50 protein-coding genes are annotated in these 47,078 nt (G+C 27.5%); 33 read left to right on the top strand and 17 right to left on the bottom strand.

What is annotated here, in order from left to right; all coding sequences use genetic code 11:
- The first annotated feature begins 352 nt into the window (after positions 1-352).
- The 8 genes from C7U54_RS11495 to C7U54_RS11520 all read left to right on the top strand — a co-directional run bounded on the left by C7U54_RS11495 (position 353) and on the right by C7U54_RS11520 (position 6,585).
- Positions 353-727, top strand: coding sequence for a hypothetical protein (locus tag C7U54_RS11495; protein WP_118748909.1), 375 nt, complete (start codon positions 353-355; stop codon positions 725-727).
- 26 nt (positions 728-753) lie between these two features.
- Positions 754-1,317 carry a hypothetical protein gene (locus C7U54_RS15290; RefSeq protein WP_241522612.1) on the top strand — a complete coding sequence of 188 codons (564 nt, stop codon included), beginning with the start codon at positions 754-756 and terminating at the stop codon, positions 1,315-1,317.
- Between the two features lie 22 nt (positions 1,318-1,339).
- Positions 1,340-1,657, top strand: a complete 318-nt coding sequence (locus tag C7U54_RS15295) for a hypothetical protein (protein WP_241522613.1) — start codon at positions 1,340-1,342, stop codon at positions 1,655-1,657.
- Positions 1,639-2,316: a DNA-processing protein DprA gene (locus C7U54_RS11505; protein ID WP_241522616.1), complete on the top strand. Its 678-nt coding sequence runs from the start codon at positions 1,639-1,641 to the stop codon at positions 2,314-2,316. The genes C7U54_RS15295 and C7U54_RS11505 overlap by 19 nt, the downstream gene beginning before the upstream one ends.
- Positions 2,317-2,582: 266 nt before the next feature.
- The gene (locus tag C7U54_RS11510; protein ID WP_162297518.1) at positions 2,583-3,329 is read left to right on the top strand and encodes a CHAP domain-containing protein; all 747 of its coding nucleotides are present in this window, start codon (positions 2,583-2,585) and stop codon (positions 3,327-3,329) included.
- A 67-nt stretch (positions 3,330-3,396) separates the two neighbouring features.
- On the top strand, positions 3,397-3,534 hold the full coding sequence (locus tag C7U54_RS14635) for a hypothetical protein (protein ID WP_155522459.1): 138 nt from the start codon (positions 3,397-3,399) through the stop codon (positions 3,532-3,534).
- A gap of 314 nt (positions 3,535-3,848) precedes the next feature.
- Entirely contained in the window at positions 3,849-4,274 is a 426-nt protein-coding gene (locus C7U54_RS11515) for an adenylyltransferase/cytidyltransferase family protein (RefSeq protein ID WP_230308204.1), read from the top strand.
- A 133-nt stretch (positions 4,275-4,407) separates the two neighbouring features.
- Positions 4,408-6,585, top strand: coding sequence for a hypothetical protein (locus C7U54_RS11520; RefSeq protein WP_147358333.1), 2,178 nt, complete (start codon positions 4,408-4,410; stop codon positions 6,583-6,585).
- A gap of 327 nt (positions 6,586-6,912) precedes the next feature.
- Here C7U54_RS11520 and C7U54_RS11525 read toward each other — a convergent pair whose 3' ends face one another.
- Both C7U54_RS11525 and C7U54_RS11530 read right to left on the bottom strand, forming a co-directional pair.
- Positions 6,913-8,199, bottom strand: a complete 1,287-nt coding sequence (locus tag C7U54_RS11525) for a PLP-dependent aminotransferase family protein (protein ID WP_107030391.1) — start codon at positions 8,197-8,199, stop codon at positions 6,913-6,915.
- 2 nt (positions 8,200-8,201) lie between these two features.
- Positions 8,202-8,963, bottom strand: a complete 762-nt coding sequence (locus C7U54_RS11530) for a class I SAM-dependent methyltransferase (protein ID WP_158569893.1) — start codon at positions 8,961-8,963, stop codon at positions 8,202-8,204.
- Between the two features lie 109 nt (positions 8,964-9,072).
- On the opposite strand from C7U54_RS11530, the gene C7U54_RS11535 reads away from it, so the two are divergent.
- From C7U54_RS11535 to C7U54_RS11585, 14 genes are all read left to right on the top strand, one after another.
- The gene (locus C7U54_RS11535; protein ID WP_107030393.1) at positions 9,073-9,996 is read left to right on the top strand and encodes a tyrosine-type recombinase/integrase; all 924 of its coding nucleotides are present in this window, start codon (positions 9,073-9,075) and stop codon (positions 9,994-9,996) included.
- Between the two features lie 1,232 nt (positions 9,997-11,228).
- Positions 11,229-12,455: a lanthionine synthetase LanC family protein gene (locus C7U54_RS11540; RefSeq protein WP_107030394.1), complete on the top strand. Its 1,227-nt coding sequence runs from the start codon at positions 11,229-11,231 to the stop codon at positions 12,453-12,455.
- Positions 12,456-12,472: 17 nt separating this feature from the next.
- A complete protein-coding gene (locus C7U54_RS11545) occupies positions 12,473-15,448 on the top strand; it encodes a lantibiotic dehydratase (protein WP_107030395.1) in 2,976 nt (991 codons plus the stop codon).
- Positions 15,435-17,225, top strand: a complete 1,791-nt coding sequence (locus C7U54_RS11550) for an ABC transporter ATP-binding protein (RefSeq protein WP_107030396.1) — start codon at positions 15,435-15,437, stop codon at positions 17,223-17,225. The genes C7U54_RS11545 and C7U54_RS11550 overlap by 14 nt, the downstream gene beginning before the upstream one ends.
- 2 nt (positions 17,226-17,227) lie before the next feature.
- Positions 17,228-18,520: a glycosyltransferase gene (locus C7U54_RS11555; RefSeq protein WP_107030397.1), complete on the top strand. Its 1,293-nt coding sequence runs from the start codon at positions 17,228-17,230 to the stop codon at positions 18,518-18,520.
- Positions 18,510-19,190, top strand: coding sequence for a flavodoxin family protein (locus tag C7U54_RS11560; RefSeq protein WP_107030398.1), 681 nt, complete (start codon positions 18,510-18,512; stop codon positions 19,188-19,190). The genes C7U54_RS11555 and C7U54_RS11560 overlap by 11 nt, the downstream gene beginning before the upstream one ends.
- 28 nt (positions 19,191-19,218) lie before the next feature.
- The gene (locus tag C7U54_RS14640; RefSeq protein ID WP_155522460.1) at positions 19,219-19,386 is read left to right on the top strand and encodes a hypothetical protein; all 168 of its coding nucleotides are present in this window, start codon (positions 19,219-19,221) and stop codon (positions 19,384-19,386) included.
- A gap of 24 nt (positions 19,387-19,410) precedes the next feature.
- On the top strand, positions 19,411-19,578 hold the full coding sequence (locus C7U54_RS14645) for a hypothetical protein (RefSeq protein WP_155522460.1): 168 nt from the start codon (positions 19,411-19,413) through the stop codon (positions 19,576-19,578).
- Between the two features lie 12 nt (positions 19,579-19,590).
- On the top strand, positions 19,591-20,124 hold the full coding sequence (locus tag C7U54_RS11565) for a hypothetical protein (protein ID WP_107030399.1): 534 nt from the start codon (positions 19,591-19,593) through the stop codon (positions 20,122-20,124).
- 166 nt (positions 20,125-20,290) lie between these two features.
- Complete coding sequence (locus C7U54_RS11570; RefSeq protein ID WP_107030400.1) at positions 20,291-20,518, top strand: hypothetical protein; 228 nt, start codon at positions 20,291-20,293, stop codon at positions 20,516-20,518.
- A gap of 264 nt (positions 20,519-20,782) precedes the next feature.
- The gene (locus C7U54_RS14650; RefSeq protein WP_155522461.1) at positions 20,783-20,950 is read left to right on the top strand and encodes a hypothetical protein; all 168 of its coding nucleotides are present in this window, start codon (positions 20,783-20,785) and stop codon (positions 20,948-20,950) included.
- A 1,524-nt stretch (positions 20,951-22,474) separates the two neighbouring features.
- Positions 22,475-22,612, top strand: coding sequence for an AgrD family cyclic lactone autoinducer peptide (locus tag C7U54_RS11575; RefSeq protein ID WP_107030401.1), 138 nt, complete (start codon positions 22,475-22,477; stop codon positions 22,610-22,612).
- Positions 22,613-22,744: 132 nt separating this feature from the next.
- Positions 22,745-23,440 (top strand): LytR/AlgR family response regulator transcription factor, encoded by a 696-nt coding sequence (locus tag C7U54_RS11580; RefSeq protein WP_107030402.1) that lies wholly within the window; start codon positions 22,745-22,747, stop codon positions 23,438-23,440.
- A gap of 86 nt (positions 23,441-23,526) precedes the next feature.
- On the top strand, positions 23,527-24,651 hold the full coding sequence (locus C7U54_RS11585) for a hypothetical protein (protein WP_107030403.1): 1,125 nt from the start codon (positions 23,527-23,529) through the stop codon (positions 24,649-24,651).
- Positions 24,652-25,230: 579 nt separating this feature from the next.
- Here the strand turns inward: C7U54_RS11585 and C7U54_RS15625 are convergent.
- The 4 genes from C7U54_RS15625 to C7U54_RS11610 all read right to left on the bottom strand — a co-directional run bounded on the left by C7U54_RS15625 (position 25,231) and on the right by C7U54_RS11610 (position 28,320).
- On the bottom strand, positions 25,231-25,422 hold the full coding sequence (locus C7U54_RS15625; RefSeq protein WP_107030404.1) for an ATP-binding protein: 192 nt from the start codon (positions 25,420-25,422) through the stop codon (positions 25,231-25,233).
- A 47-nt stretch (positions 25,423-25,469) separates the two neighbouring features.
- Positions 25,470-25,760: an ATP-binding protein gene (locus C7U54_RS15425; protein ID WP_107030405.1), complete on the bottom strand. Its 291-nt coding sequence runs from the start codon at positions 25,758-25,760 to the stop codon at positions 25,470-25,472.
- Between the two features lie 898 nt (positions 25,761-26,658).
- Positions 26,659-27,258: a pentapeptide repeat-containing protein gene (locus tag C7U54_RS11605; protein WP_107030407.1), complete on the bottom strand. Its 600-nt coding sequence runs from the start codon at positions 27,256-27,258 to the stop codon at positions 26,659-26,661.
- Positions 27,259-27,357: 99 nt separating this feature from the next.
- Positions 27,358-28,320, bottom strand: coding sequence for a bacteriophage abortive infection AbiH family protein (locus C7U54_RS11610; protein ID WP_107030408.1), 963 nt, complete (start codon positions 28,318-28,320; stop codon positions 27,358-27,360).
- A 1,076-nt stretch (positions 28,321-29,396) separates the two neighbouring features.
- Here C7U54_RS11610 and C7U54_RS11615 point away from each other — a divergent pair.
- From C7U54_RS11615 to C7U54_RS11650, 8 genes are all read left to right on the top strand, one after another.
- Complete coding sequence (locus C7U54_RS11615) at positions 29,397-29,951, top strand: accessory gene regulator B family protein (protein WP_107030409.1); 555 nt, start codon at positions 29,397-29,399, stop codon at positions 29,949-29,951.
- On the top strand, positions 29,948-30,463 hold the full coding sequence (locus tag C7U54_RS11620; protein ID WP_107030410.1) for a hypothetical protein: 516 nt from the start codon (positions 29,948-29,950) through the stop codon (positions 30,461-30,463). The genes C7U54_RS11615 and C7U54_RS11620 overlap by 4 nt, the downstream gene beginning before the upstream one ends.
- Positions 30,464-30,481: 18 nt before the next feature.
- The gene (locus tag C7U54_RS11625; RefSeq protein WP_107030411.1) at positions 30,482-31,099 is read left to right on the top strand and encodes a hypothetical protein; all 618 of its coding nucleotides are present in this window, start codon (positions 30,482-30,484) and stop codon (positions 31,097-31,099) included.
- 15 nt (positions 31,100-31,114) lie between these two features.
- Positions 31,115-32,365 carry an FtsX-like permease family protein gene (locus tag C7U54_RS11630; protein ID WP_107030412.1) on the top strand — a complete coding sequence of 417 codons (1,251 nt, stop codon included), beginning with the start codon at positions 31,115-31,117 and terminating at the stop codon, positions 32,363-32,365.
- Between the two features lie 2 nt (positions 32,366-32,367).
- Positions 32,368-33,141 (top strand): ABC transporter ATP-binding protein, encoded by a 774-nt coding sequence (locus tag C7U54_RS11635; protein WP_107030413.1) that lies wholly within the window; start codon positions 32,368-32,370, stop codon positions 33,139-33,141.
- A 539-nt stretch (positions 33,142-33,680) separates the two neighbouring features.
- Complete coding sequence (locus tag C7U54_RS11640; protein WP_107030414.1) at positions 33,681-34,298, top strand: PIG-L deacetylase family protein; 618 nt, start codon at positions 33,681-33,683, stop codon at positions 34,296-34,298.
- A 557-nt stretch (positions 34,299-34,855) separates the two neighbouring features.
- Complete coding sequence (locus tag C7U54_RS11645; protein ID WP_107030415.1) at positions 34,856-35,047, top strand: hypothetical protein; 192 nt, start codon at positions 34,856-34,858, stop codon at positions 35,045-35,047.
- Between the two features lie 81 nt (positions 35,048-35,128).
- Positions 35,129-35,527 carry a sigma-70 RNA polymerase sigma factor region 4 domain-containing protein gene (locus C7U54_RS11650; RefSeq protein ID WP_107030416.1) on the top strand — a complete coding sequence of 133 codons (399 nt, stop codon included), beginning with the start codon at positions 35,129-35,131 and terminating at the stop codon, positions 35,525-35,527.
- Positions 35,528-35,670: 143 nt separating this feature from the next.
- On the opposite strand, the gene C7U54_RS15305 is transcribed toward C7U54_RS11650, so the two are convergent.
- The 11 genes from C7U54_RS15305 to C7U54_RS11710 all read right to left on the bottom strand — a co-directional run bounded on the left by C7U54_RS15305 (position 35,671) and on the right by C7U54_RS11710 (position 44,998).
- On the bottom strand, positions 35,671-36,135 hold the full coding sequence (locus tag C7U54_RS15305) for a transposon-encoded TnpW family protein (protein WP_241522614.1): 465 nt from the start codon (positions 36,133-36,135) through the stop codon (positions 35,671-35,673).
- Positions 36,117-37,493, bottom strand: coding sequence for a virulence-associated E family protein (locus C7U54_RS11665; RefSeq protein WP_107030417.1), 1,377 nt, complete (start codon positions 37,491-37,493; stop codon positions 36,117-36,119). The genes C7U54_RS15305 and C7U54_RS11665 overlap by 19 nt, the downstream gene beginning before the upstream one ends.
- Positions 37,405-38,043: a CHC2 zinc finger domain-containing protein gene (locus C7U54_RS11670; RefSeq protein ID WP_107030418.1), complete on the bottom strand. Its 639-nt coding sequence runs from the start codon at positions 38,041-38,043 to the stop codon at positions 37,405-37,407. The genes C7U54_RS11665 and C7U54_RS11670 overlap by 89 nt, the downstream gene beginning before the upstream one ends.
- A 197-nt stretch (positions 38,044-38,240) precedes the next feature.
- On the bottom strand, positions 38,241-38,711 hold the full coding sequence (locus tag C7U54_RS11675) for a hypothetical protein (protein ID WP_022616344.1): 471 nt from the start codon (positions 38,709-38,711) through the stop codon (positions 38,241-38,243).
- Positions 38,712-39,049: 338 nt separating this feature from the next.
- Positions 39,050-39,559, bottom strand: coding sequence for a DUF5104 domain-containing protein (locus C7U54_RS11680; protein ID WP_024720781.1), 510 nt, complete (start codon positions 39,557-39,559; stop codon positions 39,050-39,052).
- Positions 39,560-39,726: 167 nt separating this feature from the next.
- Positions 39,727-40,959 carry a plasmid recombination protein gene (locus C7U54_RS11685; protein WP_241522615.1) on the bottom strand — a complete coding sequence of 411 codons (1,233 nt, stop codon included), beginning with the start codon at positions 40,957-40,959 and terminating at the stop codon, positions 39,727-39,729.
- A 356-nt stretch (positions 40,960-41,315) separates the two neighbouring features.
- Entirely contained in the window at positions 41,316-41,804 is a 489-nt protein-coding gene (locus C7U54_RS11690) for a hypothetical protein (RefSeq protein ID WP_107030419.1), read from the bottom strand.
- A gap of 265 nt (positions 41,805-42,069) precedes the next feature.
- The gene (locus tag C7U54_RS11695; RefSeq protein ID WP_005930793.1) at positions 42,070-42,360 is read right to left on the bottom strand and encodes a hypothetical protein; all 291 of its coding nucleotides are present in this window, start codon (positions 42,358-42,360) and stop codon (positions 42,070-42,072) included.
- The gene (locus C7U54_RS11700) at positions 42,338-42,586 is read right to left on the bottom strand and encodes a hypothetical protein (RefSeq protein WP_005930789.1); all 249 of its coding nucleotides are present in this window, start codon (positions 42,584-42,586) and stop codon (positions 42,338-42,340) included. The genes C7U54_RS11695 and C7U54_RS11700 overlap by 23 nt, the downstream gene beginning before the upstream one ends.
- 109 nt (positions 42,587-42,695) lie before the next feature.
- Entirely contained in the window at positions 42,696-43,079 is a 384-nt protein-coding gene (locus tag C7U54_RS11705) for a TnpV protein (protein ID WP_005335855.1), read from the bottom strand.
- Positions 43,076-44,998: a recombinase family protein gene (locus C7U54_RS11710; protein WP_107030420.1), complete on the bottom strand. Its 1,923-nt coding sequence runs from the start codon at positions 44,996-44,998 to the stop codon at positions 43,076-43,078. The genes C7U54_RS11705 and C7U54_RS11710 overlap by 4 nt, the downstream gene beginning before the upstream one ends.
- 417 nt (positions 44,999-45,415) lie before the next feature.
- Between C7U54_RS11710 and C7U54_RS11715 the strand changes: the two genes are divergently transcribed.
- From C7U54_RS11715 to C7U54_RS11725, 3 genes are all read left to right on the top strand, one after another.
- Positions 45,416-45,730, top strand: coding sequence for a type II toxin-antitoxin system PemK/MazF family toxin (locus tag C7U54_RS11715; protein WP_118516409.1), 315 nt, complete (start codon positions 45,416-45,418; stop codon positions 45,728-45,730).
- Positions 45,731-45,800: 70 nt separating this feature from the next.
- Positions 45,801-46,169, top strand: a complete 369-nt coding sequence (locus C7U54_RS11720) for a helix-turn-helix domain-containing protein (protein ID WP_107030421.1) — start codon at positions 45,801-45,803, stop codon at positions 46,167-46,169.
- A 16-nt stretch (positions 46,170-46,185) separates the two neighbouring features.
- Positions 46,186-47,078, top strand: an 893-nt coding sequence (locus tag C7U54_RS11725; RefSeq protein WP_146137636.1) for a hypothetical protein, incomplete at its 3' end; no start/stop codon positions are given.

Here is a 47,078-nt window from a genome sequence, read left to right on the forward strand (position 1 = left end):
GCTGGTATGATATTAACAACTATTCCAACAGTAAATGCGGAAGATGAAATTACATTAGATGAAGTGACTGATCAAATAATTGATATTTCAGATAAATATAATTAAGCTGGTGTTACATCAGGACAATTATTCAATTTAATTACGCTAACTCAAACGGATGATGAATTATTAGACGCTTTATCTTTAGATAAAAATGATTTATTTGATACATCTATACCAAAAAAAGTTAATATACAATCATCACGAAGTGGAGATCCATATGATGGAAATCCACTTGCGTCTAAAGAGGAACAAAAAGAAAGAATGAAGTATATTCGATCAGTCTATAATAAAGAATATAATGATGGAAACCATGATGAATCTATATACGATATATTTATATACTTCACATTATATTGAAAATATAAACTATGATAAGAGTTTTTCAGATGAAAAAAATTTTGGACATCCTGTATATGCAAATATTATTTCACAAAATGATATAGATGCTTATGAACAATTTTATAAATCTCAAACAGGTGTCGCTATTTATAAAGCATTTAGGACTTGTACAAATGGAATAAAAAATTATAAAGAAAAAGGTGGAAAATATGCGTTTGCTTATGAATTCTTTGGATCAATGTCAAATATTTTAGATTCAAAATATTCGGATTATTTAACAGCATTAGATACCGTTGGAATAACAAATACTACTGATATTTTAGCAACAGGTGTCAAAATAGTATAATGACTTTAATAAAAGGAGGAGAGAATATGCCAAATATAAAACCTATCTCTGATTTAAGAAATTACAGCGCAGTACTTGAAGATGTTACCGTTGGTTTTCCTGTTTATTTAACAAAAAATGGACATGGTTGTTATACTATTATGGATATAAATGAACAAGAAGAAATGTCAAGAAAGGCGAGAAAGTATGACAAGATGGTAGCAGAACTAGAAGTAATGAAAATGTTAAATGAAGGCTTAGCTTCAGCAAATGAAGAAGGCTGGATTGATGAAGATTCAATGATAATACATTTCAATGATAAATTCAAGGTGAACAAGAGAGAGTGTTCATCGAAATTGCAAAAAGAACTTGGAGAAATTATAAAATTTTGTAAAGAAAACAATGAACCTGTTTATCTTGAATTTAATGATAAAGAGAATTTAATTATTATGAGTAGTGAGACATATGATCGCAGAGAAAAAATGTTAGAGTTATATGAACAACTTGTTTATATTGAATCAGAGAGAATTATAAATAATAAACAATATACAATTGATGAGTTAAGTAAATATCTTGATAATGTTATAAAAGATATGACTGTTAAAAAATAAGAAAAAGGAATAGTAGGTTAAAGTGAAAAATACAACAAAAGCAGGAATGTTTAATATTAACAAGGCTTATGTTCGAGATGCTATTTTATATTATACGATTCAACAATACTTTAATAATAATGATAAAAAGACATGTGAATATATAAATCAATTAGAAAAAATAGATCATTTTAATTTTAGAAGTGGATTAAAAAATATTATTCCCTATTTGTCATCAAAATTAAGTATTTCAGAAAAAGAGTTTTATAACTGTTATTTGAGAGTAAAAGATAGCTTTGCAAAATTAACAGATGATGTCATTTTAGTAAAAAAGGTGATGGAATATATTCAAAGCTATTAGCTGATACACAAGGAACACCTCCATTTCTATTTCTAAAAGGAAATGTTCATCTATTAAATGAAAAGTCTGTATGTGTTGTTGGAAGCAGAAATGCTACAATAGATTCAATGAAGAAGACAGAAAAAATTGTAAAGTCACTTATCAAAAGAAATCTTGTTGTTAATGCAGTACTGGCTAAAGGAATCGATACAGTTACTCATAAATCAGCTTTACAAAATGGTGGAAGAACAATTGCAGTTATAGGAACTCCAATTAATCAATACTATCCAAAAGAAAATAAAGAATTGCAATTAGCTATTGAAGAAAAAGGATTAGTGGTTTCACAATTTCCGCCATGTAATCCAGTTTATAGATGGAATTTTCCAATAAGAAATGGGACAATGAGTGGAATCTCATTAGCAACGATTATCATGGAAGCAGGGGAAACAAGCGGTGCTTTAAAACAAGCAGATTATGCTCTAAAACAAGGAAGAGATGTTTTAATACCGCAATCAGCTCTCAATAATTCTTCTCTATCATGGCCAAAGAAATACATTAAAAAAGGTGCATATTCTTTTAAAAATTTAAAAGAGGTTTTAGAAATATTAAATAAAGCGAAAGTGTTCTATAAATTATTGAATAACGATGATATAAATGCAATAAGAAGCATAGAAATATAAAATATTGAAATTATTAGTGTATATTGCAATGAAAAAATAAAATTATATACTAAAACAGCCAATCAAAAATGTTGAACAAATATAGAAAATCATTAAATAAGTTCAACAAACAACCACGATGAAATATTCAGGTAATAAAATTATAAATTTTATAAAAAAGCCAATAGCAATCATGAATCATTTGATTTCTTACGGAACAGGAATGATTGTTCTAATAGTGCTTGTTTTATTTATTGGAGTATTTTCTGCGTTGTCAGATGATTCCAGTGCAGTCATCAGAATGTGGATTTAATGAAAAATATCCAAGAGTGCATAATGGAATAACAGATGATGATTATTCCATTAAGGTAGGAATACAACATTTAGCTAGTTGCTTAAATGATGCAAAGGTTGCTTCAAGTGGAGATACCGAGCATATATCATTAACCCTTCAAGGGTATAATTATGGAAACGAATATATAAGTTGGGCAAATGAACATTTTGGAGGATATACTAGAGCAAATGCAAAGGTGTTTTCTGATGAAATGAAGGCAAAATTAAAAACAAATGTTTATGGTGATCCTGATTACGTTGTACATGTTTTAAGGTATTATCATATTGGAAATAACAATATAGTAGAAGTTGCAAAGTCACAAGTCGGAACAACAAGTGGAAGTAAATATTGGACATGGTATGGATTCAATAAAAAAGTAAATTGGTGTGCCATTTTTGTATCATGGTGTGCAAATGAAAGTGGAATGTTAGATGATAACTCAGTACCAAAGTTTTCTCTATGCACAAATGGAGAAAATTGGTATAAGAAAAATAACAGATGGAAAGATAAATCTTATGTACCGATGACAGGAAATATCATATTTTTTGATTGGCAACAGGATGGGCATACAGATCATGTAGGTATTGTTGAAAAAGTTGAAAATGGAAAAGTATTCACTGTAGAAGGTAATAGCAAAGATGAGGTTAGAGAAAAAAGTTATAATTTAAGTAGCAAATCTATTTATGGTTATGGGATTTGAAAAATGAAAATATTTTTAAATGACAAAGAAATTCTTTATTTATATTTTTATAATGGAGTGTAATGATATGAAAGAATTAGAAAATCTAATTAATGATACGGAAACAATAGCAAAAAAGGTTAAAAATCAATTAGATTCTGCATCTAGTACTTTACAAATAATTCAACAACGTGAAGAATATCTTGATGAAATAGCAAAAATCTAATTTAAACATTTTGAAATGGATGTTAGTTAAATAATCAATATATAAATTGATAATAATAAAATAAAAATTAAGATAAAAAATGAAATGAATCCTGTAAAATATGAATAAATAACAAAGTATTTTTTTGTATTCATTTTACAGGAATTATTTTAATTTTCTTAATATTTTATACCAAAAATTTGGAATAAAGGTTTATTAAAATTTGTACCTATATAAGTAAATTTGTTATTAATGCATAAAAATGCTAATATTAAGTATGGATAATTAGAAGTTATCGATATAATGATACTGAAAGGGTGATTAAATTGAAAAAAATGATTGGATATACAAATGGAGTTTTTGATTTATTTCATTATGGTCATTTAGAATTTTTAAATTGTGCAAAAAGTAAGTGCGATTTTCTTATTGTTGCATTATGCCCGGATGATATGGTTGAAAAATATAAGAATAAAAAACCAATTATACCATTTGAACAGCGAAAGAAAATTCTAGAGCATCTTGATTGTGTAGATAAAGTTGTAACACAAATATCAACAAATAGAATGGTTGAATTTGACAAATATAAATTTGATATATATTTTCATGGTGAGGATGGCTTTGAATTTGATAAAAATACAGGAAATTATGATAACTTACTTAAACAAAATATAATTGTTGATTATATTCCTAGAAAACTAGATATATCAACTACTAACATAATTAATAAAATTATTTTAAATTATTCAAATGAAAAAAAGTAATTTTATAAAAAAAGTTATCATTTGTATATATATATTTTTTTTGTTAATTCTTTTAACTATTCTTTATTATAACCCACATAAATGGTTTGATATTTTAACCATTTTTCTTACATCTATTCTATTTCCTTTTCTTATGTCTATAATTAAAAAATTAAATAAAAAACGTAATTTATTGAATAGTTTGTATGCTGAAAATATTCCAAGTCACTTTATTGATAGAACAAAAGCATTAGAAGAAATTATAAAGAAAATAAATAATAATAATAAAATAATTTTTATTTCTGGAGGAAATGGAATAGGTAAAACATTTTTCTTATTGAAAGTTTATCAAGAAATTACAGAAAATAAATATAAATTTTATTCTAATAAATTATTTCCAATATATCTTGAGTTAAATGATGATATATCTATAGAACAAGCAATAATGAATAAAATAAAATTGGAAGAAAATAATTATAGTTGCAAAGAAATTATCCAAAGACTTAGAAAGATAACAAAAAATGATATAGTGATTCTAGTTGACAACAATTCAACAAATAATTATCAAAATATGATGTCATTTGTTGAATCATTACAAGAGCTAGATAATGGCTTAATATTTATAATAAGTACATACACTTCCTCACCAAATTTATATGAAAATAATATCGAATTAGAAAAATTTTCAATTAAAGAAGTAAATGAGATGGCTAGTGAGTATAATTTAAATATACCTCATGAAATTTCAGAAACTATTTTCAATTATTCAAATGGAATTCCTATTTTAATAAAAATATTATTATTCAACCAAAAAGTTGTTAACAATTCTCATAACAGCATTCCTGCTCAAAATTATATTCATGAAATTTGTCAAAGACTTGATAAAAATTCTTTAGAAATGTTAAAAACTGTTTCATTTTTTAATATTTTAGAAGAACCCATGAATTATTCATTATTTAGAGGCATAAATATTAATTTTTCAAAAAATAATTTACGCATTTTAAAAGAGCGAGGATTAATAAATAGTACGAATGACAAAATTATAATTAACAACTACATAGCTTTTTTAATAAGACAATGTTATGATGATGAAAGATTTGATTATTATAATAGTTTTATAGAAAAAAGAATAAAAATTGGTTACTCAGATGAAAAGTATATTTTTCTTGTATTAAATAGTCAAAATAATGATCTATCTAAATTAGAAATAAAAAATTATTTATTAAGTTTTTTTAAAAAAAGAAAATATACTTATTTTATTAATTTATATGAAAAAACTTTTATAGAAGATTTTAATTTAAACAATAATTATGATGATGAAGAAATAAGAAATTATTTAATGTATATGTATTTTCATTCTTTATTAGAATTAGGTGAGTATCCAAAAGCAATTGATTTTTTTAATAATGAAGATCTATGGGTATCTAACATAACTTTGCTAGATCATAAAACATTTTCTTTTGATTTTAATTTTGATTCTGCTGATTTATATCATTTTCAAGCTGAATACGAAAATGCAATAGAACAATATCAAATATTAAAACGTGATGAAAAAAATTCGTTAAAAAACAACTTAAAATGTCAATGGGCTATAGCACACTGTTACCGACATATGGGCTCAGAAAAGGATTTAATTTATTCTTTAAGTATATCGGATTCTATTTGTGAAAAAACAAGTTCAAAAAAAGAACTTTTCAATTTATATCTTCGAAATAAGATGTCCATTATTATGATTAATTTATATTTAAAGAATACAAATTATGACTATGAAAAACAATTTAATAGATTAATACAAAAATGCAATCAATATTTTCTTGACAATAAGAAAAATGAAATTTTAAATAGTAGACAAAGAGCAATTTTCTACAAAATAATAAAAAAAGATTATGATACTGCATGTAAAATGTTGTATTCTTCTATACAAGAACTTGAAAATAAGAACTTAAGAATAAAGTATGATTATTATTTTGAAATTGCTGAAGTATATCGCAAAAAAGCACTTATCAATATTTCAAATGAATATTTAACTATCTCAAAAAAATATTATGAAAAATCGCTTCGCTTTGCTAAAAGAGTAAATGATGTAAATTTAGAAATGATTAATCAACTAGGTATTATCATTTCAAATATACAAAATGAGATTCTTGAAGAGAAGCAATTAAATATTATTTTAAAAATAGAACAATTTGCCAAAGAGAAAAAAATATTTTATATATTAAATTGGTGTGCAAGTATTAGAGAGTATTTAACAATTGCATTACATGATAAATCAAATTCAAGGGTAAATTATTTATATGAAAAAGTAGTAAATATTGATCTCTTTGTAATGTAAATTATTGGATATCATGTAAGCAAGATTAAATCAATATATTTGATTGATAAAATGACATTCTAAATTTTTATGGTTTTAAGAAGTCGCTAACTTTATACCAAATTTAGATTTAAAGATAAAAGACATTAGATTTATTACGTTTTGAAGGTAACAATTAATGTCTTTTTTTATGGATATAATATCTTACTTTATTATGATATTTATTTTTTGGCTACTTAACAATGAAAAAAGTTTTACTATTACGTTCTTGCTAAGTTTCTATAACGGTAAATTGACTCTTTAATACTTTAGATATTCAACAGAATGATACCTTTAACTTTTTATTAATTATAATTTAAATAATTTATTTGTTAAATCTATTATGTTTTCTTCAAATGTATATTTTATCATTTTTCTTTTTGATAAATTTTTAACTTCTGAAATTATATAATTTGAATAATTTGTATTTTCATCAATACATTCCAAATATACTTTGTATAGTACTTCTGATATTATTTTCAGTTCATCGTAATTCCAACCGTACCTGGCTATTAATTGTGTACCTATCCTAATTCCAGAACCATTATATATTTGTTTCTTTCTTGCATTTAAAGTTATTTTATAAACTTGGCATCGCATTATAAATTTATCAACTATTTTTGAATCCATCAAAATAAAAATTTGATGAGTTTCTGTATAAATTTTATCCTTTTTTACAATATTAAACCCTTTTTCTTCTAATAATTTTCCTAACATGTTTGCAACTTTCACCATATGCTCACAGTATTCTTTACCAAAAATTGAAAATTCTTCTAACGTAAATATCAAACTCATTATTTGATGGAGTTGTACATTTCTTAGATAATCTGGATTTATTTTTAAATCAATCTTATTTATAATATCAGAAGAATTTGTTAATATTAATCCATTTGTAGGTCCTGGCAATGTTTTATGTGTTGATCCTGCCATAATAAACTGATAGGAACTATCAAAAAATTCTAGATAGTTTCTTATTTTTTTTGATGCGATTAATCCTAAAACCTGTGTAGCATCATAAATAAGAATTTTATTTTTATCCATTTTTATTTTTTCTAATTTAGGTTGAAATATCATATCAGATTGACATATCAAAATACCTTTTATACTGTCATCTAATAAGAGTGTGTTTAACTTTTCATAATCAAAATCATAGTTATTATAATCATATGGCATAGAACATGTTTTAATACCTAGTCTTTTACATAATTTTGGCATAGAACTATGACCTCCACATTCTTCATCGCTGATTAATATTTTATCATTATTTTTAAAAAGGGACATAAGTAATAGACTAATTGTATTTACTCCAGTTAGAGTTCTTCCATCAGCGTACATACTTTTAAATAATTCAGAACTCAATCGATTTAATAAATTGTATAATTCAAAAAGATTATTACTTCCAATAAAGTTATTATGTTCTTGATATTCTTCAATACCACCCATTATGTATTTATCTTGAATAAAAGATTTTAAAGGTATTTTTGTAAATTCAGATTGTTCATTCTCAGCAGCACATAATGGTAAACAAGATTTTTCAAAATTTGTTATTGGTTCGTATACTTTCTCACATAATTTGTAGAATTCATCGTATTTCATATCTATATTTCTCCAATATAAACAATTGTACTCAATGGAAAATAAACTAAATTACCTTGAGCGTATTTATGAAATACTTTTCTTAAATCACTAATATATAAGTTGTATTTACTATCTTTATTGGTCAAAGAGTATGAAGCCGATAATGCTCTTCCTATATATTCCTCTTCTGTTAAATAATTTAAACCATCATCAATGAATTTATAAAAACGTGGTTGTTCTTTAAAAAAATTATTGAATGAATCTTTTTCAAAAGAAAAACTATGTATATCATCTTTATATACTTTACTATATTTTTTTATAGTCTTTTGTGTTTCAAGACACAATTCATTTTTTGTTTCTTTGCTATTCCATACTAAAATAACTTTCCCTCTTTTTTTTAAAATTCTTTTAAATTCTTTTTTTGTGTCTTTTAAATCCAGCAATTGAAAAGCTTGTGCAACAGTAATTAAATCAACTGAATTATCTAATAAAGTAGTATGTTGCGCCGTAGTATTTATTAAACAAGTATTTTTCTCTAAAATATTTCTTTTTAATTGCTTGTACATATCCTTATTTGGCTCAATTGCAATAACTTGATTTACATATTTTGATAAAATTGTTGTATTAATTCCTGTACCTGCAGCTATATCTACAGCAATTTTTATTTTGTTTTCATAAATCTCTTTACATAATAAATTTATATAATTATTACTGTATCTCGCCCTTGTTTTATCGTATATTACAGCTTTTTCATTAAAAATTTCATAATTAAAATCAACCATCCTATTCATCCTTTCTATCGATAACTTCTAATTATCGCTATAAAAGGGTATATAAAAGAATTAACATTTCTATATAATTACATATTGTAATTTAAAGGAGAAATATGATATGAAAAAAATAGAATTAGAAAAACAATTAGAATCTTATTATGAAGATTGCGAATTTAGAAAAAGATTAAATGAAAAAACAATAAAAGCCTATACAATAGATCTAAATCAATATTTAGAATTTATTACTACTACAGAAATAAATCAAAAAATAATAAATGAATACATACATTACCTAAATAAAAAATATTTAAAATATAAAACTATTAAAAGAAAAATAGCAAGTGTAAAAGCTTTCTATTCTTATTTAGAATATGAAGAAATAATAGACTATTCCCCATTTAATAAAATAAAAACAAAAATAAAAGAACCTAAATTACTACCAAAAACAATTCAAAAAGATTATATCGATAAAATTATTCATCTATTATTAAAAGACTTAAAAAATTCAAAGACAGAATTCCAAAAAAAGATATCCTTAAGAAACATTACACTTATAAGCGTAATGTTTTCAACTGGAATCCGTGTATCTGAATTATGTAATATAAAATTAAAAGATATAGACTTATTAGAAAAGAAATTAAAAATATTTGGTAAAGGATCAAAGGAAAGAATTTTATATTTGGGAAATTCTAATGTAGTTCAATTATGTCAAATGTACCTAACTTATAATAATACATGTAAAAAGAATGAATATTTTTTTCTAAACAAATTCAATAAAAAGCTATCGGAACAAACCGTTCGCATATTGTTGAAAAAAATAGAAAGTGAATTAGAACTTTCGACACATATAACCCCTCATATGTTTAGACATACATTTGCTACAACTTTACTTGAAAAAGGTGTTGACATTAGATACATTCAAAACATATTGGGACATAGTTCAATATCGACAACACAAATATATACATATGTTACATATTCAAAACAAAAAGAAATATTAACTAACAAGAATCCAATAAATGATTATCAATTAAATATTTAAAATAATGAAAGATTTGGAATCTTTCTTACCTTGGGACACTATCTAAATAAAAATTTTGTATAATATAGAAAATTTTTAATTTTTTATTTATCCACTATTGAGTAATAATAAAAATTTGAAATTATATGTCTTTTTTTGATTATTTCTAAAAAAGCGGTATCAACATTAATAATAATAGTTATATTAATGTTGATATTTTTTTATTTTCAAATAATTTTTCTTATCAGTATCAATTTGTGAAATATTATGTAAGCGACGAATAAAATAATGGATGAAAATATAGTAAATCACCAATGATAATTATAGTAGTTTTAGTGCCTAATTTTACTATACATGGAAGATGAGATTATGAATGTTTGCAAAAGTCAATATAAAAATGTAGATTTTGGACTAAATAATTTTGTGGGTTTTCTAACATTTTTATTTTATCCTTTACAAATGTTAAGAGTATTAATAACGACATCAAAACAAAGCAATGGATGAAGATAATAAGAAAGTGGGCTACCAATTAAAATGTGGTGTAAGACCTACTACAAACGGCTTAAGAAAGTAAGAACTATAGCAGTTGAATCGGGAGCTATTTCAATTCCAAACATTGTTTCTATAGATTAGAGTAATCTAAAAAATAAAATATTGATATAACCAAAGTCGACGTACGAATCGAAGTTTCTTGTCATATGGATATAAAAACAATAACAAATATTACCGGAGCTTTATTATGCTAGGTGATATATTCTATGCAGAATATATTTACTGTTGATTGAAATTATGTGTTATAGAACACAATCGAAAGAACTGACTGCTTTCAACTTCTACTAAGGTAGTTGATAGTATTCAGCGTGATCGAAATAGCAAAAGATAACAAACTGGATCTATATGATTATATTGAATTTATCCTGAATTATTTACCTCAATAAGATTTAGTTGAAAATCTAGAAAACTGGATTGTTTTTGCCATGGAGTGAAGAGATAAAAGAAGAATTTGAAAGAAAAGCCGTTTAAATTGATTATCAGATCAAATTGAACGGCTTTTTTTATTTGGCATTTACAGTGTTATTTTCAATAAGACTATCTTTTGAGTGAATAATACTAAAATATTAAGTATGTAAAATTTGTTTTTAATTTTGTTAATAGAGGAGAGTTGTGCCATATATGTGTAACTTATAACAAATTAATACTTTTTATGCTTTATAGGTGTTATTTTTTATATGTCAAAGAGATGAGGCGAAAAAATGAAGAAAGTGAAAAAGAATATTATAGATAACATAAACCTGGAATTAGAAAATTATAAACCAAATAATTTCCCAGAAACATTTGATTTAGTTATATATTATTATTTTTTGGCAATTTATTATAAAAAAACAGATTTAAATAAATATAGACAATATCTTGAATATTCAAAGGATCAACTAAATAAAATACTTAATAACCTAAAAAAGTATGATATTCCATTGGGTAGTTGGTACGGATTTACAGGAATAGCATATATGATAAGAGAATTATATGGTGAATGTCAAATATTGTATTCAATAGAAAATTTTGTTAAAGATCAATCTTTAAAATTAATTGTTAATGGGAAAAATCATGACTTGTTTAATGGAAAATATGATTTATTAAATGGTTTAACAGGGATTTTGTCATATTTTATTACATATCACAATGAACAATTAAATTATATAGAAGAATGTTTGAATTGGATGATTAAATTATTTGAGGAAGATTGTGAAATAATTAAATCAAAAAATATATGGATAAAAAATAAATACATAACAAATCCAATTTTTAAAAAAAAATATTCAGAAGGGTATATTGATTTAGGAGCAGCACACGGAATTATAGATTTCTTGTATATATTTTCTCTTGCGAAAAAAAATAACATAAAATGTAATAAATTAGATGAAACATATAATAAAATTTTAGAATTTTATATAAATATGTTTGTATTTTCAAATGATACATATTGGCCACAGATTATAACCAATAATGAAAATGATAGAAAATATGTATATAAAAAAAGATTTGCATGGTGTTACGGGAAATTGGGAATAATTAGAATACTCTTTTGTGCTGCTAATAATACAGAAAATATAGAATTAAAATCATGGATGATACAAGAAATGAAAAAAATAGATATAAATGATTTAAATTTAGAATGCCCTACATTTTGTCATGGGTATTCTGGATTATATTTAATTATTAATTTATTTTATATAGAAACTAAAGATGATTATTTTAGAATATTAAGTAATGTACTTGAAAGAAAAATATGGCAAATGGGAAATAAAAATAATAAGTATTATTTTTATAAATATGATAAAGACTACATAAATAATAAAGATATTTATGAGTATGAAAAATTAAATTCAATAGATGGTTTATTTTCGATTTTAATACCCTATTTTTTAAAAGAAAGTAATTATTTTTATAATATGTACACAAAATCATTATTTTTAGTATAAAGAGGAGGATATAAAAAATGAAATGCAAAAATGATTTTATGATAAGAATACCTTATAATTCATTTGATTATTATAAGGAATCAATAGAAAACAAAGAGAATTTATCACTAGATAAATTTAAAGAAAATTTATTGATATCTTCATCTGGCTTATATGATATTATTTCAAAAAAAGAAAAAATAAATAATGATGAATTGATTTCGTTAACTAAATATTTAATAAGAAGCTCAACAAGATGTACACCATATGGTTTAAATTCGAGTGTGATGATTGGAAATTTTAAAGAAGACAATATATTAAATATACATAAGAAACATCATAAAAAATCTAGGCCTGATATGTCTTGGTTAATTGAAATTATAAAAAAATTAGAAAAAGATGTAGGTATTAAGCTAAAGGTAATAATAAATGATACCAATAGATTTGTTGGTGAAAAGGTCTTGAAAAAATGGAATAGTTGTTATGTGAAAAATGCACGTGAAAGTGAAAGAAAGATATATATTAATAATACCAAAGCAGTAAAGTATGTATTTGATATGTGTAAACAATATATTTCTATTGAAGATATTATCAAAAATTTAAAATCAAATTCAATTGGTGTTAAAGAAGAATCAATAATTGAATTCATTAGTAGTTTACTAGACAATGAATTCTTAATAAGCGACTTAAGACCAAATACTTTAATTACTGATCCATTAGGATATGTATTAGAAAAACTTGAGGGATACAATGTTAGTACAGAATTATTTTGTAAATTATTAGAACTAAGAAGTATGTTAGATAATTATGAAAAGACTGATATAGGTGAAGGTGAAGAAATTTATAAAAATATAATTAATTTTATGGAAAGTATTAATGTATCCGATAATTATCTTCAAATAGATATGTATAATACGTCAAAAATATCTTTAAATAACAAAGTAAAAAGTGATATTGAAGATTTTGCAAATTTTCTTGCTAAATATAGATATAATGAAACATTTTTTGATTATTCGATGAAATTTAAAGAAAAATATGGAAATCAGGCTGTGAAATATCTTGATTTAATAGATGAAGAAACGGGCTTAGGATTTCCACATTCCGATGATAAAAATTCTTTAAAATATAATGATAATATTATTTGTGAAATTTTATTAGCAATGTCTGAAAATAAAACAAATAATTTAAAGTTAGAAAATTATATGGTAAATAATATAACATACAAAGAAGATGTTTCGCAAACAGGAGGAGAATTAGCTTTATATTTATATAATGAAAAAAATACGTTAAAATATATGATAAGTCCCTTGATGGGATCAAATACGGAATATAAAATTTCAGGAAGATTCGAATATTTATTTTCTAATGAGGAAAAGCATAAAATGGATTCTTTAGTTAAGGAAGTTGAAGTATGTTTTATACCTCAAAATGCAAGATACAATAATGTTATGATGTGTAAATCAAATAAAAGTGCATATGTTGAATATGGGACAAATACAATTATTCAAAATAAAGAAAGAATAGATATCGAAGATATATATGTAATAGTTGATAATCAAAACTATATTAGGTTTGTTCAAAAATCTACAAATGAAATTATAGAGTTTTATGCATCTAATATGTTCAATATAAATGCATATCCACAAGAGTTAAGAACACTTATTGAGGTAACTAATAAACAGAAGTTGTTATTTACAAGTTTTTATACAGCTTTGCAACACTATATTTTACAAGTAAAAGGTTATTTGCCACGAATAAGTTACAAAAATTTTATTTTATTTCCAGCTTCTTATACATTGCCGAAGGATTTTGATTTTAAAAACAAAGATGTAACATTAAAAAATATATATGAATATATAAAAGAAATGAAGAAAAAATACAACTTTTCTAATCTAGTTAGTGTAGGACCATTAGATCAAAGAATGCTTTTAAATGTAGAAAATAGGGTACATTTAAATATTTTATATAATCTACTTAAAGGAGATAGTACATTAAGAATTTATGAAAATATTTTTGAAGAATCAAATCTTCCAATATATGATGAAAATAATGAAAAATATGTTAGTGAGATAATAGTTCATTTATCACCATGTCAAAAAAAATATAAAGATAAGTTAATTTTACCAGATGATATTCAGTATATAGATACAAATAAATATTTAATGTATTCAAAATTTCCTTTAGAAAATTGGCTAAGTATTAAATTGTATTCCAATGACGATGTACATAATCACATTTTAATTAATTCTATTTCAAAATTAAATAATATTTTAAAACAAAAACAGTATAATAGTAGACTATTTTTTATTAGATATAAGGATCCAAAATCACATATAAGACTAAGAATTAAGTATTCCAATGAGAAATTAAAAGATATTGTAGGATTTGTAAGTGATATGATTAAAGATTTAAAGGAAAATAATTTAATAACAGAATGTGTTATGGATACATACTTTCAAGAATTTGAGAGATATGGAGGAGCTAATAACTTTTATTTTGCAGAAGAAACCTTTTTTTCAAATAGTGAATTAGCTATAGGACTTCTAAAATTGTATGAATACAATTTTACAAAATTAAAATTAACTGATTTATTTATTATAAGTTGTTATAAGTTAATAGAAGATTTAGATATTAATTCGGAAGATAAACTATACTATTTAGAAAATTTTAATATTGGAAAAAAATATAATAAAGAATTTGAACAAATAAAAATAAGAACAGGGCATTATTTGAAAAATCATGATAATTGGCAAAATTATAGAACTTCAGAAGAAGGAATAAGATTATTAATTAACCTAGATAACTATGAGAATGATTTTATTAGTTACTGGAATAAAATTAATAGTAGCATCAATTCTAAAGAAAGAAAAAAGGGAATATTATTAAGTATTTTTCATATGCAATTCAATCGAATGATAGGAATAAATAGAAAATTAGAAAATAGAACAATGGGATATTTAAGAAAAATTATTTATAACCAAATTATGAGGGAAAAATATTATGGAAAGAAATAATATACTAAAAAAAACAAAAGTGATTTCAAAAAATATTATAGAAACCATGAAGCTTTTACTAAGGTATGAAAAAAAATATATATTTTTATCATTATTTTTGAATATTTCAGTTAGTACGTTACCTTTTATTTCTATTATTATTTCTCAAAAAATGCTTAATATGCTTCAAATTGGAGGGGAAAAAAGTACTTTAATTAAAGTTTTAATATTATATACAACGATAAAAATGGTTTCCCTTATTTTGAATAATTTTAATTCATATTACTTAACTAAGTACAGTGATTATTTATTTTATCATTTAAATGTTTTATTTTTAGACAAATGTTCAAGGCTTGATTATCAAGATTTCGAAAATCCACAAATATATGATGCTTTACAAAGAGCAGAACAACAAATAGGCATTAGACCATTAAGTCTTTTTAAAAATATATTGTCCTTAATTTCAGGGTTAGTAAGTTTTATAGTTTCGTTAATTATATTATCAAATTGGCATTTATGGTCATTGATAGGGTTTATTATCTTACCATTTGCAGCTTACAAATATTTTATTGAAATTAATAAAAAAGAATACGATATGGTATACAAAAGAGCAGAAAATGAAAGAAAGGGATGGTATTTATCACATTTAATTATTAAAGATTATTTTGTAAAAGAAGTTAAAATGTTAAATTTATCTGAATATTTAATAAGAAAATTTAAGAATATAAAAAAAGAAATATTTAATGAAAATATAATTATTAATAAGAGAAAAAATATTTTTAATTTCTTTTATCAACTTTTAAATACATTATTTTCGCTAATAATTGTGGCATTAGCGATGTTAGAAGCGTTATCTTCAAAATTATTATTAGGGAGTTTAATGACTTATATTAATACGACTACTAAAGTTGAATCTGCAATTAATAATATTGCTAGTTCGTGTTTTACATTATATACGGATAGTGTTTATTGTGAATATATTTTATCTTTTTTTAGATTAGTGGACAATAAAAAGTACCAAAATAATGAAGAAAAAATAAAAATAGATTCTATTAAAAATATAGAATTAAAAAATGTTTCATACAGATATAAAAATAGAAAAAATTATTCGTTAAAGAATATCTCATTAAAATTAAATTCTGGCGAAATAAATGCACTTGTTGGTGAAAATGGTTCAGGTAAAACAACTTTAATTAAAATACTAACAGGATTATATACTGATTATGAAGGAACTGTTTTAGTTAATGATATTGATTTAAGAAAAATTGATATGAAAGACTATCAAAACAAAATTTCTACAGTTTTTCAAGATTATAACAATTATGAATTTGATGCAAAAAATAACATTGGTGTTGGGGATATAACACAAATTAATAACAAAGAAAAAATAATAAAAGCGGCTAAACTGACAGGTGCAGATGATATTATTCAAACATTACCAAATAAGTATGATCAACAATTAGGAAATTGGTTTTCTGGAGGTATACAATTATCTGGTGGCCAATGGCAAAAAATTGCTATTGCTCGCTCTTTGATTAGATGTGCAAGTATGTATATTTTAGATGAGCCTACTGCTGCACTTGATCCATCTGCGGAATATTCATTTTTTAAGAATTTTAGAAATAATATTTTAGATAAAATAGGAATTTTTGTTACACATAGATTTTCTAATGTCAAGATCGCAGATAATATTTTTGTACTTAAAGATGGAAAATTAATTGAACAAGGAACACATAAGTCACTGATGAATAATAAAGGTGATTATGCCAAATTATATAATATACAGATAGGAGAATAAAAATGAATATATTATTGTTAATGTCTTCTCCAAGAAGTCATATTACTCTTGTAGAAGTACTAATAAGAGAATTAATAAATAAACAAAATGTAGTTTATTGTATGAGTACATCCAATAATAAAGATATGCTTGAAAGTTATGGTGCAAAGTTTATTGAATATCCCGATTATATTGTTCCTGCTTCTTGTAATAATATTGATGTTGATTTGGTTATGAAAAAAACAGACGAACTATGGAAAAAAGGTAAAATTAAAGAAGGTTATGATTATATAACTGAAAAAGACATAGAATCTGTTTTTGATATAACATTAAAACAAATAGATTATATTTGTGAAATTGTAGAAAAATTTAACATCAATTTAATGTTTCGAGATGCTGTGGATAAATTAGGAAGATTGGTTGCTGATAAAATGAATATTAAATGCATTGGATATATGACACATAATATTTATTCAAAAAGATACTTTGAGCAGAATCCAAATGATTTATATGCTGTATTTATGAATGCTAAATGGCGTATAAAAAACTTACCAAATGAATATTTTCTTGATTTAAGAGAGAGAGCAGAAAAATTATATAAGAAATATGGGGAAAAAAATTTTCCAATTTATACTCATCATCAGTTAGATCCAATGACTGAATTTACACTAATTTTTTCAAGTGAAAAATTTCAACCGGTATCATCATTTTATGAAAATAGAAAGTATTTAATAATCAAACCAGAAAAATCTGTATTTAAAATAGAAGAAAATATAGATGATAAATTAATAAAATTTATTGAATCATACAAAAAAATCATATATATATCTTCAGGTTCATTTGTAACACAATCATATTATTATTATAAAAATTTTGTAAATGCTCTTTCAAAATTTAATATTGGAGTTGTTATGGCAGTTGGAAAATTTTCAGAGCCCCTAAATAACTATATAAGAGAAAATAAAATAAATAATATTTACATTTCTAGTTTTATACCTCAAAAATTTATTTTATCAAAAACAGATGTCTTTATTACATCAGGAGGTCATAATAGTATATTAGAAGCAATTTATTATAAGGTTCCAATGTTAATTACTCCAATTAGTAGTGAACAAAGAATGAATGGATTATTATTAGAAGAATTAGGAATAGGTGAAACAACCTATTCATTAAATAAAAATGCTTCAATTTCATCACAAATAAATAAATTATTAAGAAAACAGTTGAATGTAAATAAATTAAATGAAATTTCAAATGATTTAAGAAATCAAAATAATAATTTTAAATCTATGTGGGATTATATTTATGATAATTAAAAGTACAAAAAAATTGTTGCATATTAATGGAGATCATTACAATGAGAAGAAAACAACAATGAAAATCTATAAACAATTAAAATTAGAAATAAAAAAAAGATACTATTTAGAAGAAATTTTTATAGATGATAGTTACTTAAATTTTATAAATAATTGTATTGGGTGTAAAACTTGCTTTAAAACTGGAAATTGTATTTATGATAACAAGGATGGAATTATTGAAATAAAAAACAAACTATTAGGCGCAGATATTATTGTTATTTCAACACCAATATTTATTGATAATATATCAGGTAATTTAAAAACACTATTTGACAGATTATCATATTGGTTTCATACGATGCCATTGAAAGGTAAAAAGTGTATTCTAATAATTTCTACATATAGAACAGGTATAAATGAAGTATCTAATTATTTATATAAAATATGTAGTTATTTAGGGTTAGAAGTAGTGGGATTAATAACCAGTGATTATAAAACAACTAAAAATGTCCTATGTAATGAAATAGATATATCTTTAGATTATTTGGAAACAGGATTATTAAAGAAATGTACAAATGTAGCTTATAGTGATTATATATATAATTTATATGATAAATTATATAAAGATATGTTAAAAAATAATCTTATTACTTTTGAATTAGCTTACTGGTGTAAATTACATCAATAAGTGGTTATAGAAGAAAGGAGGGAAAAATATGGATAAAGAATTACAATTAGAAGACTTCAATTTAGATTTGTATGATGAAGGTAATGGAGAAGATGATGGTGTTGGAGTATATTCTTCAGTAGTAGGAACAAATAGCTCTACATCAATTGTCTGTGCAACATTAACAAACTTCACAGAAGGATGCAATTATTGCTAAAAAAAGTAGAAAGGAGAAAAAATTATGGATAAAGAATTACAATTAGAAGACTTCAATTTGGATTTGTATGATGAAGGTAATGGAGAAGATGATGGTGTTGGAGTATATTCTTCAGTAGTAGGAACAAATAGCTCTACATCAATTGTCTGTGCAACATTAACAAATTTCACAGAAGGATGCAATTATTGCTAAGGCAAAAATACAATGAATAAAAGTTATATAACATTATCAAAAACTAATATTTTTAATGCAGTAATTTCAATAAATAGTAAAAATGAACAAAAATATTATCACAAATATAAACCTGAGATTGGTGTTAATATAACAGCTAATAGTATAGAATTACATTCAATTGGTTCATTAACTGGTAAATGGAAACAAGAGCCATTTAAAATAATTAATTATTCAGAAATAGAAAAAATAGAAGTATCAATTTGCAGAAGAAATTATGGTGCTATTTCGGGAATAATTGTAAATGAATACCATATTGATTTAATTTTTGAATTATTAGATGGATATTCTTATCAATTAGAAACGCAATCATGGGATAATTTTATTTACATGATAGAAAAATTAAAGTTAGAAAAAGTGTTAGTGGATGATATATTAAATGTTTATGAAAATTACAAACAGTATAGAAAAAAATATTTTGAAAAGTTAGATAAAACTTTTGATGATATTGCTAATCAATACCATTTAGATTCATATAGATCAAGCAATAAAAGAAAAGGGTGTTAAAAGCCAATGCCATTAAGTTAAGATTTTATGGCTATAGGAGGTTTACATTAAAGTAGACCTCTTTTTTATTTTTAATATTGACATGGCTATAAAGTATGCAGTCTATTATCAATAGATTTTATTGATAATAGGTCAATTTTTTATAGATATTGTCGGAGTTGTTTTTATGGATAACTATAAGTATTTGAAAAATATTTTATATCATATCATTGATGATATGAACAATTCTTGTTCTCTTTTTTGTGAAAATCCGGATACTGATTTTATTCGTTCTTGTAAACTTGATTTTAAAACTACTTCCATCCTTTGTATGGAAACAAGTTCTTTAAAAGATAAATTTTATCAATTATTTGATTATTCTTCGACTACTCCTGCTTCTTCCACTTTTGTATAATCCAAAAGTAAGATTAAAATGGAAGCTTTTTTCATATTCTTAATACTTTCAACAAGAAAATATATGATGAAAAGTTCTTTAAAGAATATCGCTTTTGGCTGTAGATGGATGTGAGCTTCTTATCGACAATGCTTTTTAGGATAATGAAACAACTGTTAGAAACTGTAATAAATAGGACAAAACATACAGTGTATTCTATCTAAATGTTTCTTATGATTTATTGGAATTTACTTTTGATATCTTATCATGCAAAGAAAAGCTATAATGGATGAAAATGATGTTCTCTGTCAAATAGTTGACTGTTACCAAAGTAATAAAGATAACAAAGAATATGAATCTTACAATGGTATTGAAAATGTTTTAAAATTTGACAATAAATATCTGATTAGGGTAAAAAATATTCATTTTAGAACGAGTTGTCCAGATTATTAGGACCATTTCCAGATGATGAATTTGATTTAGATGTAAGTAGAATCCTTGTATTAAAAAATATAAAGATGGTAATGGCATGCTTTCATTACTACAAATGGTATCCTAAAAATATGGGATTTGATTATTATATAAAAGCAATCCATAAAGCATATTTTTCAATATTTCTTTTCATATATCTTTTTATTGTTTCTCTTTGTTATCTTTGATTTTTATAAAAGATGAAATAAGCAATTCAATACCAGTAAGTAATCCTAATAAAATATCTATAAAATCAATACTGCTTTTCAAACTAATCAATTTATAGAATTGAATTAAAATTGAAATGACACTTAATATAGTAGCTAAATATAATCAATTTTTCATCTTCAAGTTCTCCTTAATAAGATTATAAATTATTATATAACACACATTTTTATGGCAAACCATTATTTTAAGCGGCTCACACCTTGGCATATTCACTGATATGCCAAAAGATTGTTCTATTTTGACCTAATTTAAACCTAAAATAACCTAATTTTGAACATAGTCCTACAATGAGAACATGTAAAAATTCCTTATGTAGAAAGGATTTTAAAATAGTTACATATATATGCTCCACTTAGTAATGTAGGGGTCAAAATTATGAAAATGTCTTTTTTTTAGTTACAACAAAGTAAAAATCAGAAGAATATTTTTATTTGATATCTCTTCTGATTATATTTATTTCATCATAATTTAATAACATTGTATTAAAAGCAGCCTTTTTAATTATAAAACCAATATCACATGCTATGCATGTGGTAACAGAATAGCTTTAGCATTGAGAAAAAACTTCAGTGATATACTGAAAATAGCCTGAAAATTAAAAATGAAAAAGTAAAGTGGAGTTGTTTACGAATGAGTTAATGAAAACGTTGTAGACTTTAGATTTCAGTCAGTAGAAACTTTGACGTCAAAATAATGTACTCTTTTTGGATGTGGATATAGTATATTTTTTGATATTGGAATGATTAAATATATTGTAGTAATTCTTTTTTTAATCAAAAATTTTAATTGATTAGATAGTTTATACTATTTTATTTTTAATAGTTTTTTTGCATTTATATTTTTTTATTATGTTTGATCTTTTCTACTATGTTATTATAGAACAAAAAATTTTTTCTAAGTAAATTACTAATAATTTTTTTGAGCTAATGTTTTAATTAGTTAAGTATTTTCATTTATCATAAATTATTTTATGAGTATATAATCTAGAATCATGTGTGTTTTCTAATACAGTTTAGTCTAAATATTTTTTAATACATAACTAGGAGAAAAATTTAAATTATTATATCAATATATTTGTTTCATTTCTAAATATAGGTATTTTTGCAATCATAATTTTAAAAAAATAAATGTGTAATATAACGCAAAATTATTTTCTTTATAAAATAGAATTAATCACGTTATGCTTTTGTTAGTTGTGACATATTTTTGTTAGTTACGTAGATAATAAATACAAATGCTTAAAGATACTATAAAGTTAAATATGGAGGGAAAAGGAATATGAAAAAAATTAAATTGAAAAAGAATATGGTAAATTTTCTATTAACAGTATTGGCTTTTATGGCTACTGCAGGAGTTAATAATTACTCTATTAGTGGATTATATCAACCAAAAAAACCAGATGATTTTTGTTTTTAAAATACATACAATATCAAAAAATAATTAAATCAATGTATCGATGTATCTTTAGAATTGTATATGAAAGTATTTAATTGTGTCAATAATTATGATAAAATTATTTTAATAATGATATAGTGAGAGGTACATATAGTGAATATAGCAATTGTAGATGATGATGTTGATTTTTCTAGTGAACTTCAACAATATGTAATAATGTTTATTGAAAGATTGTACACTAGGTATGAGATTGATATTATAAATAGTGATTTTTTTAATAATTCTTTAGATAAAAACTATGATATTGTTTTTTTGGATATTGATTTAAAAGAGATAAACGGAATAAATATAGGAAAGAAATTATTAGTTTCAGAAGCAAATCCTATAATTATCTTTGTATCATCAAGAGGTGATTTAGTGTTTTCGTCGCTTTCAGTTAGACCATTTTATTTTGTACGAAAGGCATATTTAAGACAAGATTTAGAAGAAATGTTTATTTTGTTAAAGACGTATTTAAAAGAAACAATGCAATTATTTACTTTTGATTTTCATGGAAGAAAAACAAACCTATTTTTAAAAGATATTTATTTTATAGAATCCAGTGGACATGATGTTACTTTATATACTAAAAATGGAGAATATTGCTATAGATCAACTATGAGAAATATCTTGGATACTTTGGGAACAGAAACAATTGTACAATTTCAAAAATCATTTTCAGTAAATTTAGATTATATTAAGGAAATAGAAAAAAATACTATTATTTTAAAAAATAATGAAGAATTTAATATAGGCAGAAAATTTAAAAATAATGTTATACAAAAATACAAGGAGCACTTTTTACGATGACAATATATAATTATTTTATAAATTTTTTAGAGGGTCTATTATTGAGTTCATTCATGGCATATTATTTCAATGTTAAGAGGAAAAAAATGTATATTTTAATAACAACGATAATTTGTTTTTTTGAAATATCTATTTCAAATTACTACAATACATTTGATCAGTTGTTGATATTTATTGTAATTGCAACATTATTTATCTCTTTATTGAAATTAAAAACAGAAAGTTTGTTTGAAAAAATTATTATTTGTTCTATAGCAGGAATATTTTTATACTTGGCAAACTTATTGTCAATGCTTGTTACAACTTTTATATTTAATATTAGCACATTAGAAATTTATACAAAAAATTATTATGTATTCTGTACAATATTATCTAAATTTATTTTGTTATGTTTTATAATATTTGCTTGTATTTTTAAACGGTATTTTTATGATTCTTTAACAATGAAGAATGGATGGGCTATCCTATTATTATGTCTAACGATTGAATATACTATTGCTGTATTATTAGAAACGTTATTAACAGGTGCTTTTTCTACGAAAAAAGGTGTTTCATTAACAATATCCCTTATTGTTATAAGTGGTTTGTTTCTATTTATATTTAGAAAATTACAGATTGATAATGAAAAGAGACTACAATATGAGCTTAAGCTTCAAAAAAATCATTTTAGTGAAGAAAATTATAGTAAAATGAAATATATGTATAATGAAATCATAGAAACAGAACATAGAATGATGTATATATTAATAGGTGTAAAGAAATACTTAGAGTCAAATCAAATAGATAAAGCAAATTTTATGTTAGAACAATATATTTCAAAAGTTAAGAGATTTTCAACTGCAATAAATACTAATAATCCATATTTTGACTTTGTTTTAAGTTCAAAAATACATGAGTTTATGTATGATGATATTTTTTTAAAAAATACGTTATTTATATGTGAAAATCCTATTTACGATACGAATGAATTTTGTGATTTAATTATTTACTTGTTGGATAGTTTTAAAGATAATTTAAATTCTAAAATAGGATTAAGCTTAGGAATTCATCAGGAAAATAATTTTATAATTGTGGAGATGATAGGTGATTTAAAAGAATATAAAGTTACAGATGGTTTATATAAAAAAATTAAATATTTTACAACGGATTACTCTTTAAAAAATGTGGAGAGTATTTATACTTTGAAATTAATTATTGATATTGTTGAGTGATTTTAATCAAATTGAATATTTTAGCCTCCTGCACGCACCATGTTGATCGAGTGACGACAGTGTGTTAATAAAAACGCCGACAATAAAAGGGTAACCAAATAATTTAGGGGGAAAGCCAAATTATTTAGGGGCCAATTTTAGGGGGCTTGAAAAAAGTCTGTTAAAAGTTAGGGGGACACTTTAGGGGCCACCCCAAAATACTATAAGAAAATTTATGAAAAAAGAGAACAAATGCGAAATGCAAATTGTTCTTTTTTTATATAAATAAGAAAACAATAACAACATATTGCTAGAAATAGAAAGTATGCTATTAAAATAAATTGTTAGATCAAAATATACTAAATAAAAGAAAACTGGCTATATTTAAGCATTTTTGGCGATTTAATAATATTTAATAGAATGGAGTATCTTGTGATAATTAACGTATTAATATATTGTTATTAAAATCAAATATAATTTTATTTGATTGAATTTAATAAAGAAATAACAATTAATTGAGATAATTTTTAGTTGTTATTTTTTAATATTGATTTTTAGATTCATCCCCTTAAAGTAGCCCCCCAAAGTTGAGCCCCTAAATTATTTATTTTCTCTAGTTCTCATTGAGTGATTTTCCTTAGTATGAATCAAATATGAGTTAGCTATAATTCTATCTAGAATTGCATCAGCTAATGCACCACCTCCTAAATTTTGATGCCAACCCTCTGGCAAAAATTGAGATGCAAATATTGTTGAATGAGTGTCATATCTTAATTCCAATAATTCTAAAATATCTTTTTGTTGTTGGTGTCAATAAAAATTCATCAACGATCAATAATTCAATACGTGATAGCGCGCTTAATTTCTTTTTTATAATTATCTTTATTTCTTGCTTGATCCAATTCATATAATAAACCAGGAAGTCTTATATATTTAACGTTGATAGCTTTCTTGCATGCTTCGTTTCCTAATGCAGATATATAATACATTTTACCTGATCCTGTTGCACCCACAACAATAACGTTTAAATGATCGTTAACGTAATCACATGCAGATAATTTCATTGTCAATATTTTATTGATTTCTTTGTCTGGATAGAATTTAATATTGCTGACAGATGCATTTGTCATTTTAATGTGTGATCTTTTTTTCTATAAATCAAGTTGTTATATTTTGCATCTGTTTCACCATCAATCAATATAGAAAGCCTTTCATCAAAAGATAATTCCAAAGATGCTTTATTAGCTAATTATTCTTTTTATAACTCAGCCATCTTTGGTAGTTTTAATTTCATTAGTTTTTCATAGTTTTGATTTATCATTTTTTATTTTCCTCTATAATATTTTGCACCTCTTACAAGGGCAAAACAGTTAAACTAGATGAAATATTTCAGTTTAACTGTTACTTTTTCTTGACGTAGTACCAACCTCAGCTAACTTTTTGCGACAAACCTTTTTCGACCAACGGTACCATTACTATTTTTAAAGTTTACTGGAATTCGTTGTCCACAAGACCTCACGGGGTAATTCACTAATCCTCTAACTTTTACAACGCCTTGATTTACTGTCTTGGTTTTACGTTTACCTTTTGGACTTCGACCTGTTATGCAGCCTCATCCACCATTTAGCTTAATATCAAGTTTCTGTTTGTACGCTCAAAAGAATCACTACACCACTTCCTCCATCATTGTCATCACTGACAACGACTTGTAGTTCATTACACTTGGCGGTAAATACCTGTGATTGGTTTATTTCCAATTGAATTATACCATGCTCGGTACACATAAAAAGGGCACAGAAGCCAATCGGTTTCTGTGCCCGCCATTTTTTCCTAATACCCCAAACAATCTAGAGGGGTTATAAAATCTAAAATTTTCACAATTACTAAACTCAAAAATCCAATAACGGTACTCAATTCAGAAATCATAGACACACCTCCTTGAATGTTAGCTATCATATTACAGCCCCCATTCACTTATCACTAAGTTCTATTAGCAACACAACCTCTCGATTGTGTGGGGCGGGGCATTTATATTGTACCGCCTATTTCAAAGCTTTTCAACTGGCGTTCCAATTTTTTATAGGTTGTGATTTTCTTCGTTGAATGATTGACTAACTCCATTAAAAGTAGCGTCAATGCTTTGGCTGTAAAACGTTGTTGGAGCAAGAATAAATTAAGTTCGTTATATTTTTTGTCAGAAATATGTAACAACTTATATGTGCGCAAGTTTTTGTTGGATTTTAAAAATTCAAGGGTAGCCTTTAATTCTTCCGACAAAATACACTTTGGATAATTCTTATATATCGTTGTTCTTTCGGCAAGAGATATATTTTTACATTCCGCTAATGAAGTATTGACTATCGTTGTGTAGTTGATAGTTGTAGCAGTAAAATTGCAATTGCTGAATTTACAAGCCATGAATACACAATCTGAAATTCTTGCTCCACTGAAATCACAATCCTTAAAGGTAGTTCCCCAAAAATCACAACCAGTTATTGTACTATTATTAAACTTTACTTTCGTAAATATAGCTCCGCGAAAATTAGCATAAATAAAACTTTGATTTTGAGCATTGCAATTAATGATATGGCTCTTAGCTAAATAGCGACACCGTACGGACTTTACCATTTTTTTTTTGACATTTATCTGTAATCAGATTTATTCTGTCTATTTTGTAAGCTTGCATAGGTTTTTCTCCCTTTCTTACAAATTATCTTGTTTTGTATCTTAAAACTTAAACAGTTGAAAGTTCTTTATATTCAGCCTGCGAATGAGGTTCTGCGCGTTGACTATATTGTCATGATATGAGATATACCATCGACAAGTTAACGAAACATTCTTTTTGATTTCAGCAAAATAGTCAAAGTCTATTTCCGAAAGAGAATGACCAAATATATACACTTCATTAACTATCGTCAACGAGTTAAAAAAAGATTGATAATTTCTAATAATTGAAGCAGTATCTTTGTAAGTTTTTCTAAAATAGTCTTTTATAATTTCCTTTGCTTCTTGCAATCTAAAATCTTCTTCTATATCTTCCATATAGATATCATGTTCTTCTGGCGCATTAAAAGCGGTAATTGTTTTTCCTTGAAAAAGTGTAGCGTCATGGTGCCCTAATATGAGATTGTCTCCTCGCAAGGCATTACCATGAATATATAAAATATTAGAAGCAGGAATACCATACACTTTTTCTAACGTATCCGTATAGTTGAAGTTCAGAAACAAGCAGTTTCTATTGAGTATATTTGATGATACAATGGGCGATACATCAGTATTAATGTGTAAAATCCACTCTGAAAAGTAACGTGAAATATCTTTTGCAAAAGCCAAATCTTCCTTAATCATATATTGAAAATCGTGATTTGCACTATCACGCCAATTATCATCTCCATAACCAAGAAGATAGCAAGAATTATCTTCTTGTATCTGTTCATAATCCAAAAAACTTAATGCTTCTTCAAATGAACTCCATAAATCCTGTTCGGGTATGTATTTGCTTATTGCTTCATAAAAATGATGTTTTTCTTGGTCTCGTGGCGAAATACTATCAAGACGAACAAATCTATCACATATAATTTCCGGCTCTTTTTCATAAGAACATAGATATTCCATAAAATCAGAATACTTTGTATGCAAGCCATGAGCTAAATCAAATCCATTACCTATGATTATTAACCTCGACAACACATATTCCCCCTTTCTTTCGAAGTATTATAACAAAAAAATAAGAACTTTTCCACCATTAGACCGCTATCCACGCTCTGTTTCCTTTTCCCGTTCCGGATCTTTATCTTACCGCAAAACACTGTCAATGTTGCGCATGATAACGTTATATTCCTTGACTTGTTTTTTCAGCTTCCCATAGTCTGCATACAGTACTTTAGATTCATCTTGACATAGTACCAAGTCCTTGATGATTTAAACGAACAATTTTTCTCTTTAGACATAATAAAAAATCCTCATTTCGTTAAATTATAGGCTTATAACCTACATAATTATTTTAATGTAAGAAGGATTTAAATATTATGATTAAATTGTTCAAATATATGTTGTCATTTTCATTAATACACTGTCGTCGCTTAATTAACATAATGTAATCATTGGAATAAAATATCCACAAATTAAGAAAATTCCAAAATGTTATTCATAGTATATTAATACATTGAGTAAATATATAATTTAAAATAAAGAGGGATTTATCATATTTTGGTTATCAAATATTGTGAGGATTAGTTCAGGCTCTGTGTCAATAATGAAGGGTGCCTGAGAGATAGCGAAAGCTATCTCTTTTTCTTTATTCAAATTCATATGAGAACCTAAGATGAAGAAGAATCATCTTTCTTAAATTATAAAAATATTTGTATCCATAGGCATTTCGTTTTACAAGCTTGATCTTGTTGTTCTTGTTCATGGTTTTATATAATGTACTTTTTATGTTTTATGTTTCTTATTAAGAAAGAGTAGCTTTGAAAATTGATATTAATTAATTTTTTTGAATAATATAAGTTATATTAAAGATGATTATTAGATCTAGTTAAGTTTAATAAAAAAAGAGGAGTATATAAAAATGCCAATGATTTAAAAATATTTAATATGTTAAAGAAATGTTATTATTTATGCTTTACTATAATCTTTTTAAATTTTTGAATGATATTATTTAATATTAATAAAGTAAGTTATGCCATATTTAGGTTAGATATGCCTAAATAAATATATAAAATTTTTCTTAATGTATAATTAATTTGAAGAAGGAAGATGGTATAATGAATGGCTATATTATAAATAGATTAGTAAGAAATGGCTATATAAAAGAAAAAGAACGAGCGAGTTATCAATATGGAATGGATGTTTTAATTTTAAATTTGATACCAATTTTTATAATTCTAGTTATTTCAGTTGTAACAAGAAATATTAAATTTGGTGTAATATTCCTATTATTTTTTATTCCTGTAAGAATAAATATTGGTGGATATCATTGTAAGAAAATTTCTAATTGTACATTATTGTTTGTTTTATTATATATTTTTGTTTTAAAACTAAGCACATTATCAATACAATTGATATTAAAATATTTTGGAATCCTTTGTATACTTTTTATTATGCTTTTAGATCCTATATCGTACGATATTATAGAAAATAAAGTTGAAAATTATAAAAGATCAAAAAAAATCATTAAAGCAGTCAGTATTTTAATGATAGTAATATTATTTTTATTAAATGATAATTGTTTGTTAAGTGCAACAAGCATGGCGGGAATTTTAAATTTTTGTCTTTATTGTATGGGACGAGTTGATTTAAGAAGAGGAAAATTATTATGAAAAATACACCAGAAATATATTTAATAGGTCAAAGAATTAAGAGAAAAATATTAATGATAATGATTTTAATAAGTGTCTTATTAGGTGTCATTGTAGGTAATGAATGTAAATCATTAATATTTGGCTTATTTTTAAGTGTAGTATTAGCATTTTTTCAAATTGTAATGACAAGAAAATATTATTGGATAATAAGTAATCAAGGTATATATACTCCATTAAATTTTGGAATAAAAAATTATTTAATTATAATGCTTAAATATTTATTATGTGGAGATGATACAGGAAATATAGTTTTTGTTAACTATAGAACTATTGCATATTTAAATTTGTTTGAAAGAAAAAACAAGTTATGGGTACAAATTATTCGAAAAAATGGAGATTTTATTTCTATAACTATTGAGTCGAAATTTTTTAATCAAGATTTGGTAAATGCAGTAATTTATATAAAAAGAAAAGGAATAGTTATAAATGGTTTAGAAGTATTAACAATAATTAAAAATAAGATAAATTAATAGTAAGGAGCTAACTATATGAAAAAAATAATTATTTTATTTACAGTTTTATTACTTACAGGTTGTGGAGTAGGGACTACTAGAAACAGTAAGAATAATTCTCAACATCATAATATTTATATGAATACAGATTCAAAATGTGCAGGAATAAAAAGAGTAAGTAAAAAATACAAAGAAACAAATCCAAAGGATATGTTAGAAAAAGTTGATTATTGTTTTATTGGAAAAATAAAAAATTTTAAAGACGTAGAAATATATGAAAATGGGAAGATTAAAACATTAATGTCAATTTCAATTGAATCAACCATTAAAGGTGATGTAACAGGTGATATAGAAATATATAGAGATGGTGGAAGAAGTGGAATTAATGAATATGTTAATTATCCAAAAGATACATGTTTAGATAAAAATAAATTAAAATCTATCCCTGATAAAATGAAAGAAAGTTGTTATATAGAAGTTGTACCAGATGCATATTTCCAAGCAAAAGAAGGGGAAGAATATATGTTTTTTGTGAAGAATAAAAAACAAATGGAAATTTATAATGATGCGTATGGAATGTTGAAGGTTTTAGATGATAAGAATCTAGAAAATGTTTATACAAATAAAAAATATAAAATTTCAGAAATTTCTTAAAAGTAGGTGAATATGATGAAATTTGCATTAAATAATCTTTTTAAACAAAAGAATTTAATGATAATTTACGGATTGACAATTACATTAGTTGCAGCTATATGTTTTGTTTTTCTGGCTATGTTATATGATCCATATTTGCAATTAGACACAACAAGTGTTGATAAAATGTATATGGGATCAGCAACAACATTATTAGTACTAATTTTTAGTGTTTGTCTCATGATTTATACAAATATGTATGTTTTAGAAGCAAAAAATAAAGAAATGTCGTTGTTGGTTTTTCATGGATTGACATTGAAGAAAATGATTTTTTATCAATTTTATCAAAGTATATTTATGTATATATTATTTGGAACGTTGGGAATTGCTTTGGGATATAAATTAACACCAGTAATATTTAAAAACATATATTATAAATTACATTATGTTTATGATATTAAAATTATCAATCAATCATTTTATCAAGCTATTTATATGTTATTGATGATGCTTTTTATTTCTCTTGTTTTAAATATTGGATATGTATATCGTGGTAGGTTGACTAGTATGATGTCAAATACGAGACAAAAGAATTATAGGAAAAAGAATGTTTTTCAAATAACGAGTAAGATATATCCTGTTTTATTTATTTTAGGACTTGTAATGATGTTTACAACAGAGCATATTGCGTCGGGATATATAGTATTTAGTGTTATTGGAGCACTTGGTGGATATGGAACAGTAAGATATTTTTTCCCAGAATATATTGAAAAATTAAAAGCATCCAAATGGTTAAATAATAGTCAAAGACTAGTCGTTTTTGGAGAACTATATCTAAAATTTAAATATATAGGAATATTTTTAGAGTTATTGATACTTATTTCAATAATAATAACAACATTAATTTGTTTCAACTTAAATAATTTAATCGAAATGTACAGAATGATTATTGCCTACATTATTATGATGCCAATGATTGTATTTTGTATCACTTATAAAAATTTAATTATTTCAAAAAAGAATGTAAAGAATCAAAATTGTATTTATAAATTAGGAATTACAAAAAAATATCAAAAAAAATTTATAAAAGAAGAAACACTAATTATGTATGGTATATTATTTATTTTACCAATGACATATATGATATCCACATTGGGAAGATTTTATGTATATGATGGAATTTCAATTTTAATAATTGCCTTTATTATTGGTTATTTTATATTAAATTTACTTATTTCAATGTATATATCTTACAAAGTAACTAATCAATTTTTTAGGGGGGTCTAGCTATGAATGAAATTATAATAGAGGTAAAAAAAATTAGTAAGGTTTATGATGAAATGACAGATAATCCAGTAATTTCACTAAATAATATTTCTATGTCAATAGAAAAAGGAGAATTTATTTGCGTGATGGGGACATCTGGATCAGGAAAAACAACTTTTATCAATTGCATTTCAACAATGGATACTCCTAGTAAGGGACAAGTTATATTATATGGAAAATCAACATTAGAAATGAGTGATGAAGAAATTGGCAATTTTAGGAGTAAAGAAATTGGATTCATTTTTCAAGAATATAATTTATTGGATTATTTAACATTGGAAGAAAATATTGCATTTCCATTATCAATGAACAAAGTAAAAAATAGTGAAATAAAAAAAAGAGTACATGAAATTGCTAAAAATCTTGGCATCGAAGGTCTTTTAAATAAATATCCAGATGAATGCTCTGGAGGACAAAAACAGCGTACTGCAATAGCTAGGGCTCTAGTTAATGAACCAAGTATTATTATTGCTGACGAGCCAACTGGAAATTTGGATAGTAAAAATACAAGTGAATTATTGGCAATTTTGAAAAATTTAAATGAAAAAGAGGGAAAAACAATCATTATGGTTACACATGATGTTATGGTTGGGTCGTTTGCTTCTAGATTGCTCTACATTCAAGATGGGACTATTAAAGAACAATTAAGCAGAAAAGAATTTAAGACACAGGAAGATTATTTCTATAATATTTCAAAAATAAATTCTAAAGAGCAACTCATATCATTGAAAAAATAAAATTACAGTAAATATTAAATTTAATAAAAAATCAATATTTAAGACAATATTCGTTCAAATTTAATATGATTATAGGAAGTAAAATAATTGAGGGGGAGCAATTATAGACACTAATTGTTCTCTTTTTTTTTAATAATCCAAAAATGATAAAATATTGTTATTTAAATTAGAAAATATATTCCAAATATTAATTTTTGAATTTACTCTGTAAAATTTTCTTTTGAACAAATCAATAAGAATCTTTGAAATTTCTAAAATACTATAAATTCTTGAGAATATTTTTGTGTTATATGACATATGATTGTTAGATAAGACAAATTTATATATATAATTAAAAAAATATATATACTGAAATTAAGTTAAATGGCTAGGAGGAAATAAATGAAGTAATATAAAAAATATTTAAAACAAATGATTAGATTACTATTTTTAAAATGCATGAATAAAAAAGGAGGTAAAAATAGGAACATATAAATAAAAAATATTAGAGTTTATAAAATAATATTATCAAAAGAAAATAAAGAAAGAAGAAAGTTATTATGGAAAATATATTAATTGTAGGTGCGCATCCTGATGACATAGAATTAGGATGCATAGGAAGTTTAATGAAATTAAAAAAAGAAGGGAAAAAGATTGTTTATTTAGTAATGACAAATGGAGGAAATTGGGAAAAGAAAACTTATAAAGATAGGGTTGATGAAATAAAAAAAGCTTTAATTCATATAGATGTGGATGAAGTCATAGTTGGTGCGATACAAGATGGGTATTTAAAACATGATCCTGATACAATAGATTTTTTAAGTAATATTATAAAAAAATATTCCATTGACACAGTGCTTTGTCAGTATTATAAAGACACGCATCAGGACCATGTTAATTTAGGATTAAATACACTATCGATTGCAACAAGCTGTAAAAACTTGATTTTTTATGAATCATTAACAAGTACAGAATTTGTTCCTAATTATTATATTGATATATCTAAATATGAAATTGATAAAAAAAATGTATTAAAAGAGTATGTTTCACAAATAGAAAAGTATAAAAATAGAAATCAAGATTTATTATCTTATATTGATGCAAAAGATAAAATAAACGGAATAAAGTCTCACGTTGATTATGCTGAAGGGTTTATTATTAATAAGATGGTTCAATAAAAAAGGTGTTATTGATTTGTAGAAAAATATCTAATAAATATCATTTTCTATAAAATAAGAATATGTTTTTCTATTTTTAACAGTTTGTAAAAAATATTTGGTTGTTATTAATATTTAAGAATTTTTGTTCGTATAAATTAAACTACTATTTAAATATATTGATGCATTTGAACAATAATCAATAATAGACAAGATATATGAGAAAGTTATATTTTTATAGATATAATAAACAAAATTGATTTAATAAAAAATATATTTATAAAACTTTTTTGAAAATAAAAAAGTTTATATAAAAATTGAAATATAAATAATATTACAGTAGAAAATGAAATAAGCAATTATTAAGTTTTTTTTAAAAGGAACTCTTTTTATCTCATTTGTATTCAAAAGTCTTTAGCATAATATATGTATGATTTATTTGCTCTTACATGAAAGATTAGTATATGTAAAATTGCATCATATGCTTGTTAATATCTATGTTATGTTTTTCTTGTTTAATTTTTTAAATTTAAACTTTAATGTAAATTAAAAATATCAGGTAAGGAGAATTAATATGTATGGAAGATGATCAATATTTAGATGAAATGTTAAATAAGATAATTATTACTAAAAGCCAATTAGAAGCAAATGAATATATCAGACTTGTTAAAAATTATATATATGTAACAAATAAATATACTAATTTAAAAAAAGTTGATTATTTATTATTGATAGATAAAATAGCACTAAGTAGAGATTTACCGATTTAATACAATATATTATTAATATAAAGTATTTCAATATTAGATCACCTCCGGTTTAAAAAAAGAAAATAAAAATTGGAGGATTTTATGAAATATAATTATAGTAGAGAAAAAATAAAATGGGAAAATGAAAAGATATTAGAAGAAAAACTGTTAAAAGATAATAATATTGATCAAACGATTATAAAAAAATTAAGAGATTACGATTGGATTGATTTTAATAAAGAGAGAAGTTTTAGAACACATCAAAATATTACAAAAGATGTGTTTTTTAATTTAACAGAAACCAATGATAAAAAAGAAATAAACTCTATAAATGATTTGATGGATGAAATAGAAAACGAGAATTTATATAAGATTTTATCTAAAGAAGATGATGTTACTTTAAAAATATTAGTTTATAAAATACAAGGATATTCAACTAAAGAAATTGCAAATATATTGGGTATAACAATAGATAATATTTATTACCGAATAAAAAATTAAGAAAAAAAATAAAATAATTTACAAAATCACTTAATTTCATTGCCTTTATAGTGAAGGGTAAAAAACCTAAGAGTACATTGAAAACAAAATAGTAATATCTGAAAGCTTTTGTCAAGGGGGTGCGTGGATATTTTTTATATTACTTACGCAGATTCTCTCTCTGCTTCTGCCTGAATAATGCGTTTCAATCTGTCCTCAGCAGTCAAACCGCTACTATGGTCAAAAAACACTTTGACTTTATAATTTGTTTTGCCTTGCTTAATCACAAAAACTCCATCTGGTTTGTTTTTCTCCGAATGGTTATTTGGGGTGGGTAGTGTACTGTTCACAATATTTGTCATACGATATTCCTCCTTAAATGAAAAAAGCCCGACAAGGAAAGGTCTGACAACGAAGTTCCGACAACGGACATCAGAAAAACTTTTTTCTTTATCGGGCGATACTATCTTTTTACTATTTCCTTTTTCTTTATAATATTGGTTGTCATGGTTGTCAGAGAGGGAAAAGTGCCGCAATATCAAGGCTTTCGGGATTTTTGCCCGACAACCAGACCGACAACCGGCTCGACAACCGAAGCGACAACGGGCTTTTATTTTTGCTTCAACCATTCTTCCGGAAGTCCTAACTGTTCCATTTCTTCTGTCGGGATTTCTTGAAAACCATCCATGCTGTTGTCAGGCTCGTTGTCGTTCCTGATACGCTCCCAGCCTTTTTGTCTACGGTAAGGCTCTGGAAAATACCTCGGATTGCTGAACGCCCTCCAGCCTGTGACAGCGTTATTCATAATGTCGTTGATCTCTCGCAGTTCCCATTGTTTCGGTTCGTCATAATCATGCCCCAGTGCTTCCTTATAAAGCTGTTTGGAACAGACCATGCTGCCGGAATAGCGTTCCAGATAATCTAAAATCTGTCCTGCCTTTGTGTCCTCCGGCATAAAGTCCTTTTGGTGAGCTTTCAGGTAAGCGTTCATAGCCGGACTGAATCTCAGACGGAAATTGCCGCTTCTGTAAATCTCCATAGCCTCTGCCCACATCTGATTGATATACTCTCTGGAAGCCTGTTCATCTTCCAAAATATGAACCTCAGCCCTTTCAGGATAGACCATAACCGGAACGAAGCGGCGGTTGCCTGTTCGGTCAAGGGGAAGAAAGTCAAGGGTATTGGAAGAACCTCCAAACACACATTGTCGTTTTCTGTCTGCCGGATGTGTTTCATACGGTATCTTATAGGTTTCCTTTTGGCGGCTCAGAAAGGATTTGATTTCTTCAATGCTCTTAGCGTTAGCGGTTGCAATCATTTCCGACATTTCAATAATCCAATGCCCCTGCATTTTGCGATACACATTTTCATCATCCAGCTTTTTCAAGTCATCAGAGAACCAATCATCATTGACCGCAAGCAAACGGAAGAAAGAGGACTTTCCGGCTCCCTGACCGCCTACAAGACAGAGCATTACCTCAAATTTACACCCCGGCTTAAAGGCTCGTGAGATAGCACCCAGCAGAAACAACTTCAATGCTTCACAGGTGTAATCATCTGTATCAGAACCGAGAAAGCGGTGCAGACAGAAGCGTATGCGTTCTGTTCCGTCCCATTGCAGGGCATTGAGAAAATCACAGACAGGGTGGTAACGGTTTTCATTGGCAATAACCGCAACTGCGTCTATAATTTTCTTCTCTACGGTCAATCCATAGTTTTCTTCAAAATATAGGAGCAGATATTTCACATCCACATCCGTCAATGTCGGGCTGTCACGATACCAGCCGAGGGACTTCACAATGTCGATTCTTTCGGTCAGAAGATTTTTTCGGATAGCCCCTTTCAAAAGTGGGTCATATTGCAGAACACGCTTATAATTTGCGGCAGTATTATAAACCTTACCTTTCTCGCTCTGCTCTAAGCTGTTTCGGATTTCTTCTACTGTGCATGGTTCTGTCTGCTGACAGTTCTGCAATTCGCTGTTCAAGTTTCAACACCTCCTTTCTCTGTTCTGCCACAAGTGCTTTTCGTTCCTCCAATGAACCATACAGAAGAATATCAAGCAGATATTCGATATAGTTCTTCTTATACAGTGCTTCTGCAAACAGAGGATTCCATTCCTCATCCGGCTGTTTAGGAGCGTATTTCTTTTCCCATTCTCTAAGAAGATGAAAATAATCCGTCAGCACCTTGTAGCAATGATTTTCTCCTTTTTGATACTTCTGTTCCGGTGTCGGCTCACGAATACGAGGGCGGACACTGGGCTTTTGTCGGCTGTCATAGTTAAGACCAAAATCTTCAGCAAGTTTGACAGCAGCTTCCCTCAGCCCGATACCGAATAGCTTCGCTGTGAGATCAACAGCGTCTCCGGTTGCTCCGCAGCCAAAACAGTAATAGCGTTCATCCAGCTTCATACTGGGGGACATATCCGAGTGAAACGGACAGCACGCCATACCTGTGCGACCCACTTTCAAGCCATAGGCTTCTGCGGCTTGTCGGGCAGTAACATTTTCTTTTACAATTTCAAATACATTCATGTGACTCCTTTCCTGAAACGAAAAAAGCACCTGTCATTTTCAAAACGAAAATAGCAAGTGCCTTAAAGTTCCATATTTAATTTTAGGTGCAAAAAAGCAGGAGACCTTTTCAGATTTCCTGCTTAGCAAAGCTGTGAAGATTTAATTGTGGTTGGGTTGCCAGTTATACAAACTGGGATTTTTCTTTTTAGAATGAATTATTTATTTTCTACAATAGCACCATATTTCGTATGCGGAAGATATTGTACCTTTAAATAAGTATTTTTATCAACATACCTTGAAAATACTGTGATTTCGATTTCATCATCTTTAACTTTATCATATAGAAAAATACTTCTTCTTTCAGAAGATATATCTGCACCACCATGAGATTGTTCAGTTACATATCCTTCTGCATAACTATACTGTTTGTTTATGATGTAAGGCATATCTAAAACAAAATCTTTCAAATATAAGATTAAAAGAATAGCTACTATAACAAGAATGGTATTAGCCAATCGAAGAAATATTATATCATTTTTTCCAGTATATTCTTTTTTTATCGCTTCTTTATCAAAAAATATCGAATAGATAAGTTTTCTTTTTTTAATTAGATAGATAATGCAAGCAATTAAAGCTATAACAAATAATGAAACTCTTATAAACAATCTAAATATAGCAAAATCCATAATATCATTCCCTTAAACTTCAAGTTTGTTGCTTACATTATACTTCATCAACCTAAAGAATGGAAGATATTTTCTTGCTCCCTAAAGCAAAAGCACCTGTCATTTTCAAAACGAAAACAGCAAGTGCCTTAGAGTTCCATATTCAGTTTTTGGGAAAAAAAGCAGGAGACCTTTTCTGATATGCTCCCTTTATGAGAGACAGTGAAAAAACAAACTGTCATCATGAAGGGAGCATATCATTCGGATCTCCTGCTTAGTAAAGCTGTGAAGATTTAATTGTAGTCAGTTTTTCTTATACCATCCGAAATTTATACTTTAATGTTCTCTCATAACAAAAATCAATTTTGTCCTCCAACAAAAATACCGTTTGGGGGATTATCCCATATAAAATTATCCTCAGCCACTTCGCTCTCTAATGCAATTTCAATTTTATATATCCCCACATTTTGGGCATTTTCATCATCCTCACTATACATATAAAAATTCATACAATACCGTTCCTTCTCTGTCAATATGAGATACATACCATCCAATTCCGTTTTCCTTTTACCATAGTTGCTTTCACTTGATGATGCACAATCGCCCTCAAAACTTTGGATACTGCCCTCAATATAATCGAAAAAAGCAGAGATTTCAGTGTCTAAATTCTCAATGTTCTTTTTGCTTTCTTCGGAAAATAGAGATTTGAGTTTCTCTGAATCCTGTTGCTTACATGCCTCGATAATTTGTTGACACATCTTATCCGTTTCATTTTGTTCAGAGCTAAACCAGTCATTGAAATATTTGTTAGAGCAGCCTGTTAAACCGAGTATAATAATCACACTGAAAAGCAACAGTACTTTCTTCATATAATTACATCCTTTACTTGATAATTGCAAAATCACTTATTGGATTAAGGTCATTACAAAAAATTTCTTACTATCATTATACTTCATCAACCTAAAGAATGGAAGATATTTTCTTGCTTCCTAAAGCAAAAGCACCTGTCATTTTCAAAGTGAAAACAGCAAGTGCTTTAGAGTTCCATATCCTGTTTTTTGCTTTTCGCCGGAAGTGTCCGGCTGACTTCACGCTCTGCCATTTCTTTCTTTTTTCGGCTCAACTGCTCTATAATGGAACTTTTGGCTTTCTTCTTGATTTGCTCCGTTCCGGCTTTTTTGACCTCCGGTTTCATCAGCGTGGTTTGAATTTTCTGAATGGTTGATTTCATAGCGTTTGTGATTCTGGCAATCACGCCATCCAATCGTTTCGTTGCATACTCGATTTCTTTCTTTGAAGCCTTACGCTCAGGGGAGAGAACCCATGCCTTAGACTGCTCCACCAGCTTAATATCCTCCTTGTGCGTTTCCAGTTTCACAGTATCAGCAACGACCTCAACCGCCTTGTCATAGGCAATATCGGCAACCTCGTCCACCAGAGCTTCCACATCCTCAATCTTCATCGTGAGTTCTTCCAGCTTTTGCTCCTGTGCTGCCAGTTGCTCCTTTTGCTTGAAAAGAATATAGTCCTGTTTTTCCAGATATGCACGACCACCATATTCCGGTTCTTCTTCCAGTTGTAAGCCATGCTTTTTCGCCACATCAAACAGCAGCACTCGGCAAGCTGAATCGAAAGTCATCTTGCGGTTATTTTTTCTTCCGACAGGCTTCTCCGGTTCCGGCAGTTCAAACCCCAGTGCTTCCAAAGCCTTTTCCTGTTGTGGGGCAATCTCCCCATATTGATTTTCACAGTCGAACACATGACGCTCGTGAATATGAGGGGTACTTTCATCCAAGTGCAGAGCCCAATTCAGGATATGGACATGAGAACCGAAACGCTCATTTACGATTTCCATAAATTCTGTGACGATCTCAATGAGCAATTCCGGTGGAACATGATTATCAAGCGTTCCAATCTGATAGACCGTTTCCTCTGGACAGGTCTTTTTGCTTTTGAGTAAATCTCCGGTTTCCTTATTTCTTTCAGGGTGTCGGTTCTTCACATTTCTTTCGTTCTGTCCGGTCACAAAATCACGATACCGCTGACGATAAAAAAGCTGTTCCACATCTTCAAAAGTGGCAGACAGCTCATTTTCCTTTTCGGGATTTTTGAAATTGCGGAAGCCATTGTAACAGTCCCAATAGAGATTTTGTTTGGCTCGTTCTTCGTCAATGTGTTCGCTGTTGGCAATGTCAAAACTGCGGTCATTGTGCTTCGGATTATAAACGCCATTCTTTCCGGCTCGTCCATTGTGTCTTGTTAATTTCACATGAGTTCCTCCTTTTCTTTTTGATTTCCCCGACAGGGGAGAAGGGCAGCGAAGCTGATTCCTTGCGGCTTTCTGCGTCAAGTAATACCCAGTACTAAGTGGCGAAACGCCACTTAACTGGGCAAGGCTGCCGCCCTTGACCTGCACAGGGATATTGCATTCCCTGTACCCATGCACAAAGGGTTGCACCCTCTGTACTCCCGCCCGAACAAACTGACTTCGCCCCGTCCCAAGCTCTGTCAGTTCCTTCGGTTTTACAAAACAGTCCACCGGACTATTTTGCAAAAAGAAAAACCGACGCATGATCGCTTTACGCTCAATACATCGGTTTCTTCATCTGACCTTAACGGTCATATTCAGTTGTGGCAGATTGTTATTACAATGCCTGTTTTAGAATGTGGCAAATATTTTACTTTTATAAAATCATCTTTATGAATACCATTTTCCCAATACAAATTTAAGTCATGTAGTTTACCATTATCCTTTTCTTCCACAACAACATTGTAACACTCTAACTTATTTGATGATTCTATATTTGAACCTTTTACTACAATCCCTTCCGTTATTACTGCTCCTTTGCTTACCACAATCGGAATATCCATCAACGCTGATAATCCAAAACTGCAACTCACAAAAATCATATTAGAAATCACTATCAAATTGATAAGAAAGTCAACTATTCTTTTCCGCTTTTTTAGCATATCTCTTAGACGACATTGTATCATCCTGTCTGGATTAAATCTAATCCACCCTTTTCTTATATATCTCACTAATAAATATCCTACAAACGCATAGATGATAAAAACTTTTCCATAAAACATTAACAAAAACAAATTCCAGTTCATATTACTCCCCCCTCTCTACTATGCAGTGAATTTGAATATAATCATTAGCTCTAAAACGAAATTTATTGTGTTATAAAAAATTATACTTCATCAACATAAAGAATGGAAGAAAAAATTTTGTGTACAGAGTTCCTGTTCAAGCCTTGTAACGCACATTTCTGCAAAATCCATAGTCCCCGATATTTTCCTCACAGGCGATAGGCAACGGTCAAAACATCAGGTCTGCACCTGACATTTTAACCGCATATCAGCCCTGATTATCACACTATCCCTGCTGACTGTTCAGCCCATGCTTTTTCGCATATTCACTGGCTTTCTGTCTGCGTTCCTCACTGTAAGGCGGCAGGAAACGGATAGACAGACGGGACTTTGCCAGCTCATAAGAAACACCGCCTTGAACATTGGATTTTTCCAGTCGGCAAAGGTCAGGGTACTTCTTAGCAAAAGCAGCCAACCTCTTTTTCAATCCGGCGTTGTGGGTGTAGATATTTGCCTTGTCCTCGCCCTCATTAAAGAGAACGATTGTTTCTTTCTCAATCTTCGTCAGTCTCGTCATAGCAGCCCTCCCTATGGTTTTTCAACACACGCAGCTTGCAGTAAAAGCAGCGATACCACCTTTCAACACCCTCAGCACTCAGCTTGACGGAAAGCATATAAAACAGCTTTTTCGCCACTGGATCGGGTGCAAGGGCAGCTACCATACGCAAACGCTCGACAGTTGCTTTCAGGTTCGGACAGCCAAAGGCATAAAGGGCTTCCATTTCATTCCGGTTCATCTTCATTGTGTTTTCCTCCTTAAAGTTTGATAAATGAAAAGCGACAGACACTTCATAAGGAAATATCTGTCGCTTCGTTTACGATACAAATTTGTTGGTTTTGGACTTGATAAAATCAGCAGTAAATCATTTCCTGTCTGATGATTTCTTCGGCTCGGTTACGGATAGAGTTCATGGACTGTACCCACAACATCTGATTGTCTGCTTTCATGGTTTCGGTCACGCCCTCGGCTTGTTTCATCTGCTCAATGATAAGGCTGCACCTTTCCGTTGCCTGTTCGTTCAGATCAGCAAGGTAAGTATGCAGTTCGCCGGATAAACAGAGGGCAGAGAACCTTGCAGGGCGGTACTGCTCCAAATATGTCCTGTGCAGTCTGCCCCACATACCGATAGGGCGGTGTTCCTCCGGTAGCTTCAAGTCCGGCACATAGTAATCACCCACAAGAACATAGTCCAGACCGTTGCTTTCGTCATGGATTCGTGATTTCAATTCTGTCATGCTATTTTTTCTCCTTTCACTTTTTGCCGATTTGATTTGCTTGTGGCGTTCTGTTCAACACACACATTGCTATCAGAACTTTTTTCTTCTGCTATACGCTCATGCTCCGCAAATTCTTTTGATTTCTCACGAATCTTTTTCATATACTTACGATTGGATTCTCGTTTTCTGCGAAGTCGTTCCGCCTCTTTTTCAGCAGCAATCCTTTCTTCCTCTGTTGGTTCATGCTGCTCCACAGGTACTTGAAATTGCCCGACATAGTTAAGATATATCTCCACCTCTGTGGTGCGGTCTGCACCTTTTCCCTGTGGCTCGTGAACCAGAATTTTGTCGATAAATTCATTTATCATGGCAGGAGTAAGTTCTGTAATGTTCTCATACTTTTTAACCAGCTTTAGAAAACGCTCCACATTATTTTGACCGCCTATAATCCGTTGCATATCAGCGGTGTCAGTCTCAATAATCTTGTTCAGCTCGTTCCGCTCATTTTCATAATCAGTAAGCATACTCTGAAAAAGCCTGTCCGGCAATCTTCCAATCACATTATCTTCATAGATTTTCCTGATAAGCATATCCAGTTCGTGAACTCGCTTCTGATTTCTTTCAATGCGGTTTTTTACAGTTTCAGAAACAGCAATATCTTTCATCGCCGATTCTTCTTGCAGAGAATAAACAAACTCCCGCTCATTCAAAGAAACATAATGGCAAGTCTCCTGTATGGTTTTCAGAATGATGCTTTTAAGTGCTTTTGTTGAAATATGGTGGCAAGTACAATGTCGGTCATACTTCTGATAAGCAAGATTATATGTGGAACATTCATAACAATCTGCCGGATTTGAATGGCTTATCCGCTTTTCGCCTTTGGTAGTATAGTATATTCTTTCTCGCCCTTTCCGCTGCCTGTGATTATACATCGGCGCACCACAATCAGCACAGTAAATCTTTCCGGTCAGAACATTAGGCTCGCCCATAGGATCTGCTTTTCTTACATTCTGTCTTAACTTTTGAGCAAGCAGCCATGTTTCTTCATCGACAATAGGCTCTTGTGTATCATCAAAAACCACCCAATCTTCCTTGTCTGCCCTTTTCGTCTTTTTGTCCTTATAGGAATTTTTGAATGTCCTGAAGTTGACAGTCTTTCCGATATACTCTGGTCGGGCAATCAGAGTAGTAACCTGATTTCCTCGCCACATATACGGATTTTCTTTGTCATAGTTGCTTGCATGATTTCCAAGTCCCTTTTTGCCAAGATAATAAGATGGTCTTTCAATTTTTTCTTCTGAAAGTTCTCTTGCTATCTGATAAGGTCCTTTTCCCTCAATGGTCATACGATAAATTCTGCGGACTACTTCAGCAGCTTCTTCATCAATAATCCAATGGTCGGGGTTTTCGGGGTCTTTCAAATAGCCGTATGGTGGGATATTACTTGTATGAGCGTTGCCGGAAGAACCTCTGGATTTCAGTACAGCTTTAATTTTCTTACTTGTGTCCCTGACAAACCACTCATTCATAATATTCAGAAAAGGGGCAAACTCACTGGTTTCTTGACGGTCACTGTCAATACCATTATTGATTGCTATAAATCGAACTTCCTTTTCTCTAAACAGAATGTCAGTGAAAAAACCTACTTGCAAATGATCTCTGCCAATTCTGGACATATCCTTGCAGATACAGGCAGTGATTTCTCCGTTTTTAACACCTTCAACAAGTCTGTTCCATGAAGGTCTGTCAAAAGTCGCTCCACTCCAACCATCATCGGTAAAATGAACAAGATTCGTAAAACCATGTTTCATAGCATAATCTTCAAGCATTTGCTTTTGATGAACTATACTGTTACTCTCTCCAGCATTATCATCATCACGAGACAGTCTTTCATACAAAGCAGTAATGCCATTGCTTTTATCTTTTTTTCTTCTCATGCTGAACTCCTTTCTTCAATTCCTATCCACTCCTTACGCTCACAAAATATCACATCGGTAACGTTACTTATATTTAAGCCCAATCATGAATACGCCATGACCAATATGTATTGAGAGCGAATAATATTTGATGGTAATCATAGGTGCTGCTATGAGGCAATGACAATATAAGAATATAATGATACGCATAGTGTTCGCATGAGTAATTAAATTTGCCGCACGCAAAACACTATTGAAGGTTAGAATCCTTTGAGAACATATAACGCCTTGAAGATTATATGTGACTCGTGGAATTGCATAGCAAAGCAATCTACTGATATTACAATTAACTAAAAGCAACTTTACTGTTGCTTTTAGTCATACATAAAAAAGAAGGTGATGAAGTTGATAGAAAACATAGTAAGAGGAGAAATCTATATGGCTGATTTAGATCCTTGTATAGGCAGTGAACAAGGTGGTATTAGACCTGTTGTGATTATTCAAAATAATACTGGCAATAGATTTAGTACAACTACTATTGTTGCACCTATTACAACAAAATTAGGCAAAGCATATTTACCAACACATTTGGTTATAAGTAAAAGAACAGGAATTTATAAAAAATCTATGATATTACTTGAACAAATAAGAATCATTGATAAAAGTCGGCTGTTAGAAAAACTAAGTATTTTAGAGGATCAGGAAATCGATTTAATGGATAGGTCTTTACGAATAAGTATTGGTTTAAATTAATGTACGATTAATAAATTTGCACATTTGTATATGAATAAACATCTTAATAAACTAAAGGAGAAGTCAGAAAGTGAATAGAATAAATGATTGGGATAAACAGATATTAACAGCACAGGATATTGCAAGAATTTTTAAATGCGGTAAGAATTTAGCTTATAAAATTATTGAAAGTGATGACATGAATGCTGTTAGGATTGGTTCGACAGTACGAGTATCTATGAAATCTTTTAATGAATGGATTGATAATAAAGGTTTTCTTTTAAATAACGAAGAAACATTTGATAATCAAGTTTATACATTGGAAGAAATAAAAGATATCTTAAAAATTGGAAGAAATTCTTCTTATAATCTATTAAATGAAAATTACTTTAAGATCATTAAACTAGGAAAAATTGTAAGAATATCTAAAAAATCATTTGATAACTGGCTTAATAAATAAATTAGGAGGAACAAATGTGAAAATAACAAAAAGAAAGTACATTACTACGATTACTTATGACAAAATATGTAATGGAGTAAAAAAATCGTGTATAGAAAGCTTTTTTGATAAGAAATATGTCGATATTAGAGTAGATGAAATCAATAATTGTGAATATGATAAAGAATATAAGATAGATCAAAATACATTATTTTTAGATTTTATTGATATTTATTTAAAGAAAGTTTCTTTAAAGAAAGATACTTATAAAAAGTATGAATTTTATGTGAGTTTGACACGAAGATATATTATGGATTATTTTGAAGATATTTATATAAAGGATATAACACAAACATTTATTGAAAATTTAAGTATACAGGTAAATAACCAAGTTTCAAAGTATGGCAATAAGGAAAAAGTAATTTCTAAAACATTAAAAAATGATATAAAATTTTTCTTCAATAAATTATTTAAATATGCTACAGATATGAATTTATATGATATTAATCCTATGCAATATTATAAAGTGCAAAATAGTTCGAATCGTTATTTAATTGAATGGGATATTGATACGTTGAACACTATTTTTGAATTAAGTAAAGGAACAAGATTACATATGTTCTTACATTGCTTTTTTGGAACTGACTTGAAAATGAATGAAATTTTGGCTTTAAAATGGAATGACCTTTATATTGGTCATAAAAACATCAAAAAAAATAATTGTTATGCTGTAGTGAATAAAAAATTAAAAAGAAAGAAGATATCCTACATTAATGAACATAGAGAAAATATTATTAAGCAATTTGATCCGAAAATAAATGATGAGGGTAGTACTAGGCTTGTCATTTATAAAATTGAAAATAGTAAGAAAATCCATATTCCTATTAATGTAGCCAAAATGCTAATAAAATGGAAAAAAGTAGAAGGTAG

It is taken from the genome of Faecalibacillus intestinalis, assembly GCF_003024685.1.
GTDB classification, from domain to species: Bacteria; Bacillota_I; Bacilli_A; order Erysipelotrichales; family Coprobacillaceae; genus Faecalibacillus; species Faecalibacillus intestinalis.

Coding starts and splice junctions, on each gene's coding strand:
- C7U54_RS11640 (WP_107030414.1), top strand. CDS start 33,681: ATGGAAAATATATTAATTGTAGGTGCGCATCCTGATGACATAGAATTA.
- C7U54_RS11670 (WP_107030418.1), bottom strand. CDS start 38,043: ATGAATGTATTTGAAATTGTAAAAGAAAATGTTACTGCCCGACAAGCC.
- C7U54_RS11535 (WP_107030393.1), top strand. CDS start 9,073: ATGAAAAAAATAGAATTAGAAAAACAATTAGAATCTTATTATGAAGAT.
- C7U54_RS11570 (WP_107030400.1), top strand. CDS start 20,291: ATGGATAACTATAAGTATTTGAAAAATATTTTATATCATATCATTGAT.
- C7U54_RS11620 (WP_107030410.1), top strand. CDS start 29,948: ATGAAAAATACACCAGAAATATATTTAATAGGTCAAAGAATTAAGAGA.
- C7U54_RS15425 (WP_107030405.1), bottom strand. CDS start 25,760: ATGACAAATGCATCTGTCAGCAATATTAAATTCTATCCAGACAAAGAA.
- C7U54_RS11695 (WP_005930793.1), bottom strand. CDS start 42,360: ATGACGAGACTGACGAAGATTGAGAAAGAAACAATCGTTCTCTTTAAT.
- C7U54_RS11715 (WP_118516409.1), top strand. CDS start 45,416: ATGGCTGATTTAGATCCTTGTATAGGCAGTGAACAAGGTGGTATTAGA.
- C7U54_RS11555 (WP_107030397.1), top strand. CDS start 17,228: ATGAATATATTATTGTTAATGTCTTCTCCAAGAAGTCATATTACTCTT.
- C7U54_RS11540 (WP_107030394.1), top strand. CDS start 11,229: ATGAAGAAAGTGAAAAAGAATATTATAGATAACATAAACCTGGAATTA.
- C7U54_RS11525 (WP_107030391.1), bottom strand. CDS start 8,199: ATGAAATACGATGAATTCTACAAATTATGTGAGAAAGTATACGAACCA.
- C7U54_RS11575 (WP_107030401.1), top strand. CDS start 22,475: ATGAAAAAAATTAAATTGAAAAAGAATATGGTAAATTTTCTATTAACA.
- C7U54_RS14650 (WP_155522461.1), top strand. CDS start 20,783: ATGGATGAAAATGATGTTCTCTGTCAAATAGTTGACTGTTACCAAAGT.
- C7U54_RS11495 (WP_118748909.1), top strand. CDS start 353: ATGATGAATCTATATACGATATATTTATATACTTCACATTATATTGAA.
- C7U54_RS11705 (WP_005335855.1), bottom strand. CDS start 43,079: ATGACAGAATTGAAATCACGAATCCATGACGAAAGCAACGGTCTGGAC.
- C7U54_RS11680 (WP_024720781.1), bottom strand. CDS start 39,559: ATGAAGAAAGTACTGTTGCTTTTCAGTGTGATTATTATACTCGGTTTA.
- C7U54_RS11530 (WP_158569893.1), bottom strand. CDS start 8,963: ATGGTTGATTTTAATTATGAAATTTTTAATGAAAAAGCTGTAATATAC.
- C7U54_RS11710 (WP_107030420.1), bottom strand. CDS start 44,998: ATGAGAAGAAAAAAAGATAAAAGCAATGGCATTACTGCTTTGTATGAA.
- C7U54_RS11650 (WP_107030416.1), top strand. CDS start 35,129: ATGAAATATAATTATAGTAGAGAAAAAATAAAATGGGAAAATGAAAAG.
- C7U54_RS11625 (WP_107030411.1), top strand. CDS start 30,482: ATGAAAAAAATAATTATTTTATTTACAGTTTTATTACTTACAGGTTGT.
- C7U54_RS11585 (WP_107030403.1), top strand. CDS start 23,527: ATGTATATTTTAATAACAACGATAATTTGTTTTTTTGAAATATCTATT.
- C7U54_RS11605 (WP_107030407.1), bottom strand. CDS start 27,258: ATGGTAAAGTCCGTACGGTGTCGCTATTTAGCTAAGAGCCATATCATT.
- C7U54_RS11645 (WP_107030415.1), top strand. CDS start 34,856: ATGGAAGATGATCAATATTTAGATGAAATGTTAAATAAGATAATTATT.
- C7U54_RS14640 (WP_155522460.1), top strand. CDS start 19,219: ATGGATAAAGAATTACAATTAGAAGACTTCAATTTAGATTTGTATGAT.
- C7U54_RS11520 (WP_147358333.1), top strand. CDS start 4,408: ATGTCTATAATTAAAAAATTAAATAAAAAACGTAATTTATTGAATAGT.
- C7U54_RS11630 (WP_107030412.1), top strand. CDS start 31,115: ATGAAATTTGCATTAAATAATCTTTTTAAACAAAAGAATTTAATGATA.
- C7U54_RS11700 (WP_005930789.1), bottom strand. CDS start 42,586: ATGAAGATGAACCGGAATGAAATGGAAGCCCTTTATGCCTTTGGCTGT.
- C7U54_RS15305 (WP_241522614.1), bottom strand. CDS start 36,135: ATGGTTGAAGCAAAAATAAAAGCCCGTTGTCGCTTCGGTTGTCGAGCC.
- C7U54_RS15290 (WP_241522612.1), top strand. CDS start 754: ATGCCAAATATAAAACCTATCTCTGATTTAAGAAATTACAGCGCAGTA.
- C7U54_RS14635 (WP_155522459.1), top strand. CDS start 3,397: ATGAAAGAATTAGAAAATCTAATTAATGATACGGAAACAATAGCAAAA.
- C7U54_RS11550 (WP_107030396.1), top strand. CDS start 15,435: ATGGAAAGAAATAATATACTAAAAAAAACAAAAGTGATTTCAAAAAAT.
- C7U54_RS14645 (WP_155522460.1), top strand. CDS start 19,411: ATGGATAAAGAATTACAATTAGAAGACTTCAATTTGGATTTGTATGAT.
- C7U54_RS11545 (WP_107030395.1), top strand. CDS start 12,473: ATGAAATGCAAAAATGATTTTATGATAAGAATACCTTATAATTCATTT.
- C7U54_RS11515 (WP_230308204.1), top strand. CDS start 3,849: ATGATTGGATATACAAATGGAGTTTTTGATTTATTTCATTATGGTCAT.
- C7U54_RS11675 (WP_022616344.1), bottom strand. CDS start 38,711: ATGGATTTTGCTATATTTAGATTGTTTATAAGAGTTTCATTATTTGTT.
- C7U54_RS11635 (WP_107030413.1), top strand. CDS start 32,368: ATGAATGAAATTATAATAGAGGTAAAAAAAATTAGTAAGGTTTATGAT.
- C7U54_RS11565 (WP_107030399.1), top strand. CDS start 19,591: ATGAATAAAAGTTATATAACATTATCAAAAACTAATATTTTTAATGCA.
- C7U54_RS11615 (WP_107030409.1), top strand. CDS start 29,397: ATGAATGGCTATATTATAAATAGATTAGTAAGAAATGGCTATATAAAA.
- C7U54_RS11560 (WP_107030398.1), top strand. CDS start 18,510: ATGATAATTAAAAGTACAAAAAAATTGTTGCATATTAATGGAGATCAT.
- C7U54_RS11690 (WP_107030419.1), bottom strand. CDS start 41,804: ATGAACTGGAATTTGTTTTTGTTAATGTTTTATGGAAAAGTTTTTATC.